Here is a 57,671-nt window from a genome sequence, read left to right on the forward strand (position 1 = left end):
AGTAAAGCAACAGGGTCATCCAGGTCTATCATTTGTTTATGGTTATTCAATTGTAACCTGTTGAGACAAGACAAATGAAAATCCGGGGCAAATAAATCATATTGTTTGAACTTGGCTGATTTCTCAGGATAGCGTTCTTGATATTCCTGAATATTGGCAGCAACAGTTTTCCAAAATTCATGTTCAGAAAAACCGGCATGTGCTTCCAGAATATGAGACATAAACCTAAAGAAGCCATCAAAAATATCGGTAAATACAGATAATAATTTGACATCTTCTGGCACCGGAGCATACATTCGTTTAAGGTGTTCTGGTAATTCTACTTCGGGACTAAGAATACAAGCTTCTTCGGTAATGTCTTTTAACAATGCTTTTACCGGAATATGATCTTCTAATACCATGATAAGGTTTTCACCATGGGGCATAAAAACCAAATCAAAATGATAAAAACAGTGTAATAAAGGGCTTAAATATGCTTTAAAATACCTTTGAAGCCAATCTTGTATGGAGAGTCCTGATTTTTGGATAATCTTGGGCAATAAGGCTTCGCCTTTGTGATCGATATGAAGAAAAGCCGCCATCGTCATAGGTGTTTGCTTTTGAGTAATCGCACTCATTGGACTTTCTCTCCATAAAGAAGCTAACATTTTATTATAATCATTATGGGGTCCAAACTCTTCAAAGTGAGGATTTACATAACTCACTGAAGCAATTTCACCAAGCATACGAAACCCAGTCTCCTGAATGTAAGGGTCATTGTATAAAAGCTCTTCTAACCAAACTGCCATTTTGGGTGCTGTACCTAAATAATATAATGGTAAGCCTCTCATGAAACCCATATTCAAAATAGACAGTGCTGTTTTGGTATAAAATTTATGAGGATTGGTACTATTAAAAAGTGTTCGAACTGATTGTTGTGCAAAGTACTGATCCGGACTATACCCTAAACAGATCAAATTTCCCTCGGCAATCTCGGGTGAAAATATGTGGGCCAACTTATTAAACCATTGCCAGGGATGCATCGGGATGAAGAAATAATCATCCGGATCAAAACCTTTGCTCTTTATTATCTCATTAAAAGCGGTTAATGTATCTTGATCAAGTTCGTTTTGTATCAGTGTTTGATAAGGTAAATCTTCTATAGCTGCATATACGGCTCTACTTTTATGACCCGCCAGCCATAGCAATGAAAAAGAATTTCCTGCCTCGGGGGCATATGATCTATAATCACTACTATCAAACCCAATTCTACCATTGTTTGCCACAAATCCAGGATGCCCCTCTGTCATAGATTGCTCTATCGTTTGAAAATCTGCATCTACCAGTGCTTCTGACAATGGGTTTCCTTTCAAAAACTTAAAAGCGCTTCCGTATAGTGTGCTGATAATTTCTTCTAAGTACAAGGGCAATTGATCATTACTAATACCTAGTTGTTTTCTAAATTCTTTGATAAAGATCACCCCATCAAGAATTGCAAGTTCGTTGTCTTTATATTTTTTAATAGAAGAAGTATTGATCCAAAGGTGATTGAGTGCCAATGGTTTTGCTTTAAATTGATATGCTGTAGTATCATGATCGGTTTGTAGTGTATACATGTTCCAGCCATCTTGCAGTTCTTCTGTTACCGTTGGTTTGACTAATAACTCATGACTAAATTCACAAATTGCCTTTGTAATAAACAACGCATTTACTTGTCTCCATACTTCTGGTTGTAGATGGGCAATTGACTGCTGCGGCGAAACAGCGTTATCTAGTGTATTCATAGCACTTCTTTTATGAATTGTGGGTAATAATTTAAGTTGTTGATATGTAGCTCTAGACAAAAATGCCAATTGAGCCGTTTTGTGTGGTAATTCTATAATTTTATCTAATTGAAATCCGATCCGTTGACAAAGTGCAAACATCTTTTTGTTGCGAATATCCGGTTCTACCAAAATCTGCTTGATGGTAGTATCTTCAAACACAAAATCCATGATTGTCCGAAACAGATACCAGGTAAAATTTGAAATTTTAACCTTTGGTGGTGCTACGATAATATGGATGCCTTTGTCTGTGTCTTTTGCAGGATAATAATCTCCAACAACATCCTGTGTGGGAGCATATCTCTCAAGTATAAAAACAGCTTCTCCTTTGTATTCTCCTACAAAAATATCATAATGAGCGGGTTGCATTAATGTTTTGTATTCTGCTTTTACCTCTTCGAGTGTATAATTTTGCATCCCCCAAAAAATGGCATAATCCAGATTTACCCATTCATGAAGAATAGGACTATCTTTTTTGACATCAAATTTCCGAATGCGAATAGCTCCCAAATCATCATAATGTGTTGTAAACACATATTCTTGATTTGTGTTTTCTAAGGAAATATTATAATCATGTTGTTTAGACATACAAGATTCTTTATGTTTTAGCGAGTTGTTTTACTTGCTTTTCTTTAAATGTTTTATAAAATATCAGGTAATACAAACCAAAGGTTAAGATGAAACCAGCGAGCCCATATACAAATGGAATCTGTAATCCTTGGAGATCAACTAAAATCCCTACTGAAAAAGAAGCTAGCAATACACCCAGATTTTGAAAAAAGTGAACTTTACTATAATCCAGCGAATAAGACTCTGGAGTACTGTATTCGAATAACAAGACATCAAAACGAACGACTCCTTGAAAAATAGCCCAACCATATATGATCCTACCTACAATTACAATTCCATCTACCGGGATTCCTTGTAGCAATATCCCTATCATACCAATAGCAATAGCAGAAATGATTCCTTGGTGTTTGCCTTGCGAACTACTTCGTTTGGTATTGATCCATAGGGCAAACAATGCCACAAAACCTGGAATTGCATATATAAACCCTGATATCAATTTACTTTTGTATATCGAAATACTTTCCCAATAGGCTGCAAAAAATGGTCTGATCAAAAAGTCACTAAAATATAAGATCATTGTAATCAGTCCTATTTTTAAAATAAAACCTTTGGGCATTACACTGCTTTTTGCTGATACCTCTTTAGACTGCTCTGGTTCTATATTCTTTTTAGTATTAAATCGTTTATTTTGTATCAGATATAGACTCATACCCATCTGTACGAAGTCTCCTGCTGCCATGATCAAAAAGATTGTACTGGCTTGAACCAAATCAACTGTTAGCCCTCCTATTACTGCTCCTAGAATTCCTCCCAGATGCACTACAACGGATAGTGTTCCAATAGTCTGTTGATGCTCTTCTTTGGTAATGATTTTTAAGATATAAGGATATACCAGCAAGTAACTTCCTTTGAAGAAAATCATGATCAGAGAAATCAACCAAAAATTAAAATATGAGCTTGTCCAATAGCAATACAAGGCTAATATACCGGCAATAAGTTGTGTATACACCAATATATTGAGCTCTGAAACTTTTTTGGAGATATATGCCCAAAACGGAAATCCTATCATCACCATAAAACAAATGGCAGCAAAATAATATCCTACAAATTCTGGATCTTTAATCCCGAAACGAGCCTCAAAAAACTGTGGATAGAATGGATGTAGCAAATAGTCGCTTACTACTGCTACAAGAGTCATCAAAATAAGAAAGTTTTTTAGGCTCATTACTGTTTTTTATAGGTACATCTCATAAACCCACATAAAGATTTATGAGATGTATACACTTGTTTATTTTATAAAAGAGGCTTCAGTAAGAATTTCTTCTTCTTCAGTGACTTCAAACTGCTGAAAAGCAATACGTTTTTCTATCGGATAATACTCTTTGCCCATAATTTCTTTGATAATAAAAGAATTACGATAGCAGGCCATACCCAAGTCAGGAGTCACAAAACCGTGCGTATGTAATTCTACATTCTGTACAAAAATATCTTCGCCCGATTTGTCTATACTATAATTGCGATGTACATCATATCTTCCTTTATCATCCCATCGTATTTGATCTGAAATTCCTTTGATAAACTCAGGCATATGATAGGTGTATCCCGTTGCCAAAACTAGAGTCTCTGTCTGATGCCCATATTGTTTGCCCTGCTCTACTTGATTTAATTCTAGACTAAACACTTCTTCAGCTTCATTAAATTGTACTGCTGTTAATTCTGAATTGGTACGTAACTGTATATTGACCTTATTAGTAAGTTGTTTTGTATATATCAGATCATAAATATCTGCTATAAGGTTTTGGTTGATTCCCTTATAAAGATGTTTTTGATTCTTGATCAGATGATCTCTTTTTTCTGAAGGAAGATTATAAAAGTAATCTACATACTCTGGAGAAGTCATTTCTAACGTCAGCTTAGAATATTCTAGTGGGAAAAATCTTGGCGATCTTGTAATCCAATTAAGTTGATATTCTTTGGTATCAATCTCTTGTAATAGATCGTAAAAAATCTCTGCGGCACTTTGCCCACTACCTAATATGGTTATTGCTTTTTTAGACTGTAAAGCGTCTTTATGATCTAAATAAGAAGATGAATGAATCGCTTTTCCTTTCAGGTTTTTACAGCACTCAGGAATGTGAGGTTGTGTTCCTGTTCCTAAAACTAATTTTCGAGCTTTGTAAACCTTGATCTCTTCGGTTTGTGTACATTTTGAAGTCACAACATAACACTCATCATTTGTATCATATTCTACATAAGTAACTTCTGTATTAAAAAACAGATTGGGTAATTGTTGTATCACCCATTGGCAGTATTGATTATACTCATTACGTAGTAAAAGAAAGTCTTCTTTGATATAGAAAGAATACATCCTACCCTGTTTTTTAATATAGTTTAAAAAACTAAAAGGACTTGTTGGATCGGCCAAAGTAACCAAATCTGCCATAAAAGGGATTTGAAGCGTAGTATCTTGAAGCAACATTCCGGGATGCCAATTAAATCCTGGTCTTTTATCCAAAAACACGCCTTCTACTTCTTCTATTGGGTTTGTTAAACACGCTAAGCCCAAATTAAAAGGACCTATGCCAACTGCGACAAAGTCAATTATTTTATTTGTTTCCATCATCATGTGGTTTTAATTATTGGAGGTGTAATATTGTATTCCTTGATCTTTGATCATAGTAATGATGTCAAGGAGGTTTTCTTTTCTATTACGTGGATTTAATAAGGTAAACTTTAGATAGATATTACCATTCAGTTTGGTACTTGCTACTGATGCTTGCCCAGAGTTGAAAAGTGTATTTTTTATATGAAGATTTATAGCATTGAGCGTTTTATCATCCTGAATTCCGGGGGTTTTAAAACGAAATACCAATGTACTTAACTCTGGTTTATGAGCTACTTCAAAATGGGTATCTTCTTTAATACTTTCATACACTTCAACTGCAAGATGATGTACTTTTTCCAGAAAGAAACCTAAGTTTTCTTTTCCGGTTACTTTCAAAGTAAACCATAATTTTAGTGCATCAAATCTTCTTGTGGTTTGTATCGATTTTTCGATAAGATTAGGTTGCTCTTCGTCCCTATGTTCTAAAGGGTTCAGATAATCAGCATAATACGATACATATTTAAAATGTCTTGTGTCTCTTACTAAAAATGCACTGGAGCACACAGGTTGAAATAATGTCTTATGGAAATCTATTGTAATTGAATCTGCATGTTCTATACCATTAAGGAGATGTCTATGCGTATCTGTTAGCACATAACATCCACCATATGCCCCATCAACATGAAACCATATATCATATTCTCTTGCAATTTTAGAAATGGTTTGTAAAGGGTCAAAACTTCCAAAATCAGTTGTTCCTGCTGTAGCTACTATCGCAATAGGAATATTGCCAAGTTGTTTTTCTTTTTCTATAGCTTGTACAAGAGCATTAGAATCCATCTTCATTTTATCATCTGTAGCCACAGGAATAACGGCATCGTAACCCATACCTAGTAAGGCGGCATTCTTTTTAGTACTAAAGTGTGCTTTATCAGAGCAGAAAATCCTGAATCTGCTTACCTGGTCAGACCACCCATTTTCTTTTAGATTAATCCCATAATGTGTAAAAGCATAATGGTCTCTTGCCATCAAAATAGCTTTAAAATTTGATTGTGTGCCTCCACTGGTAAAAACACCATCGGCCTGAGAGGGCAGATTCATCAAATCACAAATCCAACGAATCATTTCTTGCTCTATTAGTGTAGCAGTAGTGCTTTGATCCCATGTTTCTACAGCTGTATTTACAGTAGAAGCGATTAAATCGCCAACCAAAGCTGGTAAAGCTAATGGGCAATTAAGATGCGCTACGTAGTTGGAATGATGAAATGAAATAGCGTGATCCAAAAAAACGGTTTTGATCTTTTGTAATGTTTCATCAATAGTTAATGTATCTCCTGATTCTACCGAAATATCATTTTTAAACATTCGTAATTCCTCTGGAGAAGCACCACTATAAAACTGATCATTCTCTAAAAAACTCTTGAGATATTGAACTGTTTTTTCAATATATTCTGCATATTCTTCTTTTGTATTTGCATCAAAAAGATGGTCAAGAGTGTGGTTAGGTTTAAGACTAATTTGAGTTTCTAGCAACATATTTTATTTTTATTTAATCTAAATAAGATTTAATACAAAGCTAGTGATCAAAAGAAATAACTAAATGACGTGAATTGGATAAAAAATGACGTGTTTTTTTAATTAAGTAGAAATTAACACTCTAGTGATACCTTGGTAATCATAAAGAAATATAACGGTGATTACATTTTAAAATTGTAAGATTTATACTTTTATTTTGATATGCTTTTTTAAAAAAGTGGGCTATATTATCAAAACAATATAGCATATAAGAAATCACTCATTTTTTGTATATGTAACCATTGTTACTGATGGATATCTTTTGAAACTATACCTTTATAAAAAATTTAAGCAGGTATTCTTACTAACTTATTTTATTACTATTTTAACGTAGTAGAACACAAATACTATATCATACTATAAATTAAAAATCATGTTTGGTAAAGGTTCAAAATTATACAGCATCCTATTTTTAAAATGCCCTCGATGTCATGAGGGGAAATTTTTAAAAGCTCATCCATACAACTTAGCAAATTTTAACAAAGTAAGAGAAAAATGTCCTAAATGTGGATTGAAATATAGCATAGAGCCTAGTTTTTACTACGGCTCTATGTATGTTTCATATGGAGTAGGTATTGCTGTAGCTGTAGCTGTTTTTGTTTTGATCAAATTGTTTGGTCTTGATTTAGGACCTATTGAGATTTTCATAAGTATAGTCGTAGCCCTTGTATTGGCAATGCCATATATCGGAGCTGTCTCAAAATCCATTTGGGCTAATTTTTTCTTTTCTTATGATAAATCTATTGCCAAAAATATAACACAGAAAGTTAAATGATTCAAGAGTTAAGAGATAGTTACGGAAACCAATTTGAGGATGCTTTAATTTATGAAATCGTTCAGGTCGGCACTTTCAAAGAAATTCCTGCTGGTTTTAAAATGATAGAAGTTGGAGATTATATAAAAGGGATGCCTTTGTTGGTCTCTGGCGTGATCAAAGTACTACGAGATGACAAAGATGGCGATGAGTTGTTACTATATTATTTAGAAACAGGCGATACTTGCTCTATGACAATGACATGTTGTATTGGTGAGGTTAAAAGTGAAATCAGGGCTATTGCAGAAACAGATGCAAAATTGATTATGATCCCCATTAGAAAAATGGAAGAATGGACTGCAAAATACAAATCATGGAGGAATTTTGTTTTTGAAAGTTACCACAATAGACTCAACGAGCTCTTAGTGACTCTGGATAGTGTTGCCTTCAATAAAATGGATGAGCGCTTGGTCGATTATTTGAAAGAAAAAGCTCGTGTAAATAACGAAACGAGTATCCATAATACACATCAAGAAATTGCTTACGAATTACATAGTTCTAGAGTTGTTATTTCAAGATTATTAAAAAAACTTGAAAAATTAGGTAAAATAGAACTTCATAGAAATTATATCGAAATCATTAATCTGTAATACCATATCGCATATTAGTTTATTAATCATGGTATAACCCATATTTTAGATGTTAAAACGCTATTTTCCAATTCTACAATGGTTACCCAATTACAAGAAATCGTATTTGTCTGGTGATATTGCTGCAGGAATAACAGTAGGAATCATGTTAATCCCCCAAGGAATGGCCTATGCAATGATTGCCGGCTTACCTCCTGTATTTGGACTTTATGCCGCACTTATCCCTCAAGTAATGTATGCAATCCTCGGTACATCGAGACAATTAGCAGTTGGACCGGTAGCTATGGATTCTCTACTTGTTGCTTCTGGCCTAGGAGCTTTATCATTATCAGGTATCGAAGAATATATTGCAATGGCTATATTTCTTGCTTTATTTATGGGAAGCATTCAACTCTTACTAGGAGTATTAAGAATGGGGTTCTTAGTAAATTTCTTATCAAAACCAGTTATTAGTGGATTTACCTCCGCAGCTGCGATCATCATCGGATTAAGTCAACTCAAACACCTATTAGGAACAACCATAGAAAGAAGTAATCAAGTACATATTTTACTGAAAAATGCATTTGCTACCATTGATCAGACCAACCTATATACATTAGGAATCGGTATTTTTTCTATATTTTTAATCAAAGGAATCAAAAAAATACATAAAAGTATTCCTGCCGCCTTAATTGTTGTAGTATTAGGTATTGTTGGTGTCTATGTTACAGGACTTCATGATCTGGGTGTAAAAATTGTAGAAACTGTTCCCAAAGGTTTTCCTGATTTTAAAACTCCATCTGTACCATATACTAGGATTACAGAATTGCTCCCTATTGCATTAACACTAGCACTTATTGCCTTTATGGAGGCTATTTCTGTAGCCAAAGCTGTAGAAGAAAAACACACTGACTATGAAATAGATGCTAATCAAGAACTAATTGCTCTGGGAGCGTCAAACATGATTGGTTCTCTTTTTCAATCCTACCCAACAACGGGTGGGTTTTCTAGAACTGCTGTAAATGATCAGGCGGGCGCAAAAACAGGTATTGCAGCTTTGGTTAGTGTTCTAGTTGTTGGACTTACCCTACTATTTCTAACACCATTATTTTATTACCTTCCTAATGCTATTCTTGCTGCGATCATAATGACCGCAGTTTTTGGTTTGATAGATATCAAATATCCGATACAGCTATTCAAAAACCGAAAAGACGAATTCTTATTACTAATCATCACTTTTATAATTACCCTCACTATAGGAATTAAAGAAGGAATTCTTACAGGAGTATTAATATCCTTGCTACTTTTAGTCTACAGAACTTCAAAGCCGCATATTGCTATCTTAGGTAAAATAAAAGACACGAATTATTTTAAAAATATCGATCGTTTTAATACCGACACAGAAACTTCTCAACATATACTGATTATTAGATTTGATGCACAATTATATTTTGGTAATAAAGATTATTTTAAAAAAGAACTTTATTATCAAATAGATCAAAAAGGGAAAGAACTACGTACTATTATCCTCAATGCAGAATCCATTAATTATATCGATAGTAGTGCTGCGCATATGCTCTTACAAATAATTAAAGAATTAAAAAACAAAAATATCCAATTCATGGTAGCCGGTGCTATTGGTCCCACTAGAGATATTTTATTCAGTAGTGGGCTTATTCATGCTATTGGAAAAGAAAATTTATTTGTAAAAACGTATGAAGCATATGAACACTGTAATCATTCTATCCAAAAAACAGCATTACAAAAGAAAATAGCATTACAAACAATTAAAAGTTCTTAGGTGACTTAAGTCACTGTATCTCTAATATTTCGGATATATATTTATTCCATCAAAATTTTAAAAGATAGAATCATGAAAGTAGAACAAATTTATACGGGATGTCTTGCTCACGCAGCTTATTATATTGAAAGTAATGGTGTCGCAGCCGTATTTGACCCCTTAAGAGAAGTGCAACCTTATATTGAGCGAGCACAAGAGGATAATGCTGAAATAAAATATGTTTTTGAGACTCATTTTCATGCGGATTTTGTGAGCGGACATTTAGATTTACAAAAAAAAGCCGGTGCGCAAATCGTATTTGGTCCTGGAGCTAAACCTAATTACGAAGCTATCATTGCAGAAGATGGGCAACTATTTGAACTTGGAGCCTATAAAATAAAAGTCATTCATACTCCGGGACATACTATGGAGAGTACAACATATCTTTTGATTGACGAAAATGGAAAAGAACACGGTATCATCACAGGAGATACTTTATTTATCGGAGATGTAGGAAGACCTGATCTGGCACAACATGTAGTCTCAGAATTGACAGAAGAAAAATTAGCCGGGCATCTCTATGATTCGCTTCGCAATAAAATTATGCCATTAGACGATAGTCTTATTATATATCCTAATCATGGGGCTGGTTCTGCTTGCGGAAAAATGATGAGTAACGAAACTACAGATACATTAGGTAATCAGAAAAAATTGAACTATGCACTACGTGCAGACATGAACAAAGAAGAGTTTATAGAAGCACTGCTCAAAGGACTTACCACCCCTCCCGGATATTTCCCCCAGAATGTATTGATGAACATCAAAGGATATGAAAGCCTAGACACAGTAATGGATAGAGCTACAAAAGCTTTGGAGCCAGATGCTTTTGAAATAGTTGCAAATGAGACTTCGGCTTTAATACTCGACACCAGAGATGCTTTAGATTTTGCTAAAGGAGCCATCCCAAATAGTATTAACATAGGGCTTAATGGTAGTTTTGCACAATGGGTTGGCGAAATGATCCCAGATGTAAAACAACCTATATTGTTAATCACTTATCCCGATAAAGAAGAAGAGGCAATTACAAGATTATCCAGAGTTGGTTATGATTATGCTATTGGTTATCTCAAAGACGGATTTGACTCCTGGAAAATTGAAGGTAGAGATTATGATATTATACATCGGATATCGCCAAAAGAATTAGAACACCGTTATCATAAACAAGAAACACTCATTTTTGATGTACGTAAAAAGAGTGAGTATGACTCTGAGCATCTTATCAATGCAATAAATGTACCTCTAAATGAAATCAATAAACGTCTAGCTGAATTTCCAAAAGATCAACCTTTTGTTATCCACTGTGCAGGAGGATACAGAAGTATGATTGCTGCTTCAATCCTAAAACAAAGAGGTTGGAATGAATTTTCTGATGTTGAAGGAGGTTTTAAAGGGTTAAAAGAAACATCTCTACCCAAATCAGAATTTATTGAACCTACAACAATGCTATAGTTAAACGCTAGTGTACTCCCTTGGGTTAAACCCAAAAGGCATCGGTAGAAAATAATTTTGATTTCCAGCCAAGCCACGGAGTACTTACATCTCGATTATCGAGTAAAAAGTAGAAATTAAGGTTGAAGATGAACCTTCTTTGTTCGATGAGCAGAGAAGGTTTTTATTTTATCGAAAATAGTATCCTAATGATCTTGCTATGTAACCTATGTTACAAAAATTTCAATAATTATGTTATAGTTTTAGATATTTCATATTAAAAATCAACAAATTATGACTAAAAAGCACCAACTATTAATTATAGGGGGAGGAACAGCAGGAATTATGGTAGCGGCGCAAATGCTCAAAAAAAATAAAAAAATTGATATTGCCATCATAGAACCTTCAGATACGCACTATTATCAACCGGCATGGACACTAGTTGGCGCTGGCGCCTATAATTTTAAAAACACAGCAAAATCAATGCAAAGTGTGATCCCAAAAGGAGTCCATTGGATAAAAGATTATGCTATTGATATCGATCCTGAACATAAAGTAGTCGAAACTAAAGCTAGTGGTCACATTAAATATAGCTATCTCGTTGTAGCTACCGGTCTCATTATGGAACCATCAATGATAGAAGGGCTTACAGAATCTTTAAGCAAAGGGGTTGTTTGCAGTAATTATACAGATCCAGAACATACCTGGGAGGTTATCAAAAACTTCAAAGGTGGAAATGCCGTTTTTACACAACCAACTACTCCTATAAAATGTGGTGGTGCTCCACAAAAAATAGCATATCTCGCTGCAGATTATTTCAGAAAAAATAAATTGAGCTCAATAACCAACGTGATTTTTGCAACTCCGGGATCTGTAATTTTTGGAGTAAAGCCAATTAGAAATACCCTAATGCATGTTCTTGAACGATATGATATCTATTTCAAAACCTTCTATGCTCCTTTTAAAATCGATGCAGAAAAACAAATCATTTATTTTAGGCATACGGGAGAGAATGAAAATCAATGTGTAGTTACAGAAGATAAATCTATCGGTGAACGACTAAGTGGTGACGCTATTATAGAGATGCCTTTTGACATGTTGCATATTGCTCCGCCGCAAACTGCTCCAAAATTTATACGTGAATCTGTATTAGCAAATAAAAATGGTTGGTTAGATGTTGATCATCATTCTTTACAGCACAAAAAATACAGTTCTATTTTTGGGTTGGGTGATGTAGCAGGCTTACCTACAGCAAAAACAGGTGCTGCAATACGAAAACAAGTACCAGTTGTTGTAGATAACATTATTGATGTTATGAAGCATCGAGAAGTATCAAACAAAGAATATAATGGATATTCTTCTTGTCCGCTTGTGACCGGATATGGTAAAATGGCACTAGCAGAATTTGATTACGAGAGTAATTTTACTCCAGATCCTAAGCTGAAAAAAGTTTTTCTTTTTAATAGTGATAAAGAACATTGGCGATTATGGTTATTAAAAAAGTACGGTTTACCTTATCTATATTGGAATAAGATGCTAAAGGGTAAAAAGGTTTAATTAGAATCACTATTACTCAGCTAGATTTATCTCCTAATAGAATAGTTAAAAATGTAATCGTCGTTAATTCTAAGTTAAACTCTATATATGTAACAAAGGTTACTGCCCTCCATTATACTATAGCTTAAATTTATTGAGAAATAAATATTTAATCATTAAAATCTATAATCAAATGGAGACAACTTATGACACAACACCTGAAAAGGTATTTGTGATGCCAAGAATCGGAGATGATGCTCCTGATTTTGAAGCAGTAACTACAAAAGGAAACATCAAACTTTCGGATTTTGCAAAAGATAAATGGATTATCATGTTTTCGCACCCGGCAGACTTTACACCCGTTTGTACAACAGAGATGAGCGGTTTTGCAACCAGAAAATCAGAATTTGAAGCTCTAAATACTGAACTGTTAGGACTTAGTATTGACAGTATCCATGCGCATTTGGGTTGGGTGCAAAATGTAAGGCAAAATACAGGAGTATATTTTGATTTTCCTATTATCGCAGATCTTGATATGAAAGTATCCAAGTTATACGGTATGCTTCAACCAAATGAGAGTGAAACTGCTGCCGTAAGAGCGGTATTCTTTATAGATCCAAGCAAAAAAATACGCTTGATTATGTATTATCCTCTTAATGTTGGGAGAAATATGGATGAAATTCTAAGAGCATTAGAAGCTTTACAAACATCTGATCAACACAAAGTAGCTATGCCATTAGATTGGAAAAAAGGTGATAAAGTAATTGTTCCGCCACCAAAAACATTAGAAGAAATGGATCAAAGACTTAATGATTCTTCAATCGAGCGTGTAGATTTTTATCTTGCTACAAAAGATATTTGATAGCATACTTCTAGAAGGTTGAAATGTAAAATAGAGAGGGTATTTCATAAAGAATATTACCCCTAAGTTAATCCAAACCCTCTCTATTTACAAACTAATCAAAACGTACCCTCAATTATGTTTTGATATTCAAACATTATTAACACAAACCTTATCATAATATTCTTAAGTATAAACTTGTACTATTATGAATACAGTACAAAGATGCTAAACAAAAACTCTTTTAAATACCCTGAAAACAGTGAAAATTGTAGTGGGTATTTATTTTCTTTCTTAAATAATCCTTAATGTTATATTAAAGCTCTGCCATTCACTGTTTTCAGGGTATTCATGTGCGTCCGCATTCTTCAATTTTGAAATATAATCTTAAAAAACTTTACACATGAAAACAAAATTTGCAACTTTTCTACTATTTGTATGTATGGTGCAGGCCGTAGCCGCTCAACACATATACTTTTTTGCAGGAGGAAACAGAAACCTGAAAAGAGATGAAATAACAATCCTTCATAAGAATAAAAACAATGAGAATACAAAATATAAAATGGTATATGATTGGATTAGGATTGATGTTTCAAAAGGCAAACATGATTTACAAATTAAATCATCAGAATTTGATCAACCAAAACTACTATCTGTTGATCTTACTAAAGAAAATGCACTATTTTTTGAAATCAATCTAAGTGATACATCATGGAAGGTTTTGAAAAAATCAAAGGAAGAAGCTCCTACTACTGTAACATATGATTTTGAAGTTTTTGAGAAAGAAAATAACCTGACTTCTCGATTAAAAGACCATCCAAAAACAAAATGGGACACACAAAGCTTAAAAAAATATCTTACATCTAAAAATGAAGGCATGGAAGGTATTTATGAAGTATATTCTAAACATCATAGTAAAAGTTCTTACACTCTAGGAATTGTAAAAAATGGTAGTAATTATGATATTATCTATTTATCCGGAGGAAATGATAATTGGAAACAGGGAGATTTAAAAGGAAGATTAATTACAACAGGAGCAGAAAACACATTCAAAGTAGACTGGTACATGAGTGATAAATTTCTGGAAAAAGATCATTATGCAGAATTCTATGAAAAAAATAGATTGGGTATAGTTTTATCTAATCAGACGTTGTATTATATAAAAACATTTCCTGTAGTTGATTAATAAATAAATTATTCTATATACCTCAAAAGCTCAATATTACAGTATATTGGGCTTTTTTGATCAACTAATTGACTCAAATTGTCAAATTAAATTTTAACTACTACAGGTAAAAATTATTTTTTATTGTTTAACATCAATTCTAAAACTTGCTCATAATCCAATAGGTCTCTAGTGGTGTTGTCAAACTTTTTTTTCCAACAAAAATTGGTGATTTCTATTCTTCTATGTACTGTTTCTTCCCAATTGGTTTTAAATCCATATTCTTTTAGCTTTTGCACTATTCGTTTTCCAACTGCTACAGCTGTAGCTTCATCTTCATTATCAATTTTTTGAAATGCTAAAAATAGATTTCTACTTTCATTAACTGCCGCTTCCAGGTCTTGTTGGTGATAAAAACAGTAGCCGTCTGATTGTATCCCATGATTTCTTAATTCTACTTCTATTTCTACTACTTCGGTTTCTCCATCACTCATTGTATAACCGGCACAGTGCAATGCAATAATATTTTCTTTACATAACGCATCAAACACTTTTACCAACTTATCGACATCGGTTTCTTTTTCCCATTGTTCACTATCTGTATCTAATGCCTTGATTTCTTTTTCTATTGTAGAAAGTGCCCATTCATTAGATATTTCTTTTTCAAAACCATTATCCTCTATTTCTTCAAAAATATTTAGTTCTATTTCTTCTAGAGAAAACAAGCCTGATCGAACTTGATTGCGGATAGACGCATAAATAAACTCCTGATTTTCTGTCATTTTGAGATATGTACAAATAATAGATTTATGTTTTTATTAATTTTTTTAATATTGAGATTAATCTTCTGGACTAAGCACCTTCCATTGATTATCGATTTTATACGTATTAATCTTTTGAAAAGATTTTCCTCCATCAGGGTAGTAACATATTTCTGTGACCAAACAGTGATCATCTGCCTTAAATTGTCTTCTGAAAGCTCTTTTGATACCATTAAATTTTGGCATCCCATTTTCTTGTAAACTTTGAATAAATGAAAGTTTGAGTGTTTCTGAGGTTTTCTGTATTAATTCGTCATCAATCTCTATTTGCAACGTCTCTTTTAGCATTAATTCTGCCTCTTTATCAAAATCTTTGCAATAGATCGCCTTTTCTATATCATCATGATCATAGGCTTCTTCGAGCAATAAGATTGCACCTTCCGGAGTGTCTAGATTAGGAGTAAAATAGTCTTCTCCCTCGTCGATAATCATTCCTCCAAGGCTTTGGTCAAAGTTTTTTAATTGAGTTCCGGCAAGCCCTTCTCTCACAGCTCTTATCGTATATCCCCCAATTAGTCTTCCATGTTCTATAATCATCCAATCAGACACAAATTCCTTTGTTATTCCGATGTTTTGGTTCATTGAAACATTTTGTACATCAATAGGTTCATTTCCAACTACTCCAAAAATATTTCCTTCATTATCAAAACTAGGGTCTGTCAACCAAATATGCTCTATCATACCGTTATCTTCTATTCTTGCTTTGATAGAAAAATAATCTTGACCAATTTTAGGATTTTGTAAACATTCTTGAAAATAGTGAAGTGTTAATCTGGCTTTTTCCATTCCCCAATTCATTCTTTCATCTTCGTTTGGTATGTCATAGACATCAGGTAGGCCTTCTCTTTGTCTTACATTATCTTTTTTTCCGAATAGTTTTCTAAAAAATCCCATTTTGAACAATTATTTAGATTAAGTTATTAGTAACAAATATAGAAAAGCAAAAGATCCTTTTACAGTCTATATCTTAAAATCTTATCATTTTTAAAATTAAAAATTAGTATTGCTAATTATGATATTGAGTGTTCAATATATCATTCTAATATTGCACTCCCCAATGTTACACTAATGCATCGATAGCCATAATCTGTTTTTAAAAATTCTATATGGTCTTGAGGAAGATCAAAATCATTATTTATGATTATTTTCATAAGAGGATATTGTTTTTTAGCCTCATCACAGGTATTGAAATAAGATCTGTAGTTCTCTCTTTTAAATATAAAAGGATTGAGTTCACTCATACTGATAAAAAAATCCGCCCCCTTAATTTGTGTACTAAGTAATTTTTCTATGATTATATTATAATTATGCTGAGAAAAATCATCTTTGGACTTCGTGACTAAACCTTCTGGCTCTTTGCTATATGTTATACTATCCATAGAAAATTCTCTTAACTTTTCTACAGACAGTTTTGGCAGTAATTGATTCTCAAACCAATACGTAAATTCTTTTTTGACGTCAACAAACGTATAATACTTATTGTAAACACTTTTAAAACTTACTTTATAAGGAGAAGAAGTGGGTTCATTTTGAATTTCTAAAGAATATAAGTCTAACTCTCTATCGTATTTAAAATCATCGATCAATATTTCATTTTTTGTATTGATAAGTAAATGTTGTCCCCCAACCCATTGGTAATGATTACAACCAGATTCCTTATGATATTCTTGCCAATATTCTTTTTTTGCACCTTTAAGTGCCCAAATTACTCCATTATGTACTCTCGAAATCTCATTATACACAGGTGGTATTGCAATATTTCCATCACTATCAAACATTCCTGTTTTATATGTTTTTTGATCCCTAAATCGTATAAAACCTTCATTTTCGCAATCAAAACCATTACTGACAACGTTCATACTATCTACTCCCACTTTTCTACCTGATTTCGTAAGGTAATAAGAAGGGTATTTTCCTTCTTTTTCTTCCATTACTGCAATAATCCCATTAAATTCTTTGGCCATAGTAAGCCCCATAAATTTTGGTTCTATTTTTACTTCTCCTTGTTGATTTTTGTAGCCTATTAATTGGGATTCTTCATCAAAAAAAGAAAACCATGTATCTGTAGTATCTTGTGCATGTATAGAAAGTCCTGTTAGTAATACTATATATGATATGATTAGCTTTTTCATTCTTGTTAACTTTTTGTTTTGGTATCTTACTTTTATTATATCAAAAATGATAAATAAAGTAACTTGCATCTTACCTGAAAACAGTGAAAAGCTTTATTTTTTTTAGATTAAAATAAAACCTCAAATATTTTGTTTTTAATCCCAGATAGAATCTCCTTTACGTTCGTTCCAAATTGTATCGTTGTCTAGAAGTCTAATCGATGAAGAAGATATAATCTCAAAAACCAAACTATTTAGAAATCCATCATTCTCGATATCAGAATTGATCGTTATTACATTGCTATCAATTCTATACGTTACAGGATACACAATATCTTTAAAAATAATAGTTGCATTTGTTTTATCAATAAAACTGATTTCTTGATGACAGTTGATAAAAAAATTAGGATCTGGCTGTGCATCTATGCACTTTTGTTCTGTATCAAAAAGAAGATGATCAAATGTTTTACCAGATAATTGGATTTGCTGTATAAAATCATCGTCATTTGAACAACCAAATAACAACAACACTATGATAAAGGATACAAAATACCTCTTCTTCATTTCTTTTTTATCAAAACACTAATTTATAACGAATTCAAAAAAATCATCAAAAACTGTTTTTATACTTTGATTTATATAAAAATCTTAATCCAACAAACCTAGTTTAATCGCATATTTGGTTAATCCCGCAAGGTTACGCACATTAAGCTTTGAAATTAAGTTTTTACGATAACTTTCAATAGTGTGTTTACTTAAAAATAATGTATCTGCAATTTCTTGTGTAGTATGTTCTTTTGCAATAAGGCGAAGGATGTCTTTTTCTCTTTCTGTTAAGGAGTTAATAATATCTTTTTCTTTAGTAAAAATACTATCTCTATGTATTTGTTGAACGCCTTTGGCAAAATATGAGTTTCCACTCAAAATTTGATCAACTGCCGTTAATAATTCTTTTTTTTCTGCATTTTTGGGAATATAACCATCTGCATTTTGTTTCTTAAGCGTCTCATATACTTTTGCATCTTCATGCATACTTACCACTAATGTTTTGATAGAAGGAAAGTTTTGTTTGATCTCATTATTAAGTGCAATCCCATCCATATCAGGCATGCTTATATCTGTAATGATCAAATCTATATCGGCTGCAGTATTAATTTCTAAATACTTTAATGCATTTGTAGCACTATTGACTGTTAAAACAACATTGTAAGATTCTTCTGTATCAAAGATACTTTTTAATCCTTCTAAGAACATTTTATGATCATCAACAATTATAATATTTTTCTTCATATCTGTATAGTTTTATGATAAGTAGGAATATCTATATCTATTATAGTACCTCGCCCTAATCTGGTGTCTATATGCATGTTTCCAGATAATTTTTTCAAACGTGATTTAATATTCATGAGACCAATACCAGGGTTAATCGTATTAACATCAAAACCTTTTCCATCATCTTCAAATAATAGTTTTACTACGTTATCATTTAGGTTAAGCTGAATATCCAATTGATTTGCCTTTGAATATTTTACAGTATTAATAAATAATTCTTGTATAATTTTAAACAACTCCATCCGTATATTTTCTGCTAAAGTATTGATTTGTATTTCTGGAAACACCTGAAAATTTAACTTAAACCCTGCACTTTTAGTATTACGATGTAAATAATCCTTTAAAAATATTGTAAAATCTTCATTTTTGAAGCGCTTTGGCATTAAATTATGGGATAAATTTCTAACAAGCTCATACGTATCGTCTAATTGTTCTTTTAATTTATCAGCATTTTCGTTTTGTAAAAAGGTATGATTAACTTGTAACTTAATCGCAGCCAGATTTCCTCCGATGCTATCATGTAGTTCCTGAGCAATACGTTCTCTTTCTTTCTCCTCGGACTCAATAGTCGTTTTGATGAGTCTTAATTCTTGATCTTTTTTTAATGTCTCAACTTCTTGTTGATTCATTTGTTCTTGAACTTTATTCAGCGTTACCTGTGCTTTTAATTTTTGATAATATATAAAAAGAAGAATGATCACTCCTATAATTATAATCGAAGCACCTACGATCAAAGCTGTTTTTATAAGTTTTTGTCTTGCAAGTTCATTCTCTTTTTTTGTCTGAGATTCTTTCAACTTGAGATTTTCGACAACTTCTTTTTGATTTTTATTTTCTAAAACGAGAATCTTATTTTTATACTGTTCGTTTTCCAGCTTTTTTTGTAGGGTTATTGCTTGTATAAGTTGTTCTTGATTTTTAAGTCTTAATGCTTGATTAGAAGATAAAGTGCCTAAAAATTCAAGTCTTCTTCGTTGCCTCATCATTTGGTCTTTGACTTTGAGTTCTCTGGTCTTTTTTACCAATGTTAATTTATCAATGGCATTACGAGTCTGCATATATTGCACCCAATATTCACTAAATGATTTTCTACTTTTGATAACCTTATAATAGTCTAAAGTATATTGATAGGTTTCTTTTTGTAAACCGAGATCATATTCTTTTTTTGCTTTCTTCATGATATATGCCAATGAGTCTGTTACTGTTGTAAAATCATTTTTGAAAGCATTTAATTTTTTCAATTTAAAAATCGTACCATTACAATGGTATATCATTTTCTGAGTGCTACAAAGATCATGACCTTTTTTATATATATCTTTTGCTTTATCGTATTCTCCTAATATTGTGTAAAGAGCAGATAAACATTGATAAATAGCAGTAACTGTTGATAAAGCTTCTCCTTTAGGTATTTGTTTTAAACTCATTTCGAAGGATCGTATGGCACTTTTAAAATTACCTATTTGAGCGTATGATCTTGCAGATCCAATATGTCCTCTTACAAAATTATTGTTGTAGTTTCTGTCTCTTGCTATACCTTGCGAAAGGTATCGTAAGGATTTGACAAGATCCTCTTTACCAGTATTGATTTTACTAAGATCTACTTTGATCATGTTTGCAATCAGATGCAATTGATGTTTCTCAGCAACCTTGAGTCCTTTTTCATACCAACTTATAGCTTCCTGTATTTTATATCCTTTTTTTCTGGTAGAATGGCCTAATATCCGATAGGTATTAGCAAGTCTTTTGGGTTTTTCAATTATTGGCAAAGCTTTGTTGGCATAGAATATTGCAGAATCCCATTCTCTTATGGCATTATAATATTCACTTTTATCTACAATCGAAGCAACACTATTATCATTATTAAGGTCAACTTGTAAAATCTCATTAATAATACTTATTGTATAACTTGGATTGATCGCGATTGAATCTCGTGCGTTTTTGAGTAATTGATCTGTTGATGCTACGGATTGAGCCAAAGAACTAAAACAGCTCATCACCACTATTGCTATACACGCTATTTTTACTCTTTTAATTACAATTATCATTAAAGGTTTTATATTAAATTTTACTTTGGGACATACTTCAAAATTAAAATATCATATACTCCTCTACTACCCCATAAACAGTGAAAAAAATAATTTCAAATTACAAGTACAAACAAACAGGTAAATCGTGTATTTTATGTTTAAAAAAGATCAAACATATTCTAAATACCAATCACCTATACAAAACTACCATTCATCTACACTAAAAGCTGTTTTATCTATGTTCAAAAGAAATCTAGTATTTAAAACAGCATCTTTACACTGATTACAAATTATAGATAACAAAACTAAGATAGAAAAATCATGGCATTCAATTTTTTACTTATAGAAGATGATGAAATAGAACGATTAAAATTTGCAAGAGTATTGCAAAAAAATAATTACTCTCATAAACTAATTGAAGCCGAAAATGGTGAAGACGCGCTACAAATTTTAGAAAATAATGAACTGATACCTGACATAATTTTTTTAGATTTGAATATGCCAAAAATGAATGGCTTAGAATTTCTTAAAATTCTTAAATCAAATCCATCGTTAAAATATACCCCTGTTGTAATACTTAGCACCTCTGATAATCATAGTGATCTAAAAGAAAGCTATGAAACAGGAATTGCCGGGTATATCGTTAAACCTCTTAAGTACGAAGATTATGCACATAAAATAAAATGCCTGATCGAATACTGGAGTGTTAATGAATTTGTAAACAGATAATGTAACAACAAATAAATTGACTCATACATATATGGTCAATAATCGTTTACATCTATAATTAAATCAAAAATACATTAGATGAAAGGTATTATTTTTACTGAATTTCTAGAATTAGTAGAACAAAAATTTGGATACGATGTAGTTGACAAAATCATAGAACAATCAGATTTACCCTCTCAAGGTGCATATACTACTGTAGGTACTTATGATTTTACCGAAATGATAGCGCTACTCTCTAATCTTAGCAAACATAGCGGTCTCAGTATAGACGAACTCTTATACACTTATGCCGAACACTTTTTTGGTGTATTGATAAGTAATTATCCTGACATGATTAGTAAGTACAACGATCCAATGGAACTACTGGCATCTATAGAAAATCATATCCATGTAGAGGTTAGAAAACTATATCCGGATGCAGAATTACCAACTTTTGAGATTTTAGAAAAAACAGATACCAAACTAATCATGATATACCGATCATCGCGGGCAATGCACAGTTTTGGTTTAGGATTAATGCACAAAACTTTTGAGCATTTTAATAGTGAAGCCGAAATACATCTTGAAAAATTAAAACCAGATGCAACTGAAGTGAAATTTAGTATCATGAAAACCAATGAGCAGTAATGATATAGAAATACTTAAAAGAGCTTTATCCAGAGAAAAAGCTGCAAGAAAACAAGCAGAAAAAATTCTCGAAGATAAATCTAAAGAGTTGTACTTACTAACTACTAAGTTAAAGAGTACAAACCAAAAATTAGAGGATCGTATTGAGACGAAAAGCTCTGAACTGCAAGGTTTGTTTGAAAACCTGGTAGATGCTTATGTACTTATGGATCTTTCGGGCAACGTTATTGAAATGAATAATGCTGCTGTAGAACTATTTGGATATGATATCCACAAAGAGAGACTTAATGTCGTGTCCTTAATTTATAAAGAGGATTTTACCTATGCAATGAACTCTTTTGCAAAACTTGTTAAAGAAGGTTCTTTTTCTGATTATGAAGCAAGAGTATATACCAAAAATCGCGGTATTAAGACTGTACATATCAACGCTAGCATCATCAAGGATAAAAATAAAAAACCTGTTGCTGCACAAGGTATTGTAAGAGATATAACCGATGAGCTTTTTAGACAACGAAGTTTTGAAGAACAACAGAAACAATTATCTGTTATCGTAGAAAACTCTTCATTAGGTATTGTACTTTCTCAATTTGGTAAAATAGTACAAACCAACAAAGCTTTTCAAAATCTTTTAGGATATGATCAGGAAGAACTCTTACAAAAAGAAGTAAAAGATATATCCATCAAAGATGAATATACAAAAGCGGCAATCAGCATGGACAAAATGAACAAAGGCGAGATTGACCACTTTACTGTCAATAAAAGGTATCTAAGGCATGATGGCTCTACATTTTGGGCAAAAACAAGCGTAGCAGCAGTACGCAAACAAGACCAAAGTGTAAAATATCAGGTCGCTCTTATAGAAGATATTACAGAACAACTAGAACATGAAAAACAACGAGACTTATTACTCAAAAAATTAGAAAAAAGTAATAAAGAACTCAATGATTATGCCCATATCGTTTCTCATGACTTAAAATCTCCTTTGAGAAGCATGAATGCTTTAATCACATGGCTAAAAGAGGATTACCAAGATGTCTTGGATGAAAATGCACAACAATCTTTTGATATGTTGTTGAAAAAAATAGACAAAATGGATCATCTGATCAATGGAATTTTAAAATACGCAAGCATTGATAAATCAGACCAACCCAAACAAAAAATCAATCTTCAGCAAATTGTAGCTGACACTATCGATATTATATATATTCCTGATCATATTACTATAAAAATAGATACCCATTTGCCAGTAATAAAAGGAGACAAATTCAGGTTGCAGCAGTTATTTCAAAATTTACTTAACAATGCTGTAAAATACAATGATAAAGAGCAAGGGCTTATTAACATCTCTTACACAGAAAATAATGATTTTTGGCAATTTGCTATCAAAGACAACGGCCCGGGAATTCCAGAAAAATACCATCATAAAATATTTCAAGTATTTCAGACCATAAGTGATGGCAAAGAGTCCACGGGAATTGGGTTGTCTATCGTAAAAAAGATTATAGAACTTTATGAGGGAAAAATTTGGATAGAATCAGAACAAAATAAAGGAACAACGTTTTTTTTCACACTCAAAAAATAAGTGCCATGAGGTTACAACAACTTACAAAATTAAAAAATCAAGATTGGATGGTTGTCCGAGAGCATACAGAGGAACTCAAAAAACCATTGGTACTTGTTTTTGGTAATCGATTTGAATTAGAAAACCCTGAATTATATCAAGAAATAAGGCAAATGTTTCCTGATGGAGAAATTGTTTTTGGATCGACTGCAGGAGAAATTGTTGGAGAACGTGTGCATGATAATGCTATTACAATTACCGCCATAGAGTTTGAAAAAAGTAGTTTTATTATAAAAAGAGAAAACATACTAGATCATGATAAAGATGCTCGTACTCTTGGTGCTACACTAATCAAAAAATTACCTCAAGAAGGATTAAAACATGTATTTGTCGTTTCTGAAGGGAGTTTTGTAAACGGTTCTGCTTTGATAGAAGGATTAGAATCGCAATACAAAGATGTAACTTTTACAGGTGGTCTGTGTGGTGATAATGATAGGTTCGAAAAAACATTAGTTGGATATAATCAAAACTCAAAAGAAGGAGAAATTGTTGTCATCGGTTTTTACGGTGACACCTTAGATATCTCTTATGCACAATTTGGCGGCTGGACCCCATTTGGACCAGAAAGAATCATTACAAAATCTGATCATAATATCTTATACGAACTGGACCATCAACCGGCATTAGACCTATACAAAAGATATCTGGGTGACAAAGCTTCTCTATTACCGCAATCAGCATTATTATATCCTCTTAGTGTGAAATCCAAAGAAAGATCAGAACCCATTGTTAGAACAGTTTTGTCTATAGACGAGGCCTCTAATACAATGATACTAGCAGGAGACGTCCCAGAAGGTTCAGTGGTACAATTAATGATGGCTAATATCGACAATATAGCGGATGGAGCTTCTAAGGCTGCTCAAATTGCAATGGACAACCGTTCTAATAGACCAGAATTAGCAATTTTGATAAGTTGTATTGGCCGAAAACTAGTCATGGATCAAAGAGTTGAAGAAGAAGTAGAAGAAGTTATAGAATTAATAGGTGATCAAGCAGTAGTAAGCGGTTTTTATTCTTACGGAGAGCTAGCTCCTTTTACATCAGGCAAAACATGCGAACTACATAACCAAACCATGACACTTACTCTTTTTAGCGAATAAAAAAAATGAATTCATTACTAACAAGACAAATACGGAAACACCTTGGAGAGGATGCAAAAAACGATCCTAATCTAAAATCATTTCTAGAGGCTATTCAAGCGTCTTACTTAAATTATGAAGATCAGTTAAAAATGTTACAGAGAGCAATGTCCATTAGTTCTCAGGAATTATATGACGCAAATCAAAAATTAAAACAAGAAGCAGACCAGCAAAAACAAGTTATTCTAAGTCTTAAAGATGCGACTAATATTTTAAATGCAGTAACGTATCATAAAGAAAATCAAAAAAGTGGTGAAATCAAAGAACTTAGTGGTATTGAACTTGCAAATCATATAGAAGAGCAAGCACATACCATTTCTGAGATAGAAAAACAAAGAGAAATCATTTTACAAGATTTAGAAAAAAGTAATAAAGAATTAAGAGATTATGCTCATGTCGTATCACACGATCTCAAATCACCTCTTAGAAATATTAATGCATTAATTAACTGGATTAAAGAAGATGGAGATATATCTGATGAAATCACATACAAGAATTTAAATTTAATTGATGAAAATATTGAGAAAATGGATAATCTTATCAACGGGATTCTGCAATATTCTGTGATTGATAAAAAAGAAAGCTCAGCTTCTATGATAGATCTCAATCAGTTCATCAAAGAGATTTTATCACTAATTCAAATCCCTGAACATATCGATATTGAAATTATAGGTAAATTACCTGTATTAAAATCACATAAACTTAGATTACAACAACTTTTTGAAAATTTAATTACCAATGCCATTGCCAGTATTGATAAAAAAGAAGGAATGATCACTATAGCTGCAGAAGAACAAGAAAAATTCTGGCAATTTTTTATCAAAGACAATGGTAAAGGCATTGCAGAAAAGTATCATCAAAAAATATTCAAAATATTTCAGAGTATTAATGATGATAAAAAATCTACTGGTATTGGTTTATCTATAGTACAAAAAATTGTAGATTTTTATGGTGGTAAAATCTGGCTAACCTCAGAATTAAATAAAGGAACAACATTTTATTTCACCTTAAAAAAATAAGAATGAAAGAATCTCCTAATTTAGTTTATATAAAAGAATTAGCAGCAGGTTCAGAAGAGTTTGAACAAAAATTGATTCATATTATAAAGCGGGAATTCCCTATGGAGAAAGACCAGTTTTTAACCAACTATAATAACAATGCACATCTAAAAGCAGCAGAAAATGTACATAAGCTAAAACATAAAATAGGAATGCTTGGTTTTGAAAAAGGTTATCAGACCACAATTGATTTTGAAAATGAGCTGAAAGAAAACAATACATCGTTATATTCAGAATTTATGTTAATTTTAGAATCTATTGAGCAATTTCTTGAAACCCTTTAAATATTAAATACTTTATGAATTGTATAATTATAGATGATGAAGAAACGGCAAGAGCAATCGTACAACAACTTTGCTCCCAAGTAGAAGATATTACTGTTATTGAAGAATTTCCGAATGCAATTCAGGCAATCAAATTTTTAAATAAAGAAGCAATAGATCTTATTTTTCTTGATATCCATATGCCTGATTTTACAGGTTTTGATTTTATACAAACCTTAAAAAACCCACCCAAAATTATCCTCACTACCTCTGATAAGAATTTTGCTTTAGAGGCTTTTGAATATGATTGCATCGTAGACTACTTAGTAAAACCCATTACATTACCACGTTTTCTTAAAGCAATTCAAAAAGCAAAAGATGCAGCTTCTCCTCCAAAAGAAATTCCTGTAACCAATACAGACAACAATACTCAATCATCAGAAGAAAATGATTTGTACATCAACATTGATCGTAGATTAATTAAAATTGATCTCCCGTCTATCAATATTATTGAAGCCAAAGGAGATTATATCCTTATAAAAACCGAAAAGCAAAATTATACTGTTCATTCTACACTAAAAAAGATAGAAGAAAAATTACCTGATGATTTATTCTTAAAAGTACATCGTTCTTATGTGATCAATATTAAGAAAATAATTGATATAGAAGACAATAGTGTTCTCATCGAGAGAGATGTCATTCCTGTGAGTCGTTCTAATCGACCAGAATTAATGAAACGCCTTAATTTATTATAGTGAACTATCTAGGAGCAAGCCCGCAAGGTTCAGTTAGAAAATAATGTGATGTCGAGGCAAGCAAGCCTTGTAGCATTTAAATCTAGATTATCGATAAATATACCTATCTTTTATAATAAACCACTCACCTACGGGAAATTACCATCCAACGAGTAATAGGTTTTCTTGTGATGTCTATAAATTAATTTTGAGTATCTCAAATTCAAATATTTATAACATCATGAAAAAAATATTACTATTAACCAGCATATGCATAACTACACTATTAAGCGCTCAAAACTATCAATATTTAGGTGACTTTGACAGTAATGGGGTGCCTTTATATCTAGATGAAAGTGATATTGTTTCTCAAGAAACATTAGATATGATCGCAGGAGCATTACCCGAAAGCTATCCTGTACCCGAATACAACCCACATTATATTTCTTCGGGATACGATACTGATATTGTTCTAACTGAAACAGCAGACATTTGGGTAACATTTGTTGGTGAAGGCGCAGGTTACAAAAATGTATTAGGTTTCTATACTTATGATGTTGATAACCCATCTGCTTCTGCACCAACAGCAGAAGATATTACGATCATTTTTCCAAACGTCTCTGCCAAAGGCAGTGGTGGTGGATTAGAAGTAGGAAATAAGGTAAAAATTGGTACTTTTTCTCCGGGAACAGGAATCGGTTGGGTACTATTGGCCAATGCATGGTCTAATGGCAGCGTTGGATCAGGTCTTTGGCAACTACACTCTAATCCTGATTATAACCCAGAGAGTGATCCAGAATTAAGATACCATAATGTACTACTAAGTGATCCAGAAAACGAAAGAATCATCTTAGGGTTTGAAGATATTAGAAGAGACTATGCATCATGTGATCAGGATTTTAATGATGCTTTGTTCTATATTACTGCAAATCCATATACAGCGATCAAAACAGATAATTATGCTGATGTAGATAGCGCAACAGATGTTACCTCTGCAAATGATGGAGGATTAGAGAGTAATGGTGATCTGGCAAACCTAATCGCAAAGAGAAACTTTGCCAGAACAAAAACAAATAGCATTTTTAATACCAAAAAATCACAGAAAAAATTTAAGCCCAATGCAAAATCAAACACATCTGGTGAACATCTAGGTTCTTATTTTCCCGAAACCGGAATGTTTGGAACAGAATCAGCCTATATCTCGAGTCCAGAAGACCTTGTAGGAATAACAAATGCAAAAAAAGTATTTTCTGTAGACTATTATCAAGGCGCAAAAAGAATTGCAGCCGGATTTGCTACAGCTACACAAGGAAGTGTATATGATCATTCAAAAACAATTTGTGACCGACTTAATGGATCAAAATTACTAGATGTAAGAACTGTAAAAATAAGAAAGCACACGATTGTGAGTAGTAAAATCGAAAGAGCAACCGGAGAAGTAGAATATGCACTAACATTTTCGATCAAAAAAGGTAGCAAAACAAATGAATTATATAGCCTTTGGAATATCGGTAATTACCCGACAGGAGATTACACTAATTTTCAAATTTGGGGAGGATCGGTTTCTCAGGTAGCTACTATTGCTAATAATATTATAGATGTAATTAGTCAAAACAAAGCTTTAAAAAGTTACGAGATTGACGATAGAACACCAACTGTATTTGTACAAAAAGGAGCATACAGTCAAGGTAAAATAACACTTGATATTGTAAATAAATTTGGAGCAAAACAAATGATGTTTGATGGTAATGTTAGAAGAACTGAGCAATCTATAGAGCAAAATATAAACAAAGTAGTAACATTATCAGGAACATATAAAGAGCAAGTAACTATAGAAACAGATTATTTGTTTGACATAGGATTTTCTATAATCGGCGAAAACTCTGCTCAGGTAGATGGATTATACCTGGCAGACGGACCATGGGGTATTGATTATCTCGATCAGGGTGTTACTGTTGAAAATTTTGAAGTTGGAAAACACAATATACAACACTCAGAAGACACATACTTAATAGAAAGAGATGCAACAGTGCAAGGGCAGGTAAAAGAAACATTAAACTTATTTAGAAACATCTTAGCCGGAGAACTTACCCTAGAAGTTACTGACTATGAAGCAGTACAGTTTAAAATGCAAAATAATATGGATGTAGAAGTAATCCTAGTAACTGAAGGATTAACAAACTGGAACAATCGATTAAGATACAACATAAAAGCTAGCGACAAAGAGCAACTGTATAACATCCCATTCTCTCATTTTGTAAATGGCAGTGAAGAAAATGAAGACTTCAAAAAAATCAGAAGTATCGTCTTTTCAGTTCAAGGTGATTATCAAAATTTTGTTCCTTTTCATCTACAAGTATCTGAGTTGAGTTTTGAAGGCGCAAAAAGCGAAGAAAATACAGATTTTGCTTCAGAAGCAACACAGGAAAACGAAGAATTAGCGCAAGTGTTGATTGAAGAAGACTCAAAAGATACGATCTTAAAAAACTATCCTAACCCATTTATAAATCAAACTACGATACAAATCCCGGGAGATTATGACCAAATAGATCTAAAAGTAATCGATATGCTTGGTAGAACGGTAAGACAAGAAAACGTTACACCAAATAACAATACAATAATTTTTAAAACCAAAAATCTTGTTCCTGGAATATACTATTACATTATCAGAGGAAACAACAAGAAGAAATACAAAGGAAGCTTTATGGTTATATAATGTTTAGTGTTTCAGGATTTGGGAAGATAGCGGAAGTATAGTCTATGATATACTTTCGCTATTGTTTTTGTAGTTTTTGGATCTTTTTATTAAAAATTGACTACACTTTTATAGCAAATTTAAAATTAGAAATTCAATTTATGCCTATATCTTAATATTCTGATTTAGCATAATATGGTATGAAGTAAGCATTAGAATCGCTTCCTTTACGAAAATATAGTAATGAAATAATTTTCGACTCTTTCATTAAAATATAGGATTCTATGTTATCAGCAACGCTCACAACGTAAATATTTTTTCTTTCATTTTTTTCAAAAGGCAATAGGTTATTTCTAGAACTATTTTCATAAGTTTCTACCTTAAAACCATTTCTTCTTTCGAGAAGATGTTCTTTTTCAGACTTTAAAAATTCGATATGCTTTTTAAACATTTCGTTTGCCTCATCTTTAGATTTAATTTTTGAGCCTTTATATCTATATTTTTCTGATATTTCATCTAAAGATTTATCATTGATAAAAACATCTTCAAAAAACATCCTTACAAATTCACCTTTTTCCATTTTCTTACTCTGACAATAGGTAAATACTGTACAAATCAAAAAAAATGATAAAGTAAATTTTATTCTATTTTGTTTAAGCATAACATTTAGTTTTTGAGTTAACATCCTCAGCTAAATCAATAGGACTTCTTCCTTAATCTTAATACTGCTACCGTTCTAATGCTTTTATCTTTTTATTAAAAATAGGAGCGTTTAGAACATACCATTTTAGTTTAAAACCAAACTCTGTATACTCAAAACCTGCAGCTGTTGCAGAAGAAATATTACTGTATTTACCAAATATATTTACTATAAAACGATCAGAGAAACGATATCCAAATTTAGCTTCTGCCCTATAGGTAGACGAACCGGGATCATCTTCTACAAATTGTTGACCATAGGCGGCACTGGCTTGATAAAACCATTTTTTCTGAGGGTCACTCACTACTTCTAGAAACACTTCTCCAAGATTAAATGTCTCAGGACTAAAATAAATTGTAGGTACCTGATCTTTAAAAGAAATATATTGATAGTTAAGTCCTCCTTTTATAATAGGTTTACGAAAAAAAGTGTAGTATAAAGAAGTAAACAAAAGATTTCTTACATTATCATCTGTTTGCGAAGTATACATATATTGTGTATACCATCCTAAATTAAAATTAGTACCCAGATTATAATTCAAAAAATAGTTATTCATCACAATTTCACGATTCAATAAATCGGCATTAAAGTTTTGTAGCTCTCTTTTGTACCCTATATCCAAATTCTGTAGTTTAAGGGGTTTAGTTTTAAGCACCACTTCTGCGATCAATTCTGTAAAGTCAGTTGTAAATCCATCTGCATTTGTAATTCCGGCTTGAGATTGTAGTGATAATCGACCAGTATGTTTATATATAAAACCGGCAGAGATATCATGAGAGCTAGCTTTATCATTCGTTACTGTATTTTCAGTAGTACGATAATCATATTGCACTATCGATGCAAATTTTGTTGACCATGGGATTTCTGATCGTAAAGATGCGTTTATCGCTTCGTTATCACCATTATCAAATGTAAATGCGGTCTTTTGTTCTATAAATGGTGTGTGTGATTTCTTTAATGTTTTTATTAATTTTTGTGCATCAGGCTGTTTAGGATAATATTGTAATGTTTTATAAGCATATGTATATGATTTGATATCATCACCAGCAGCTCTATATGCATTGGCAATACCAAGATTACCATCAAATGACTTTGGATCCTTTTTTAGTATTGTATTATATTGGTCTAAACTCATCCCAAAATCACTGGTATACATACCATAGGTTGCTCTCAACCCAAGTGTTTTGAGTTCATTTGGATATTCTTTTTGCAGTGTATATAGCTCTTGTCGAGCAGACTTAAATTTTCGATTCCAAAGCAGTGCTTGTATATACCGCTCATAGGTAGACAGATAGATATCTTTATCATCTTTGAGTGCCTTTACTTTATTTTTAGCCTTGATAGCAATGGCAAGTGCTTTTTTATCGTTTTCGGCTTTATGCGCAACCAGTGCCAGCCCATTGAGCGCTATAATACTATCCTTTGCATTTGAAGCTAAAGCATTATACGTCTTTTTTGCATTTCTAAGATCATTGGTAATCAAGTAAATATTAGCACGGTTAAGCTGTGTATCTTTATCATTCGGAAAGTCTTTTAAATTAGAATTAAGGTATTGCAAAGCTTTCTTATATGATTTATTTTGTGCTAATGTATTGGCGTAGCCCAGCCTAATATATTTTCTAGATAGTAATGCATTTTGATTTCCTTTTTGTAGTGCGAGAGCGTTATTTACATATTGTAGTGCTTTTTCATATTTTTTGAGATTAGACAATGTATTAGCATAGCCAAGCACAGCAGGAAAACTATTTTTATCTTCTTTAACCAAATCTTCATAAAATGTCTCCGCTTTTTCAAATTGTTGATCCCACAATAAAGACTCTGCATAGTTCAATTTGATTTCAAAATCATCAGGATATTCATTACGCATTTGTGTAAATATTGCAACCGCTTCTTTTGACCCTCCGGATAATCCCACTGCTCTTCCATAACATAAGTTAGCTGTTTTATTGTCTGGATATTGCTTTAAAATTTCTTCAAAAAAAGATTTAGCTTCTTTATATTTTCCTGTTTCCAAAAAAGTAAATCCCGTCTGCATATCTTGTGAATATGTAAAAGAGAAAGTAAGACATAAAAAGAGAATAAAAAAGGAAAGTGGTAAACGCATTTGTGTAGTTGTTGATTAATACTGTTAAAATAATAATAACTATAAAAACAACGGTAAAAAAAATCAATTGGTTCTCAACAAATTACTAGCTTTCACAAATTAACAATATCAAAAAATATCATTTATTAACATATTTTTATGATATTTAAGCACTTATTGTATTCTAAACCTACTGTTTTTAACATAAAAATTTACATAAAATATCTTAATTTTATTAACTTATGTAATCCATTACTTACATTATAACAAAATAAAAATGTTAAAATTTACGTTAAAATACATAATTATCGATGAAATACACAATTTTTAGAGTTATCGTAAAAGTTTTGTGGTTTTACCGTAACCAAATATTCTAGAAACACTCCTATCTTTACAAAAGAATTAAGAAACCATTAGTAATTAAATAATAAACACTCAGTTATAATACAGTAATTATCGTCAAAGTGTAAAATGATCTTCTCGCCCCAGAAGAATGTTTAACATAATTTAAAAGATTTTAAAGGTCTACAAATGAAGTAAAGACCATTTTAAAAACCTAATACTTCAAAGCCCCGGAAGTATTCCCAAATCTTAGATAACATGACGAAAATTACCGGAATTATAATTCCATGCTATAATGAATATTATAGGTTGGAGACTGAAAAATTTTGCCACTTCCTAATTAACAATCCAGAATATCATTTATGTTTTGTAAATGATGGCAGCTCTGATAACACTTTAGATCTGCTACAGCAACTCAGAAAATTTAATCCAGAAAAAATCTCTGTTCTTCATTTAGAAGAGAATCAAGGTAAAGCTACTGCTGTACAAACAGGAGCTAATTATCTGGCAGAATTAAATCATATTGATAACATCGCATTTCTAGATGCAGACCTTTCTACTTCATTAGAAGAAATGCACACACTAGTACAAAAATTAAATAGCAATTCTAGGCTGAGTATGGTTTTTGGTTCTAGAAAAGCAGCCGAATCTAAAAACATAGAAAGAAACGTTGTAAGAAAGTTCTTGTCTAGTGTTGTTGGATTCTTTATCAAATTTATTCTTCAATTACCGATCAAAGATACACAGTGTGGTGCTAAGGTATTCAAAAAGAGTATTATTGAAAATGTATATAGCCAAAGATTTATCAGCAGATGGTTATTCGACATAGAAATCTTTCTTAGACTTAAAAAACATATTGGGATTAAAGACTTATTAAACTGCATTAGCGAAGAACCTTTAGATAGCTGGATAGATGTAGAAGGATCAAAAATAACATTAAAAGATTCTTTTCTTATCCCTATCAACCTTTTAATCATCTGGTTAAGTTATTTTAAAATCAGAGTCCCAAGAAAAAATGTATCCGATATTTTCAACTTAAAAACAGATTATTATATGACAAGATAACTACTTTCTACACATTATATACAATAAAACAGATAAGTGTTTAACCAACTAAATACTTTATTAAACTATCAAAAAATACAACTCAACGAATATTCTGACTATCAAAAAATGTTTGTATTAGTTTAGAGGTATAACCCAAAATATTAATGATCGATATATCATGAAAAAAATTCTCCCTATACTAGTAATCTTTTTGACAAGTATTACTTATGCTCAACAACCTTTTGATTGTAATGATGGTAAATTTTACCAGGTCATCTCTGGCGCATTACGATCTTATGACCCTATTACAGGAACATATTCTGATCCTTTACATACATATCCTTCGTATAATGCAGGAGGATATAACCCTGTAGATAACTTTTTATACGCAATTAGAAGTAGCGATAAGCATTTATTAAGAATTGGTACAGATGTAATTGTAGATCTTGGAGCGGTAGCTCCTAATGGTGGTATTAACTTTGGTGGTGGTTATGCTGCCGATGTTGATAGTGAAGGAAACCTTTGGGTTTTTCAGAATTCATTAGACAAAAGATCTTTTCATAAAATTATTAATCTACAAGATTATGATGGTTCTTCTGCACCTGTGTTTGAAATCGTTGTGTCTGATCAGGCATCACCAGCTTCATGTGCAGATATCGTTTTTATAAATGGCAATCTTTATGGTGGTAGCAGAGGCAATATGTACAAATGGGATTTGGCTACGGCTACTCCTGCTTTTAGTAGTAAAAGTGTAACTGATTTACCTAGCCATACCTTTGGAGCATGTTATACTGATACTAGTAATCGATTATACGTATCGAGTAATAATGGCGGTTTATATTTAGTAAACGATTATGAAGGTACATCCCCATATGCTTCACTTCTTAACAATACAGAAGTAACTAATTCTAATGATGGATTCAAGTGTGCCAGTGGTGTATCTCCTATCGATGCTGACAAAGACGAAGTATTAGACCCGTATGATCAGGATACAGATGGAGACGGTATTCCTGATGTTGTAGAAGGTGGCGGAGTTGACCCTTATGGTGATGATGATGGAGATGGAATCTTTAACTATCTGGATGCTGACTTTGGTAATACATGTAACAGTGGGGTATCTCTTGCTTTTGATACTGATAGAGATGGTGTACCAAATGTACTTGACCTTGATAGTGACAATGATGGGATTTTTGATATTGTAGAAGCAGGATTAGGTAGTTATGACACCAATGGTGACGGAATGTTTAATTCTGAAGATTCTGGATATGTTGATTCTGATCTTGATGGTGTAGCAGATGTTATTGATGTTGATCAAACAGGAGTAGCATTTTTTCCACCAGATACCGATGGCGATTTAATATATGATCCTTATGATATTGATGCCGATCAAGATGGTATTGTAGATCTTATTGAAGGTCAAAACAGTGCAAGCTTTGTAACCTTATCAGGTACTGATCAGGATAGAGATGGTATGGATGATGCTTTTGATCCCGATCAGGGAGGAACTCCACAAGGATATGTAAATACAGATACCACAGATAATCCTGATTTTCTTGATACCGATTCTAATAACGATGGTAAACTTGATACTGTAGACGCATACGACACTAATAGTGATAATATTGCAGATACAGTAGCTTCCGGTAATGATTTTGATCAAGATGGTCTTGATGATAACTTTGATACCAAAGAGACTGTATTTGATTCTGATAACGGAGATCAGACTCCTGCTAGTTTTCCTTTAGCAAGTATTGGCGAACGATATAATTATTTAGGAACATTTACCAGTAATGGAACCCCTGATTATCTAGGTGCAAACGAAACTTTATCACCATCTTACCTTAACCGTATTGATGGAGCTTTACCAGAAGGCAATAACTTACCAAACGTAAACCCTAATTATATATACTCAGGATACGATACTAATATTACTGTAGAATCTACAACAAATATCACTGTAACCTTCATTGGAGAAAATACAAATTACAAAAGTGTTTTAGGGTACTATACATACGACATCAATTCACCTATTACAAATACTCCGGCTCCAGAAGATATTACTATTGTGTTTCCTAATGCTTCAAAAGCAGGAAGTGATGGTAACCTAAGTGCCGGTAATACAGTAAGTATAGGAAGTATTCCTGCTAATACCGGTATCGGTTGGGTATTACTTGCAGATGGTTGGGATAGTGGAACAATAGACTCTGGATTATGGCAGTTGCACTCTGACGATGACTATAACCCTGAATGTGACGAAGCGCTGCGCCCTCACAATATCCTATTGGCTGATACCGAAAATGAAAGTATCGTATTAGGTTTTGAAGATGCAAGAAGGGATTATCCGGAAGCAGACCATGATTTTAATGATGTATTATTTCATATCAAAGCAGATCAATACCAATCTTTAAAAACAACTAATATCCTTGAACTTACAGAAGAAGGTATTGTAACCTCTGGTAATGATGGTGGATTAGAAAGCAATGGAGATTTAGCTACTTTGATCGCAAAAAGAAACTTTGTACGATCCAAAACCAATACAATATTCAACAAACAGAGCTTACAGCAAAAATTTGCTCCGGGCAAAAGATATGCTAAATCAAACCAGATTGATTTGAGTGTTTATTTCCCTGCTACGGGAGCATCAGGAACAGAGACTTCTTTTGTATCCAGTCCTGATGATTTAATAGGAGTAACCAATGCAACCTCTGTATTCTCAATAGATTATTACAAACAAAGTGATAGAGTTGCAGCAGCTTTGGCAATGGCAACCAAAGGAGGAGTATACGATCACTCAAAAACAATATGCGATAGACTTAATGGTTCTGTGATAGAAGATATAAGAACATTACGATTCGGAAACCATACTTTGGTCAATACCAAAATTAAAAGAAGAAGTGGAGAAATAGAGCATGCTGTACACTTTTCTGTAAGAACAGATGAGTTTCAAAATGAATTATATAGTTTATGGAACATTAACCAATACCCAGAAGGTGATTACCTTAATTTCCAAATATGGGGAGGATCTGTTGCACAAATAGCCAAAATAACGAATACTATTCTAGACAAATTAGCTTTGAATAAACCTCTAGGTAAAACTTTTATCCCTAATAACATCCCATCAGTATTTGTACAAAAAGGATTTTATAGAGATGGTAAGCTTACTTTGGATATTATAAATAAGACGCAAGAAAACCAATTCTATTTTAGAGGAAACAAAAGAGCTACAGAATTATCAATAGAGCAATTAATGACGGAGACCATTCCATTATCAGGAGCATATTCTGAAACTGTAACTATAGAAACAGGATACTTATTTGATATAGGGTTCTCTATCAAAACTGATGATCCTAACAAAGCAGATAACCTTTATCTTGCTGATGGACCTTGGGGTATTGATTACCTTGAGCAAGGTGCAAACATCAATAGATTCAATATTTCTGAAAATAAAAGAACAGACCAAAACGAAGGAGAATATTTTGTAGAAAGAGATGCGAATGTAAATGGAAATATCAAAGAAACTTTAAACTTATTTAGAAACATACTTGGTGGTGATCTTACATTAAATATTTCTGATTACAAAGCGGTACAATTTGAACTGTTTGCAGACAAAGATGTAGAAGTGATCCTGGTAACCAAAGACCTGGTAGACTGGAGTCAAAGGCTGAGGTATGTAATCAAAGCAGATCCTAAGAAAAAAACATATACGATTCCTTTCTCTAAGTTCTATACACAAAGTAACCAAAGCTTTGTTCCGGATGAGTTAAGAAGTATTGTATTCTCTATACAAGGTGACTATAAGAGTTTCTCTCCTTTCCAACTAGAAGTAGCTAAATTAGCATTCACTCAATCAAAAGGAATTGACGAGAACAATACAGAAACTTCTATACAATCAGGAGTTACAATTTTCAACTCTCCAAATCCTTTTAGAGGTCAAACCACAATACACCTGCCAACAGAACATCAGAAAATATCAATATCTGTAGTAGACATGTTAGGTAGAGTTGTACAAAAACAAGACATAAATAGCTCTACAGGAGCATCCTCTAATACATTTACATTTACCGCAAATAATTTACAACAAGGTGTATATAAATATATTGTAAGAGGTGATAGTTATAAAAATCGCTATGAAGGAAGCTTCTTAATTAAATAAGAGGTAGTAATTTAATTTTTTTAGAAACCAACTGCTATATCCTATTTTTTATAGGGTATAGCAGTTTTGTTAAAAAAGAGTATCTTTAGTTAACACAAAAAATTCAATCAAAACAATATTTATTAATGACCATCAACAATACGATTCTACAAAAACTAAGTGCTGAACAAAAATTTATGATCAGCGTTATTTTTGTAAATGGAGGCAACTATCTCTATAACTTAATACTAGGAAGAGTACTTGGCCCCAAAGAATTTGCAGACGCAGCTTTGTTAATTACCTTTTTACTCGTTTTATCCTTTGTTGCCATGACATTTCAACTGTCTACTGCAAAATTCACAGTTCTGTTTGATCATATTATTTTTAAAAACTTCATCAATATTATATATAAATATGCTACTATAATCGGTAGTGTTTTTGGGATACTGTTGATTGTATTATCTACGTTGTTTCAAGACTTTTTTAATACACAATCTTATCAAATGTTTATCGTATTCGGTATCGGGATTCCGATTTATTTTATCATGAGTGTCAATAGAGGGATATTTCAAGGGAATAAAAAGTTTGTCTCTTTATCTATTACATATCAAGGTGAAATGTTGAGTAGACTGATCATTACAATCCTTTTGATCTACCTTATAGATATCCCTTCCTCAATTTTGATTGCATTAGGGATTTCTATCTCCTTTTTATTTGGTCTATTACCTTTTGAAAGCAGTGATATAGAGATCACAAAAAAACATACATTGCCTTCTGCAAAATCCAGATATGTAATGCGCTTCTTTTTGCTTACTGCTTTTTATGAACTAACACAAATCATCATAAACAATAGTGATATTTTGATGGTTAAGCATTATTTTGACGCCTATCAAGCAGGTCTTTACGCTTCGCTAGCCTTAATCGGGAGAGTTGTTTATTTTGTTGCATGGATGTTTGTGATGTTGTTATTGCCAAAAGTAGTCGAAAAACAAAAAGAAGGACAACCCCATACTTCTATACTTTTTAAATATGTAGCATACATAATGGTATTATCGGTAAGTATTGTGACTACATGTTATTTTTTTCCAGAATTTGTGATTAACATTATGTTTGGTGACCAATATATTAGTATTGCTCCATTATTATGGAAATATGCAATTGCCACCTCAACATTTGCTATATCTAATATTTTTGCCTATTATTTTTTATCGCTAGATCAATATATTCCTGTACTCATTTCGGCAGTATTGGGGATATCTCAAATTATATTAATTATCTTTTTTCACGATACCTTAGCTCAAGTTGTAATTATGCAGATCATTGCAATGGTTGTATTATTAGTTTTTCAGCTCTTGTTTTTTATAAAACATCAGAGGATAACCTAATTCTATTAATCTGTGGCTTATGTCAACTCGTCGCAAGATAAGAACCACTCAACCGGTTTGCTCTTTTGGTATCCAAAAAATATTTCATCTTTGAAGTGTTATTAAAGGATAAATAAAAATAAACATTAATAACTATAACGTTCTCAAAAAATGAAACTAGCTATTGTAACTGCTTATCCCCCTAGTAAAGTGACTCTTAATGAATATGCATATCATTTGGTCAAATCGTTTAGGCAGCACAGTAACGTTTCAGAAGTTATATTACTCACAGATGTAACAGAAGATCAAGCTAATCTTAATTTTTCTGAGCAAGGAGTACATGTAACTGTAAAAAAATGTTGGACTTTTAATAGCTATGCTAATATATTTTCGGTGATAAAAGCCATTAAGCAAACCCAACCTGATGCTATCTTATTCAACCTTCAATTCATGAAGTTTGGAGACAAAAAAATAGCTGCAGCGCTCGGATTATTATTACCAAAACGTTGTGTACGGCTCAAGATACCAACAATCGTTCTTTTACATAATATTATGGAGCAGGTAGATCTTAATAGTGCAGGATTTACAAAAAGTAAACTTTTGCAACGTATCTATACGTCAATTGGTACTACCTTAACAAAGTTTATTCTTAATGCAGATATCGTTGCAGTAACCATTAGCAAATATGTAGATATTTTACAAGAAAAATATCACGCCAATAATATTGCTTTGATTCCTCATGGAACTTTTGAGTTACCAAAAGAACCCACATATCAAATCCCAAAAGGAGCATTAAAAATTATGACCTTTGGTAAGTTTGGGACCTATAAGAAAGTAGAAATCTTGATTGAAGCTGTAGAAAAAATAAGAGCCCGAAGAACAGTAGATCTTGAGATTGTAATTGCAGGGACTGATAATCCAAATGTAATAGGCTATCTCGATACGGTACAACAACAATATAGCCACGTACCGGGACTGGTATTTACCGGTTATGTAGAAGAAGCAGATGTTCCTATAATTTTTGAAGAAAGCGCGATGGTTGTCTTTCCTTATACTTCTACTACAGGAAGCTCGGGTGTATTACACCAGGCAGGTAGTTATGGCAAAGCAGTTGTAATGCCGGATATAGGCGACTTAAGTCTTTTGGTACAAGAAGAAGGATACAAAGGAGAGTTTTTTGATCCTACCAGTATCGATAGTCTGGCAGATGCAATAGAAAAGATTGTTATTGATCCAGAATACAGGCAAGAACTAGGAAAAACAAACTATAAAGCCGCTACAGCATATCCTATTAGTAGAATTGCAGATATCTATGTCTCTAATTTTAACTCGATAAAAGAACGAAAAAACAAATGATAATTACAACGGTAATTGTCTACATAAAAATATACGAAATTACCCCAAAAACTATGGATTTTTAAGTGAGCACATTGTCAATTTTTAAAACACCTATATAACCTTATATAGGTGTTTTAAGCGTTGATATACTTCTATACCTATTTCTTTTTCAAAAAGTGGTCGACATATATCATGTACTTACAAACAGTCTTTACCTTTGCACTTCTCTCTTCAAATAGGATTTATTACTTTTAGACTTCATAAATTAGATCAAGAGAATGTATGAGGTTGCTAAATACAAAGATTTTATCACATCAATATTTCACCAATACTATCCGGTTCATCAAAATGTGATCGCCTCTATATGCGATATAGCAAAGGTTCAGGTATTAGATAAAGGAGAACTCTTGCTTCCTATCGGAAAAGTATCTAATCATATACACATTCTCTATCAAGGTGCCATTGTTTCTTATTACCTTAACAGTGAAGGAAACATATACCATAAAAATATTTTTTTGGAAGGCAATCTTGTAGTATCAACGGTATCTGCACTCACAAATACTCCGTCTCATTTTGCACTCGAAGTTATAGAAAAAGCAACTGTTATCTCTTTTAGCTATAAAAAATATCGACAATTGATGGATGAAAACATAGACTTAAAAAACTTTTACATTGCATACCTCGAAAAAAACTGGGTCATCAATAAAGAAAAGAGAGAAATAGAAATTGTACTGAATCATGCAAAAGAGCGATATCTGGATTTTATAACAGCACATCCTAATATCGAAAATCGTGTCCCTTTGCATTATATCGCTTCACATTTGGGTATCACCCCTACTCAATTAAGTAGAATTCGCAAAAAAATAGAATCCTGATTCATATCCATCAACATATGTAAAGAGAACATAAAATATATAGATTCATCTTTGCAGTATGAAATTAATACTATATATACTGGCATTCATGGGAGGGGTATTTCTAGCTATTCAAGCAGGTTTCAACACGCAATTAAGCACATTGGCCAAGCATCCTGTTTTTGCTGTAATAGCTACATCAATTACTAGCGCAGTAGTAGGAGTTGTATTCTTATTTTGTTTCCAAAAAGAAACCTTTCAACTTCTTAAAACGCAAAACGCACCTTGGTATTTGTGGTGCATTGGTGGTATTTTTAGTATGGCTGGTATCTCATTATATTTTTATACCATCCCAAAATTAGGAATATCCAAAATGATAACTCTAGGTCTTTGCGGACAGCTTATTTTTTCGATCATAGCAGGAAAATACGGTTGGTTACACTTACCGGTAGAACCGATAACTACAAAACGGTTACTAGGTGCTTTTATAATGATTATCGGAATCATCTTAATTAATACAAAATGAACACTATACAATTAAATATCAAAAATCTGACCCATTTGTGGGCAACAGCAGGACAATCATTTCAAAATTATATTGAAGCTCAACCCATTTATATTTCAAAAATAGATGGCTCTCAATGGCCCAACCGAATCTGGACAAATGCGCTTCTGTCTGAAGAAAGTATTGAGAAGATCATCTCTAAAATGCAGACTCATGATGGGCTTACCTTTTCTTATTTTAATACTACATCAACTCAACATCCATTACTTACTGGCAATAGTTTTATGCTTAAATCTTTGCAGTATGGTATGAGTATGGAACTTACTGATAAGTTTGAAACTCAAAAGTCGATTACACTCAAAAAGGTAACCAACAAAACTGATTCAGTATTATGGAGCAAGGCATTTTATAATGCTTTCAATTACCATATAAGTCCTGAAGTTGTATTAAAAACAATACATGTAGTACCTTATTTTATAGCTTTTTATAAAAATGAGTGTATAGGTACAGTTATTTTGCATGTTACCAACAATGTGCTAGGCATACATAGTCTTGGTATTATCCCAGAACAACGAAAACAAGGGTTCGCTTTAGAAATCATGCATCACGCTATCAACAACGCAATTAATCATAATCTCTCTATAGTAATCTTACAAGCATCACAGATGGCAAAAGACATGTATCAAAAAATAGGGTTTTCAATTGATTTTTTAATGGAAAATTATCAATTAAAACAATAAATTTGTTGATATAACAACAACATAGTGAGACACTTTACCATATTTTTTCTGATTTTTATCTTGTACTCTTGTCATCACGAGCAAAAAACGAATCCCAGCATCGTATCCGCTCATCAAATCAATGACGTAAATAAGAAACCGGTGCAAATCTCTTTATTAGATTCTGTCACTACATTATTTAAACAAAATCCAGAATTTATCGCCAAAGGATTTGATTTTCCTGTGGGTAAACCTAATGCAAAGGGATATTATAATGCTCAAAAGTTTGGAAAAAACTATCATTTGGGAGATGATTGGAATGCTGTAACGGGGGGCAACTCTGATCTAGGAGATCCTATATATAGCATTGCAAGCGGTTATGTACATTTTGCAGAAAACATTGGTGGTGGCTGGGGTAATGTGATTCGCGTTTGGCATAAAACTCATGATAATAAAGTTATAGAATCACTGTATGCACATTGCGACACTATTATGGTCTCTTCGGGGCAGTTTATAGACAAAGGTCAGCAGATTGCTACAATAGGTAATGCTGATGGTATATATTTGGCACATTTACACTTTGAAATACGGGATGATATTACCCTTCCTGTAGGACAAGGATACTCAGAAAATATTGACGGATATACAGATCCTACAGCTTTTATAAAAGCAAATAGAAAGCCATAGAATTATATCTACAAATTTGATTGAAGCATTATTTGAAAATCAAATAACTTAAAAAATTATACACATTACGTTTGACGACAAAATACATCAAAAAAAAAGAGGCAATACATATGTAATTGCCTCTTTTCACCACGAACTCTACAGATTACCAAACACGACTGTTTCCACTCTCGTCATTAAAATTTTGAAGCTCATTCCAAATAAAATCTAATGTTTCTTGATAGTTATCTCTAACTATACTATGCACAGTTTCCGGAATCTCAAAATCTGATGGCGGCTGTGTACCATACATCGCCGAGTAGGTAATCAAACCTGCTAGAAAATAAATCGTTGGTCTGCCATGCGGGGCATCATCTTCATATAAGTCCAAAATCGGAATTTGTTCTAATGCCGTATCTGTTAGCAATTTACTTATGATTGGTCCTACCGGAATCATTTTAACATTAGGTTGATCAATACGTATTGCATCATGATAATCCAACCACCAATTATGAAAATCTCCTAATATGTTGGTATTATAAGCGGCAAACGCTTCTTCCGTAGGAGGGAATGAATTCATAAAACCAGCCATATCAGGCCAGTTTTCATAAATATAAACTGTTATGCCTTCTTCCTGTTCTGTAACCCAATCAATAATCGTATTGGTAGCTTGTATAGGTGTTACGTTTTCAGGATTTTCTCCATCATAAGGTATATTAGCAGGTTGATATTGGATAAAATTAGCTGCAGTTAATAATATAGTATTAAAATCGGCTTCAGAAAAAGGCTCTACTTCAGAGTTCCAAACCCCCGACGCAATATCAAATCCCCATTGAGCAGTTGGCGGAAGATTATCATGTTGTGGTAAAAAACCATATTGACCATCTACAGCATAGCTATGCCCGGCAGATTGGGACAAAGCATGCATCCAATGTGGAACCGTTGTCTCATCACTTGGAGTAGGAATAAGCGGTGGAGTATGTACAATAAGACTATGTCCAAATATGAATGTTTTTACGTCTGTACGTTGTGTTATTTCTCGTGTAGGAGCATCTGGGTTCTCTCCGGATTCCTCTTCTGTAGTACCTCCAGAATTTTGATCCATTTCAGCATCGGTAGTATCCAAATTATCTTCGTTACTACTACAACTTACAAGTAGTAAACAAAAAAACGTGTAAATAAACAGAGAATATTTTTTCATCAAAAGTATTTTTTATTAGCTAACTATACAGCTTGATAAAATGAATACTCTAATTCTTTGAAAAATCTATTTGTATTATTCTTTAGGGGCCGACAGGTAACTACATTCAGATACCAAATCTACTTTTATATTCTTATTCTACATTTACTATTTGTAGTAGAATCGTAATACTACCCTTAATTTTTATTGGCATGTATTAATCTACCATATCACAAAATACCATACGATTTCAAATAATATAAAAATTAGGATTGTCTATATATTTTATCTAATAATTATCAAAAACAGAACACCATTCTTCATGATAATCTCCTGCCCATTTTTTTATATTTTCAAAATACCATTCAGAGGCTCGAGGGGCAAGACAAAAACCGTTTTCATCATCAACTATTGCTTCTTCTTCAAATCCGGTCAAAGCATGATGCAATGCCGAACTGCATAATAAAAACTGGGCTATATTATCCGCAATTATTTCGCCATATTCCCAGCTACCAGCACCATGCATTAATTTCTGGATTTTCATTTTGCCTGAATTCAAATCGATTATAACAGGATCTGCGCCTTCGTCTGCAAGCATAAAATAATGTTCTGGCCATCCATCAATTGCTTTTTGTTCAATAGGGTTATAATTGTACCCTTCTTGTAATTTTTTTAAGTTATTAATACCATACAATCTCATCGGATTTCCGACAGTATCAAAATAGAAATCGCTTTGAAGAGCATGATATTGGATATATTCATTTAACTCCTCAGGTAATTTTTGATTAAATTCTTTCTCTAATCTTTCAACATCCTGAAGGTTATTTTTTGGCTTAGATAAAGGGTCAATAGCTAAAAATTCAGAAATTAATGCTAATGCTTGTTGGATTTTCATGTACAATAGTTTAATGATTCATAAACAATACTCAATATGTTCAAAATAATAAAGGTAATCGTTTTTTATGATCTGGTCGGTCTTAAAGGTTTTGTTGTAGATCTTACAGGTAATTAGTAATTCAATAAACGTTTCAGATTCAAAAAGGATTATTTTTAGCTTATCGTTAAGTGTTTTTGGTGAATCAAATTTGTTTTGAGTTTCAGTTTTGAATAGTAAAGGTTCAATCGCGAACCTTTTACATTCGCCGTTGAATCTCAAAGGTTCAATTTTGAATGTTTTTTGTTAAAGTTTTAAGCTTTGACATTCATCGGAGAGTATTTTTTGTTAAAATTTTAACCTATTACATTCAAATTTGAATATCAAAGGTTAAAAATTTAACGTATTAGGTTCTCCCAAGAATGTTTTTGGTTCTTGGTTGAATGTTTGAGGTATCCCTTCCTAAAATTACTTGTTATATAAGGCTTAGTATATCTTTATTTTCGACAACTACCATTCATCATATTCATCAATTTTGTAGTAAAAGTTATTTTTAATATGACTGATGTAGATAGAAGTTTTTATAGGTACAGTACTAAAAATAATACTGTGTTTATATATTGAATAAGGAGGTATTTCATAAAGTTCGTTTGCATCGTTAGAAACCATATTATAATCTGATTGATCCGCCTTAAATTCTATTATGGTGTCTTTTTCGGTTATTTTACAATTCCCGGGATAAGCTATAAACCTTAGATTAAAAGAGTCTTTTTGAATTGTGATCATGCTGTCGATTAATTCGCTTGGCGTACTTTCGCGTTCATTATGTAAGACTTCTTCTAAAATTTGTTGATCATCCTTTACAATTTGAGTGTTTATTCTTTTCCAATTATTCACCATCATCAGGGCAGCTTTCTTATAATTGGTTATATTTTTTATTTCTGAAGAAATAGGTTCTAAATCATCTCCGTAACCATCGTCTTTAAAATTTCTATTGTAGATATCCATTAGTAAAAATCCGAGAGGTTGTAATAGAAATAAAGATGGTATTATAAGGATCCATATAAACTTATATTTTTTCTCAAAAACTAAGATGATCAGAATAATGATAATTAAGATTATTAAAAAAGTACTCATTATCTTTTAGGTATATGACTTGAATATAAATTTATTGTACAACAACTGTTCTTTTTGAAATTTATAAAATAACATTAGTAGCAAGATATATATCACTGCTGGTTATGAGTAAATTAGTGATTTGTTCTATTGAACTTGTTTAAACGAGTTCATTGCAAATTGTTTTTACTTCCAAAATTCCCACCAACGTTTTTTATTTTTTTCATTAGACATCTCTGAATTGTCGGTCTTTTCAACTTCTGTACTATTAGAAGTTTTTGGAGCAATTAGTTCTCCATTATGAAGAAATTTGAAATTTACCTTACTATTGGCTAATGTTTGAGAAAGTACCTGTAGCATTTCATTCTTTTCAATTTGACTAATGTATGAATGACATTTATCTACTAATTTAGTATCCAGATTGATATTATCATTCAACTTAAATGTAATTTGACCTCCAAAAGATTTTTTTTGCATGATCATTAATAACACTTGTTGAAAGGATATATTTACATCTTCTGTTAGCCTATCTATACTATTGCTATTAAGTTCTATGCTATAATTTTGGTTTTTATCTTCTGAAAAAGAAAAACTATCAGAATCATTTGTTTTTGGTATTTTTTCTCCACCAATAGCTACGATTTCTCCATTTTGCACCATAAATACCTTATCTGAAATTTTATCTTGCTGTGGATTGTCGAAGTATTGCTTAACAATTACAGGCAGTTTTAAACGCATTGGCGAGTTAGCATCTATCGCAATAAGTAATCCTTTAAAGGGAATTCCAACCATTAAGCTTTGGCTGTTTAATTCTGAAGCGATTTTCATCATAAAATCTTTATCTAGGATTTTTTCACTTGCATATTCATTTCCTTCTGCAAATAAAATTTTTGTCCCTTCTGCATCAGTAATTTGATAATGAACATCAATGGATTTAAGATTTGAGAGTGCCTCTTCTTTGAGCTTTGGAAATTTTAAATTAAAATCATTTTCGTCTGTAGCAGATTCATACATTACCATTCTTCCTCTATCTTTTCCATAGGCTACGATTGGAGAAATCTCACTTTCAAATAAATATTCTTTGAATAGCAGTTTTTCGTCTTTTTTATAATCCGAAGTTTTTAATATTGGTAATAGTTTGTCCATTCATTTTTATGTTTAGAAAGAAGTTAAGTTTTTAATTCTATTTTTTGCTATTTGTTATTGCATAGCGTTTCATTATTTTTCTTTTCGAATATTCAACTCTGTCTTTATTTTTTTCATGTTATTAAATTGCATCGGAAGAATGGCACTACAAGAAATGGCAACAGCAATTAAGGCTATAAAAGTTGATTTATTTTCTTTGGTCAATAGCCCATAAATAGTAACCGCAAATAACAGAATCAAAACCCCAATCAATGCTCCTATGATCGTTTTAAGGCGCTTTAATTCAGACTCCAACTTTTCGGTTGTTTTGTTTTTCAAATCTATACTCTTCATTTTAGCTTATTTTTTTGTCTGTTGTTAATTTACCGATATAATATATTTACATCCTAACAAGCGCTGCGATTTCATAGACTAGCATGATGTATTTTTGTATCATAACTTCCCTTCGACTTTGATAATTTGTTTTCCTGTAAGTTTCTCTAATTCTATAATAAACGAATTCTTAAAAATTGGCCAATTCCAAAAAACAAAACCTAAGTTGCTCAAAGCCCAAATCGGCTCAAATTTGTATTCACTTATTGAACTTGATTCTTTACAAGTAATGCATTCTAAATTAGCTGAGGTAGGGTTTTCTATCCATTGACCAAATAATTCACCCCATTCACAATGAAGGTTATTTTCACCACATTTTGGACATTCTATTTTTTCAAACGCTCCTCCATCTGCCCAAAACACTGTTCTCCCCTTCCGAATCTCTAAACCATTTGTCCATAACTCTAAAAAGTGTTCTTCTTCAGGATACTTGACAGCTAAATTCCAATGCTCTCCGGGAGCATATCCTAAATCTTTGCCTAAAACATTATCAGACTTTTTACTACTAATGATTTTTTCTTCGATTAGATAGTTTACTACCTTTTCAGCGATATTATCTAATTCATTATTTTCAACATTTTTGATAACTATATCCTGATGCCTATCTCCCATTTTATTTAAATGTTAGTTAAGATACATGTTTTGCACAAGTTAAAGATCAGATATTAAGAATAAACTAGTTTCTAATCTTGTTGATTGTTATTTATTTTTCTGAAATACTATTTAACACAAATTTTGCCATTTCAATATTTCCAAATGTGGTGTTAGTATTAAAAATAACATTAGTTAATATTTCAGATGCTTCTTTCAAATTTCCACTTTCATTTACTGCAAGAGCTTTATTGATAAGAAGCATTCCTTCAGTCTCAACATCAGGGTTTTGTTCAAGACCTTTTTCAATTGCGTTTAGTCTTTCTTTACCTTCTAATAAACTTGAATACTCTTTCCATGCTGGCGCAAAAGAAGGAATTTTTTGAACCAACAGTTTTATCATTTCTTCTTTTTCAGAAGCGTTATTTATCCATTCCAGAGACAAATAAGACCTATAGAGTCCCTTTGGCAATTCTCCTGTTTTTTCTCTTTCTAGAGTATGTAAAGCTGTTTTAGAAGTATAAAATCCTTTGGGAGCTACCTCATCAGTTAAACGATAATACTTTAGTGCATTTTCATAATCCTCTTGAAGCAAATAGGTATAGGCTAAATCATATAAAGGGTATGCCCATTTTGGAGCTTCTTTATTTGCCAGCTCTAATTTTTGTATCGCATTCTTATAATCCCCTTTTTGACCAAATTGCCTTGCTTCTTCATGTAATACTATTGCTGATCTTGAGACTCCTTCAATCCCATAAATCGCATAATTGAAAGTTCCTGTAGAAGAAGCCAGTTCTTCTTTTGATATTTTATTTCCTTGTTTATCTGTAAATTCTATTTTCACAATTTTGTCTGATTTAATTGTTTCTTCACTTTTCTTTGTTTTATTACAAGAGGAGAAAAAACCGAATAGTATTAGAATTATGGCTACTCTATTTTTCATTTGATTGTTTTCTTAACCATCCTAAAACTCTATCGTCATTAATTTTCCATGTATCGTCTTTCGTTTTGATAAGCTCAAACGTTTCTCGTGATGGAGAAAAAGGTCCGGGATTCTGTTGTATGATTTCAATTTTGCGATCAGTAACCTTTGCTATTATAGCTACATGCCCGTATGTATTTAAAATAGTACCACTCATTACAATCAAATCACTTTCTCTTGGTTTAGATCCACTTGGATTAGAATATTGAGTCAAATCCCGTTTTGTATTTATTTCTCCATCACCAAAATTTTTGTCATAAAAACTTTTCGCATGACCATAACTGTCTGGCATTTTATGATTGTAATACTCAAAATAATATCGTTTTACAAATTCAACACATTGGTATTCGAGTCCAAGATTATAGCCATCTTTTGTGTTTCGTTGTACTACATTATCAACCCCGCCATTATAATATACGGCAACTCCATTAAGGCTATCAATTTTTTGTCCTACTTCATAATCAGAATTAAAATTCACTCTTTTCAATCCTTTATATACAAGGAAAGCGATTGTAATAACACCTATTATAATTAAGGTTTTTTTTATCATATTTTATAAATGTAAGTGGGTTGTGTACAAAAGAGCTATATACCAATCATCAATAAAGCCTTTTCTATTAATATTTAAGATATTCATTCTGCTACTTGTTTTAGCTATTAAAATTTCATGATATCTCTTATAGTACTTGAAGATAAAAGTAATTATTTTTTACCTTTTGCTAGATTTGACTTCTTTAATAAAGATAAAATAGCGTGGTATGTATGGGTGTCGAGTTAGAAAAACTATATGTTTTTTCATTATATATTGTTATTTTTTTTGTGTTTGCTCTTTAAAAATGAAATAATTCGTCATTTCTGTATTGTATACGAGTAGTATATTTGTAATATGAGAGCAACAAAAAATGTTATTGAGCATCTTAAAGCAAACATGTATCAACCGGTAAAAGTTGATGAACTGGCTGATATTGCTTGTCTCTCAAAAGTTCAATTATATAGGGTGTTTACATCCGAAATAGGAGTAACTCCTATTCAATATCATGAGCTATTACGTATAAAAAAGGGTATAGAATTACTTCAGTCTGATATTCAAATCCGGCAAGTTGCTTATCAATTGGGGTATGAAAATTATGAAACATTCAGCCGAGCATTTAAAAAAATAGTTACACTAGCCCCCAGCGATTTACAGAGCGTATATTTTCAATTTATTGAGCAGGCTAACCCTAACTGTGCTCTTATTATAAAGGAACAAGCATCATTGATACAAATCGACAATTTGATCAACGAATCTTTTGGAGATAAACGATATGATTTAGATGTAGAAATTTACAGATTGAATTTTCAGACTAAAAAAAAGTGGGATCTTCTTCGCGACCTACAATCAGAAAATGCTCTAAAAAGAATTAAAAGGTAAATAATAAAATCATTTATTTATGAAAACAATAACTTCAGCTCATACTGAAGACAGGACTAGTATGTCTATTCGTCTGAGCGATAATCGAATATTAAGCTACTCGACTTATGGCCCCGAAGATGGGATACCATTTATCGTTTTTCATGGATCACCGGGTTCTCGCATCTCTGCAGAAAATGATTTGTGCTATCAACTGGGAATAAAAATGATTTATCCGGAGAGACCAGGATATGGGAACTCTTCACCAAATCCAAAAGCTTCTTTTCTAAGTTGGGCTACTGATATCAATGAGTTTTTGAATCACTTACAACTTGAAAAAACAGCTTTGGGAGGAGTATCAGGGGGAGGTCCATATGCAATGGCTTGTGCTGCGCAATACCCTCACCGATTTACATCTTTATCACTAATAAGCAGTGCAGCTCCACAAGATCTACCCGGGTATAAGAATCAGATGGCAATATCTAATAAACTGGGATACTTACTTAATAAGTACACTCCTTTTTTAATTAGATCGATTAGTAAAAGTTTTGCAAGAGGGCTTAAGAATAATCCTGAAAGAACGTTTAATCAAGTTTTTAAACAACTATGCGAGGCAGATAAAAATATTATTTGTCTAATGAAAAAGTCTGAAGCTTTTCAAATAGCAGTGGATCACTTGCAAGAAGCATTTTCTAATGGTGTAGAAGGACATGTCACTGATATGAAGATTTTTTCTAGAAAATGGAATATCCCTTACCAAGAAATTACTTGCCTTATACATATTTGGCATGGTGAAGACGATACGCTCGCTCCAATTCTGGGTGCAAAAGAACTTGCAAATCTCTTACCAAACGCAAAACCTAATTATATTAAGAATGCCGGACATCTATTAACCGAAGACTCAAAAATATTGAGTCAAATTCTATCCAAAGTAAAGGAATCTTATTTCTTATAACAATATCAAATAAAGACTTTGCATTCAATCTCAATAATTCATTACAAAATCATCGGCTCTATAATTCTTCTACTCTGTTTTTTCCTAAAAGTATAAATCCAATGGAAACACCAAAATAACTATTATCGACCGTTCCAATTATTTGATCATCTGGTATTTTGATATCTGCTTTTGGAATAAAATCATACTCTAATCCAAATCTTGTATTTCCTAATTCGAACCCAGCTCTTAACAAGAAACCTAGTTGATTATTAACACTCCCATTTACAATATCTGAAGAATTATTACGGTTGGAAATATCTATGTCATTGAATATATAATATCCGATACCCGATCCTACATAAGGACGAAAATGATTGTCATTTAAATAATAATCAAAGGTGGGTACAAATGAAATAACGGCATTATCATCTAAATCATCAATAAAAAATCCAGAGCTATCATCAATTTCAAATTTTTGAGGATTTATTGCAATTCCAAATCTTAATCCAATAGTTGTATTTGCTGAACTTTTAATTTTAGGTTCAATATTGAGTAGTAATCCTAAATTATCAGAATCTGTTTCTAAAAGAATACCCGGCTCTATTCTTAACTTTATACTACTCTTCTCTTGAGCTTCTAAGCCAAAAAAACAGGATATAAAAACTATAATGAGTAATTTTTTCTTTGGCATAATTTGATCTTTTATGAAAGCATAACATAAAAACCTTTGTTGAATCAAATTATTATATAAACTCTAATCAAAAGTGATTAGCTAAGTTTTAATTATGCTATTAGATACTATTTTAATTTATTTGAATAGCTTTCACCAAATTATCATAGTTTTTTAAGTCTTGATTGCCAAAATTTGGAAGCACAAGAATTGCAGGTCTATGTTTTTTACCGGTATTCTCATATATCTCTATTGTAAAGTTTCCTTTTTGATTTGGGTTCCATCCTTGAAGTATAGCATCTTCTATAATTTGTGATATTAATTTTGGTTTAATTTGTGCGAACTGTTCTGGTCCTAAAAAACCATCTACGCACAATCCAAAGTATTTTACTATAATTTTTGATTTAGGAACATCATATAATTCTATAGGGATATTAAAAACAATATCTGCAACACTACCTAATCCATATTTTTCAGCAACTTTTATATACTCCTCAGACAAAACCTCATTTTCAACTCTATAATCAGAAATTCGCCTAAATCGAGAAACTCTCCAACGATAATCAGAGTTATTGACTGTTATTTTTCTAGATCCTTTTTTTTGAATACTCATTTTATGACTTCTAATGGTTTTGTATATGAAAGATAGTATTTAGTTGAATAAAAGGATACTATTTTTTCAGGAGCTACAAAATGTAAAGTTTTTATATCTCGCTTTTAACTTTTATAATAAATTGATTAATTATTCTTCTACAATTATTCTTACTTTATCTTCTGTTTCATTTGAAAATTGATCTACACCTTTGAATATCAAATCAAATTCACCACTCTTATTTGGATGCATTGTCAACATCATTTTTTGGCTATCAAATTTTGCCCATTCAAACTTTTTATGATCAAAACTAATCTTTAATTTTTGATCATCTATATCTTTAAAATAATTCGTCGGTATAGAAATTTTAGTTTCTTCTTTAACCTTAATTCTTATTTCAGAAATCGGATGAAAAACAAAAGGCTTAAAGACTTTTGTTGTGTTCACCCAGTAAATATCGGATTCAGCCAAACCCTTATCATCAAATGAAAGTTTAGTAAAAAACAAAAACTTGTGATCCTTAGATACAAATGGTCGCCTTTCCCAATCGGTAGAATTAATTGTAGAATCTAATACAATCGGCTCTCCCCATTTTTTATTGTGATCTCGATAACTGATATATAAATCCGGGCCATTTTTATCCGTCGCATACCTGCTAAAAATTATGTAATCCTCGTCAGGAGAGACAAAAATACTTTCTTCATCTCTTACCGAACTCACCATATCTATACGTTCAACGTTTGTATATTTTCCGTTTTTTGGTGATGAAAAATATAAATCTGCCAATCCACTCTCACCTCTATTAGATGAAAAATAAATGGTATTATCCAAAGTCATACAGGCCGTAGATTCTCTTGTTGATGTACTTATCGGACTATTCAACTTTACAGGTTGTCCCCAAAAATCATTAGTCTTTTTTAGCATCCAGATATCTGTTACGCTATTATTTGCAACAGACTTGCTTTGTGTATATAAAATAGATCTCCCGCCAGGTGAAAAATAAGGAAGATATACACTTTTACTTTTTAATGGCTCAAAAATATCCGGTTCAGTCCATTGATTAGTATTCTTTTTAGAATAATAAATTTTTCCACTAAAATCATCTTTATCTAAAACTCCAAATACTAATTCTTGTATATCCGGTGTAAATGAAATCCCATGTTCAAACCGACCTTTTATTGAAATACTATTTTCTCCAAATACCACAGGAGTAGTTTGAGGAATTGCTTGACCAAAATAATCAATAGTTTCAGTTTTTGTATTACAACTTATCAGTCCGAGAGCAACTATAAAATGAAAAAATATTTTCATGATGTTTTTTTATTGTCTACATAGTATGTTTATGATACTCAATGTTTATTATAGGTGTCAAAGTATAGAAAAATGTTACTTTACTTTTCTTTTTTTAAGATTCCAATCAAACAATTTATACACAAAAATAGTTGACCAAACACTACAATAATTACTGACATAGCTATTACAAAATTAGCCGTTATCACACTATCAAAATAAGAGTGATCATGAGTAGAAATATATGTACCATTCTCAAATATTGAATTTGAAAATGTGATAAGTAATATCCCTCCAATCGTTAGAATGGTGTGAATCATTGTCATCCATTTGTTTGTTTTACGATTAAAACTAAGTAAAACCCAATATATAAAACCAATAAAAGCAAATATTGAGGAAACAAATATTCCTAAATGGAAATAAGCTATTACAAAGTACATATCATGTATATTTATACTAATAGTGGAATCACTATCTCGAAAACAGAAAAATAGTATCACTGGAATTAAAAACCAAAATATTTGATAAGTTTTCTCTGACAGTATCTTCATCAATTTTTAGTAAAGGGTTATTTATATTTTATGATTTAATTTATCTGCTTGTTTAAAAAATCAAATACAACTTTTCAATTGTATTGCTATACAATAAAAGTATATACTTTAGAGATTAATTAGTAGTATGCTAAAAGTAATTATCATCTAAGTACCATTCTATAATTACAATTTAACAATCAAACTGAATCGCAACTTCGGCTGCTTTTTTAATGATTTCTTCTTTATTTGCTATAGAAGATAAGTATACTATGACTCTTTCTTCTTCATAATGTCTGTTTGCCTCAAAGATAAAGTCTAATCTACCATCTGAGTCAAGGTCTCCTACAAAAAGTAGTTCTACAAAAGTGTCATTAAACGTTGTTTCTTCTAAAAACAAAGACTCTATATTATTATTTATAGAGATGTAGAGTCTGTAGTTTTCTACCTCGCAATATCGTTCTAAACCATTGTCTGTATGAACGTTTTCTGATGAAATGATATCACCTTCGGCTCTGATCTTATATTGTATATTATGATACTGAAAAGATGTTTGTTCCAGAGGACATATTTTATTTTTATCAAAGTTAATAGATGTTATTTCTCCGGATTTTAAGTTCGTATCATTAATAAAAAGTAAAGTTTTGTTTTTTGCTTCAATGATCTTGGTAGAATCTCCAGAACAAGGAGAATACCCTCTTTTGATTGTATAATTGGCTTTATCCAGATAATATTTCCCTTCTTTTTGATAAAGTGCTAACCAGTTTTTGTCTATTTTATCTGCTGGGTTTTTATCTTCCCAATCACGATATTCAAAAGGTAAAAGTATTTCAGCAGTATTGTTATGTTTTAGGTCTTCATTAGCATTGTCGTCATCTTTATCGTTTGATAAATACCCATCAAAAATGTATACGGTCTTATTATCCACTATAATTCCTACCCATTCTCCTTTTTTGAGATCATTATTATCATTAATCGTTTCAACAATATTAGTATGTTCTGTTACTACTACCTTTTTCCCATATTCTAATTTGCCAATGATTTCGCCTTTTGGTTGTTTTCTATAATTTAATCCAGATTTAGCTGTCACAAATTTTTCTTCTAATTTTTGAATTGTTTTTTCAGAATTACCAGTATTAAAAGCGTCTTTTGTTGTTTCATTTTTACAACTAAAAAATTGAATCATCAGAATAACACAAATTATTTTTTTCATAATTATGGTTGGTAATTAATAAACGATATGAGATCTTGTATAAAACTTGTTTTTAAAAAAATTCTTTTTTCTGCTTTTCTGTAATAACAAAATTTTCATTTTGAGATATCTCGCATTTTTTAAATTTGATTTTGCTTTTATCATCAATATCTATAAAGGGGGCTTCATCTATACTAGAATTTGAAAAAATTTTTGTCTCTATTACCTCAACATCGCTCTCAATAATATAAAATATACTTGGACCATCCCAATACTCTGCATCAGCATCTAAATGGTTTGAGTGAATATTACTTTTTATAACTTTTACATTCTTACTATTTTCAAAACTAACCCCTCTTTTATTACAATTAAACACTTCTGTTTTTACAATCGCTATGTTATTTACATTTTTGGTATAGATCCCTTCTGTACCACTTCCATTCAATCCACATGTATCGATTATAATATTTCTACTATCATAAAATGTTATTACAGGAGCAAATTCACCACATCCTCCATCTGTTTCAGGTCTGTGAAATATATTTAAATTTTGCAGCTTAAAATTCACCAAAGAGTCGAACCTAATTACTTCGTCGTCGGGCTGATTCAAAATAATATTTGCAGAAGTATTAGTCGTAATGGTAAGATTATGTGCTTTTTTTATAACCAGTACAATATCATTTTCGATAAAGCCTTTGAAACCATCTTTACTCAATGACTCTTTAGTATCTACCGAAGATGTATAAGTGCCCATTATATCATAAAATTCATTTTCATATTTTGGAGAAAACCATCCTTTTTCTGAAGAATTATTAAAGAACTTACTCGTATCTGTTACTACATTTTTTAATTCTTCTTTAATATGTATATCGTTTTCTATAATAATCTTTCTATCATTTCCCAAAGCTTCTAAAAATTCTTTCAAATTTGAAACATTGTATTCTTTTTGTGTTTTCTTTATAGACTCTTCTTCTATTTTGATAGGGTTAGTATCTATATCAGCCTTGCCTATTGATGCCCAACTAATAATTAGGAGCACTAGTATACAAAAGCTTTTCTTCAAATTACTTTTCATTTTTAATTATAAGAGTTTGTTTAAAAAATTGTCTATAGTTTTTCACCCATTTAAGTATTCATTTCTTTTAAATTGGATTCCT

The 57,671-nt window shown here is 31.9% G+C and carries 52 protein-coding genes (2 of these 52 running past the window's edge); 25 read left to right on the forward strand and 27 right to left on the reverse strand.

Annotated elements, in window-relative coordinates; genetic code table 11:
• The 4 genes from FHK87_RS04485 to FHK87_RS04500 all read right to left on the reverse strand — a co-directional run.
• Positions 1 to 2,390, reverse strand: partial view of a GNAT family N-acetyltransferase gene (locus FHK87_RS04485; RefSeq protein ID WP_140590434.1) — the 5' portion only. It extends 70 nt beyond the left edge of the window; the window shows 2,390 of its 2,460 coding nt (coding positions 1-2,390); it begins with the start codon at positions 2,388 to 2,390; its stop codon lies beyond the left edge, outside the window.
• Positions 2,391 to 2,400: 10 nt separating this feature from the next.
• Positions 2,401 to 3,570, reverse strand: a complete 1,170-nt coding sequence (locus FHK87_RS04490) for an MFS transporter (protein WP_140592697.1) — start codon at positions 3,568 to 3,570, stop codon at positions 2,401 to 2,403.
• A gap of 90 nt (positions 3,571 to 3,660) precedes the next feature.
• Positions 3,661 to 4,992 carry a lysine N(6)-hydroxylase/L-ornithine N(5)-oxygenase family protein gene (locus FHK87_RS04495; protein ID WP_226294085.1) on the reverse strand — a complete coding sequence of 444 codons (1,332 nt, stop codon included), beginning with the start codon at positions 4,990 to 4,992 and terminating at the stop codon, positions 3,661 to 3,663.
• A 12-nt stretch (positions 4,993 to 5,004) separates the two neighbouring features.
• Entirely contained in the window at positions 5,005 to 6,513 is a 1,509-nt protein-coding gene (locus FHK87_RS04500) for a pyridoxal phosphate-dependent decarboxylase family protein (RefSeq protein WP_140590441.1), read from the reverse strand.
• Positions 6,514 to 6,925: 412 nt separating this feature from the next.
• Here FHK87_RS04500 and FHK87_RS04505 point away from each other — a divergent pair, with 412 nt between their 5' ends.
• The 7 genes from FHK87_RS04505 (at position 6,926) to FHK87_RS04535 (ending at position 14,766) form a co-directional block, all read left to right on the forward strand.
• Positions 6,926 to 7,327: a DUF983 domain-containing protein gene (locus FHK87_RS04505; protein WP_140590446.1), complete on the forward strand. Its 402-nt coding sequence runs from the start codon at positions 6,926 to 6,928 to the stop codon at positions 7,325 to 7,327.
• Positions 7,324 to 7,956, forward strand: coding sequence for a Crp/Fnr family transcriptional regulator (locus FHK87_RS04510; RefSeq protein WP_140590449.1), 633 nt, complete (start codon positions 7,324 to 7,326; stop codon positions 7,954 to 7,956). Before FHK87_RS04505 ends, FHK87_RS04510 begins: the two co-directional genes overlap by 4 nt.
• 49 nt (positions 7,957 to 8,005) lie before the next feature.
• On the forward strand, positions 8,006 to 9,736 hold the full coding sequence (locus FHK87_RS04515) for a SulP family inorganic anion transporter (RefSeq protein WP_140590452.1): 1,731 nt from the start codon (positions 8,006 to 8,008) through the stop codon (positions 9,734 to 9,736).
• Between the two features lie 72 nt (positions 9,737 to 9,808).
• Entirely contained in the window at positions 9,809 to 11,224 is a 1,416-nt protein-coding gene (locus tag FHK87_RS04520) for an MBL fold metallo-hydrolase (RefSeq protein WP_140590456.1), read from the forward strand.
• 273 nt (positions 11,225 to 11,497) lie between these two features.
• Positions 11,498 to 12,760: an NAD(P)/FAD-dependent oxidoreductase gene (locus tag FHK87_RS04525; RefSeq protein WP_140590461.1), complete on the forward strand. Its 1,263-nt coding sequence runs from the start codon at positions 11,498 to 11,500 to the stop codon at positions 12,758 to 12,760.
• 172 nt (positions 12,761 to 12,932) lie between these two features.
• Complete coding sequence (locus FHK87_RS04530; protein WP_140590464.1) at positions 12,933 to 13,601, forward strand: peroxiredoxin; 669 nt, start codon at positions 12,933 to 12,935, stop codon at positions 13,599 to 13,601.
• Positions 13,602 to 13,983: 382 nt separating this feature from the next.
• Positions 13,984 to 14,766, forward strand: a complete 783-nt coding sequence (locus tag FHK87_RS04535) for a hypothetical protein (protein WP_140590469.1) — start codon at positions 13,984 to 13,986, stop codon at positions 14,764 to 14,766.
• Between the two features lie 113 nt (positions 14,767 to 14,879).
• On the opposite strand, the gene FHK87_RS04540 is transcribed toward FHK87_RS04535, so the two are convergent.
• The 6 genes from FHK87_RS04540 to FHK87_RS04565 form a co-directional block, all read right to left on the reverse strand.
• Positions 14,880 to 15,527: a DUF6891 domain-containing protein gene (locus tag FHK87_RS04540; protein ID WP_140590472.1), complete on the reverse strand. Its 648-nt coding sequence runs from the start codon at positions 15,525 to 15,527 to the stop codon at positions 14,880 to 14,882.
• Between the two features lie 57 nt (positions 15,528 to 15,584).
• Positions 15,585 to 16,460: a YegJ family protein gene (locus tag FHK87_RS04545; RefSeq protein WP_140590476.1), complete on the reverse strand. Its 876-nt coding sequence runs from the start codon at positions 16,458 to 16,460 to the stop codon at positions 15,585 to 15,587.
• A gap of 140 nt (positions 16,461 to 16,600) precedes the next feature.
• Positions 16,601 to 17,698 (reverse strand): WG repeat-containing protein, encoded by a 1,098-nt coding sequence (locus FHK87_RS04550; RefSeq protein WP_226294086.1) that lies wholly within the window; start codon positions 17,696 to 17,698, stop codon positions 16,601 to 16,603.
• A gap of 135 nt (positions 17,699 to 17,833) precedes the next feature.
• Positions 17,834 to 18,241 carry a hypothetical protein gene (locus FHK87_RS04555; RefSeq protein ID WP_140590485.1) on the reverse strand — a complete coding sequence of 136 codons (408 nt, stop codon included), beginning with the start codon at positions 18,239 to 18,241 and terminating at the stop codon, positions 17,834 to 17,836.
• Positions 18,242 to 18,325: 84 nt separating this feature from the next.
• The gene (locus FHK87_RS04560; protein ID WP_140590489.1) at positions 18,326 to 18,967 is read right to left on the reverse strand and encodes a response regulator transcription factor; all 642 of its coding nucleotides are present in this window, start codon (positions 18,965 to 18,967) and stop codon (positions 18,326 to 18,328) included.
• Positions 18,964 to 21,054 carry a tetratricopeptide repeat-containing sensor histidine kinase gene (locus FHK87_RS04565; RefSeq protein ID WP_140590494.1) on the reverse strand — a complete coding sequence of 697 codons (2,091 nt, stop codon included), beginning with the start codon at positions 21,052 to 21,054 and terminating at the stop codon, positions 18,964 to 18,966. Before FHK87_RS04565 ends, FHK87_RS04560 begins: the two co-directional genes overlap by 4 nt.
• A gap of 303 nt (positions 21,055 to 21,357) precedes the next feature.
• On the opposite strand from FHK87_RS04565, the gene FHK87_RS04570 reads away from it, so the two are divergent.
• The 8 genes from FHK87_RS04570 to FHK87_RS04605 all read left to right on the forward strand — a co-directional run bounded on the left by FHK87_RS04570 (position 21,358) and on the right by FHK87_RS04605 (position 29,923).
• Positions 21,358 to 21,765, forward strand: a complete 408-nt coding sequence (locus FHK87_RS04570) for a response regulator (protein WP_140590498.1) — start codon at positions 21,358 to 21,360, stop codon at positions 21,763 to 21,765.
• 78 nt (positions 21,766 to 21,843) lie between these two features.
• Positions 21,844 to 22,392, forward strand: coding sequence for a heme NO-binding domain-containing protein (locus FHK87_RS04575; protein ID WP_140590502.1), 549 nt, complete (start codon positions 21,844 to 21,846; stop codon positions 22,390 to 22,392).
• Positions 22,382 to 23,974, forward strand: coding sequence for a sensor histidine kinase (locus tag FHK87_RS04580; RefSeq protein ID WP_140590506.1), 1,593 nt, complete (start codon positions 22,382 to 22,384; stop codon positions 23,972 to 23,974). The genes FHK87_RS04575 and FHK87_RS04580 overlap by 11 nt, the downstream gene beginning before the upstream one ends.
• 5 nt (positions 23,975 to 23,979) lie before the next feature.
• A complete protein-coding gene (locus tag FHK87_RS04585; RefSeq protein WP_140590511.1) occupies positions 23,980 to 25,113 on the forward strand; it encodes an FIST signal transduction protein in 1,134 nt (377 codons plus the stop codon).
• Between the two features lie 5 nt (positions 25,114 to 25,118).
• On the forward strand, positions 25,119 to 26,171 hold the full coding sequence (locus FHK87_RS04590; protein ID WP_140590515.1) for a sensor histidine kinase: 1,053 nt from the start codon (positions 25,119 to 25,121) through the stop codon (positions 26,169 to 26,171).
• A 2-nt stretch (positions 26,172 to 26,173) separates the two neighbouring features.
• A complete protein-coding gene (locus FHK87_RS04595; protein ID WP_140590519.1) occupies positions 26,174 to 26,494 on the forward strand; it encodes an Hpt domain-containing protein in 321 nt (106 codons plus the stop codon).
• A gap of 14 nt (positions 26,495 to 26,508) precedes the next feature.
• A complete protein-coding gene (locus FHK87_RS04600; protein WP_140590523.1) occupies positions 26,509 to 27,228 on the forward strand; it encodes a LytR/AlgR family response regulator transcription factor in 720 nt (239 codons plus the stop codon).
• Between the two features lie 220 nt (positions 27,229 to 27,448).
• Positions 27,449 to 29,923: a DUF4114 domain-containing protein gene (locus FHK87_RS04605; protein ID WP_140590526.1), complete on the forward strand. Its 2,475-nt coding sequence runs from the start codon at positions 27,449 to 27,451 to the stop codon at positions 29,921 to 29,923.
• Between the two features lie 151 nt (positions 29,924 to 30,074).
• On the opposite strand, the gene FHK87_RS04610 is transcribed toward FHK87_RS04605, so the two are convergent.
• Together FHK87_RS04610 and FHK87_RS04615 are read right to left on the reverse strand one after the other, a co-directional pair.
• Positions 30,075 to 30,482, reverse strand: coding sequence for a hypothetical protein (locus FHK87_RS04610; protein ID WP_140590529.1), 408 nt, complete (start codon positions 30,480 to 30,482; stop codon positions 30,075 to 30,077).
• A 148-nt stretch (positions 30,483 to 30,630) separates the two neighbouring features.
• Positions 30,631 to 32,706 (reverse strand): tetratricopeptide repeat protein, encoded by a 2,076-nt coding sequence (locus tag FHK87_RS04615; protein WP_226294087.1) that lies wholly within the window; start codon positions 32,704 to 32,706, stop codon positions 30,631 to 30,633.
• A gap of 579 nt (positions 32,707 to 33,285) precedes the next feature.
• Between FHK87_RS04615 and FHK87_RS04620 the strand changes: the two genes are divergently transcribed.
• The 8 genes from FHK87_RS04620 (at position 33,286) to FHK87_RS04655 (ending at position 43,673) form a co-directional block, all read left to right on the forward strand.
• The gene (locus tag FHK87_RS04620) at positions 33,286 to 34,092 is read left to right on the forward strand and encodes a glycosyltransferase (protein ID WP_140590532.1); all 807 of its coding nucleotides are present in this window, start codon (positions 33,286 to 33,288) and stop codon (positions 34,090 to 34,092) included.
• A 160-nt stretch (positions 34,093 to 34,252) separates the two neighbouring features.
• Positions 34,253 to 38,227 carry a DUF6923 family protein gene (locus tag FHK87_RS04625; protein WP_140590536.1) on the forward strand — a complete coding sequence of 1,325 codons (3,975 nt, stop codon included), beginning with the start codon at positions 34,253 to 34,255 and terminating at the stop codon, positions 38,225 to 38,227.
• A 125-nt stretch (positions 38,228 to 38,352) separates the two neighbouring features.
• On the forward strand, positions 38,353 to 39,591 hold the full coding sequence (locus FHK87_RS04630; RefSeq protein ID WP_226294088.1) for an oligosaccharide flippase family protein: 1,239 nt from the start codon (positions 38,353 to 38,355) through the stop codon (positions 39,589 to 39,591).
• Between the two features lie 150 nt (positions 39,592 to 39,741).
• A complete protein-coding gene (locus FHK87_RS04635; RefSeq protein ID WP_140590541.1) occupies positions 39,742 to 40,926 on the forward strand; it encodes a glycosyltransferase in 1,185 nt (394 codons plus the stop codon).
• Between the two features lie 260 nt (positions 40,927 to 41,186).
• Positions 41,187 to 41,783 (forward strand): Crp/Fnr family transcriptional regulator, encoded by a 597-nt coding sequence (locus FHK87_RS04640; protein ID WP_140590545.1) that lies wholly within the window; start codon positions 41,187 to 41,189, stop codon positions 41,781 to 41,783.
• Between the two features lie 58 nt (positions 41,784 to 41,841).
• Complete coding sequence (locus FHK87_RS04645) at positions 41,842 to 42,288, forward strand: DMT family transporter (protein ID WP_140590549.1); 447 nt, start codon at positions 41,842 to 41,844, stop codon at positions 42,286 to 42,288.
• Entirely contained in the window at positions 42,285 to 43,007 is a 723-nt protein-coding gene (locus FHK87_RS04650) for a GNAT family N-acetyltransferase (protein ID WP_140590553.1), read from the forward strand. Before FHK87_RS04645 ends, FHK87_RS04650 begins: the two co-directional genes overlap by 4 nt.
• Before the next feature lie 24 nt (positions 43,008 to 43,031).
• A complete protein-coding gene (locus FHK87_RS04655; protein WP_226294089.1) occupies positions 43,032 to 43,673 on the forward strand; it encodes a M23 family metallopeptidase in 642 nt (213 codons plus the stop codon).
• Between the two features lie 145 nt (positions 43,674 to 43,818).
• Here FHK87_RS04655 and FHK87_RS04660 read toward each other — a convergent pair whose 3' ends face one another.
• The 8 genes from FHK87_RS04660 to FHK87_RS04695 all read right to left on the reverse strand — a co-directional run bounded on the left by FHK87_RS04660 (position 43,819) and on the right by FHK87_RS04695 (position 50,463).
• Entirely contained in the window at positions 43,819 to 44,853 is a 1,035-nt protein-coding gene (locus tag FHK87_RS04660; protein WP_140590558.1) for a T9SS C-terminal target domain-containing protein, read from the reverse strand.
• Between the two features lie 268 nt (positions 44,854 to 45,121).
• Positions 45,122 to 45,727, reverse strand: a complete 606-nt coding sequence (locus tag FHK87_RS04665) for an SMI1/KNR4 family protein (protein WP_140590563.1) — start codon at positions 45,725 to 45,727, stop codon at positions 45,122 to 45,124.
• A gap of 489 nt (positions 45,728 to 46,216) precedes the next feature.
• Positions 46,217 to 46,843: a hypothetical protein gene (locus tag FHK87_RS04670; RefSeq protein WP_140590567.1), complete on the reverse strand. Its 627-nt coding sequence runs from the start codon at positions 46,841 to 46,843 to the stop codon at positions 46,217 to 46,219.
• A 165-nt stretch (positions 46,844 to 47,008) separates the two neighbouring features.
• A complete protein-coding gene (locus FHK87_RS04675; RefSeq protein ID WP_140590570.1) occupies positions 47,009 to 47,968 on the reverse strand; it encodes a DUF1444 family protein in 960 nt (319 codons plus the stop codon).
• Positions 47,969 to 48,040: 72 nt separating this feature from the next.
• Positions 48,041 to 48,301 (reverse strand): hypothetical protein, encoded by a 261-nt coding sequence (locus FHK87_RS04680; RefSeq protein WP_140590574.1) that lies wholly within the window; start codon positions 48,299 to 48,301, stop codon positions 48,041 to 48,043.
• Positions 48,302 to 48,400: 99 nt separating this feature from the next.
• Positions 48,401 to 48,952 carry a hypothetical protein gene (locus FHK87_RS04685; RefSeq protein WP_140590577.1) on the reverse strand — a complete coding sequence of 184 codons (552 nt, stop codon included), beginning with the start codon at positions 48,950 to 48,952 and terminating at the stop codon, positions 48,401 to 48,403.
• A gap of 91 nt (positions 48,953 to 49,043) precedes the next feature.
• A complete protein-coding gene (locus FHK87_RS04690) occupies positions 49,044 to 49,874 on the reverse strand; it encodes a tetratricopeptide repeat protein (protein WP_140590580.1) in 831 nt (276 codons plus the stop codon).
• Positions 49,864 to 50,463 carry a CHAP domain-containing protein gene (locus FHK87_RS04695; protein ID WP_140590583.1) on the reverse strand — a complete coding sequence of 200 codons (600 nt, stop codon included), beginning with the start codon at positions 50,461 to 50,463 and terminating at the stop codon, positions 49,864 to 49,866. The genes FHK87_RS04690 and FHK87_RS04695 overlap by 11 nt, the downstream gene beginning before the upstream one ends.
• Before the next feature lie 336 nt (positions 50,464 to 50,799).
• Here FHK87_RS04695 and FHK87_RS04700 point away from each other — a divergent pair, with 336 nt between their 5' ends.
• Complete coding sequence (locus FHK87_RS04700) at positions 50,800 to 51,324, forward strand: helix-turn-helix domain-containing protein (protein ID WP_140590586.1); 525 nt, start codon at positions 50,800 to 50,802, stop codon at positions 51,322 to 51,324.
• 19 nt (positions 51,325 to 51,343) lie between these two features.
• A complete protein-coding gene (locus FHK87_RS04705; protein ID WP_140590590.1) occupies positions 51,344 to 52,258 on the forward strand; it encodes an alpha/beta fold hydrolase in 915 nt (304 codons plus the stop codon).
• A 58-nt stretch (positions 52,259 to 52,316) separates the two neighbouring features.
• Here the strand turns inward: FHK87_RS04705 and FHK87_RS04710 are convergent, their stop codons facing one another.
• The 7 genes from FHK87_RS04710 to FHK87_RS04740 form a co-directional block, all read right to left on the reverse strand.
• A complete protein-coding gene (locus FHK87_RS04710) occupies positions 52,317 to 52,931 on the reverse strand; it encodes an OmpW family outer membrane protein (RefSeq protein ID WP_140590593.1) in 615 nt (204 codons plus the stop codon).
• 112 nt (positions 52,932 to 53,043) lie between these two features.
• Entirely contained in the window at positions 53,044 to 53,523 is a 480-nt protein-coding gene (locus FHK87_RS04715; protein ID WP_140590597.1) for a hypothetical protein, read from the reverse strand.
• A 129-nt stretch (positions 53,524 to 53,652) separates the two neighbouring features.
• Positions 53,653 to 54,813 carry a TolB-like translocation protein gene (locus FHK87_RS04720; protein WP_140590600.1) on the reverse strand — a complete coding sequence of 387 codons (1,161 nt, stop codon included), beginning with the start codon at positions 54,811 to 54,813 and terminating at the stop codon, positions 53,653 to 53,655.
• An 80-nt stretch (positions 54,814 to 54,893) separates the two neighbouring features.
• Positions 54,894 to 55,112, reverse strand: a complete 219-nt coding sequence (locus FHK87_RS04725) for a hypothetical protein (protein ID WP_140590603.1) — start codon at positions 55,110 to 55,112, stop codon at positions 54,894 to 54,896.
• 403 nt (positions 55,113 to 55,515) lie between these two features.
• Complete coding sequence (locus FHK87_RS04730) at positions 55,516 to 56,535, reverse strand: SH3 domain-containing protein (protein WP_140590607.1); 1,020 nt, start codon at positions 56,533 to 56,535, stop codon at positions 55,516 to 55,518.
• A 52-nt stretch (positions 56,536 to 56,587) separates the two neighbouring features.
• Entirely contained in the window at positions 56,588 to 57,589 is a 1,002-nt protein-coding gene (locus FHK87_RS04735) for a right-handed parallel beta-helix repeat-containing protein (RefSeq protein ID WP_140590609.1), read from the reverse strand.
• A gap of 42 nt (positions 57,590 to 57,631) precedes the next feature.
• Positions 57,632 to 57,671, reverse strand: the 3' end of a protein-coding gene (locus tag FHK87_RS04740; protein ID WP_140590612.1) for a CDP-alcohol phosphatidyltransferase family protein. 560 nt of this gene lie beyond the right edge of the window; 40 of the gene's 600 nt are visible here — the last part of the coding sequence; its start codon lies beyond the right edge, outside the window; the stop codon is at positions 57,632 to 57,634.

The sequence above is a fragment of the Aquimarina algicola genome (genome assembly GCF_006443095.1).
GTDB lineage: Bacteria > Bacteroidota > Bacteroidia > Flavobacteriales > Flavobacteriaceae > Aquimarina > Aquimarina algicola.

Excerpts from the sequence above, each read along its gene's own strand:
- FHK87_RS04490 (WP_140592697.1), bottom strand. The coding sequence starts at position 3,570 with ATGACTCTTGTAGCAGTAGTAAGCGACTATTTGCTACATCCATTCTAT.
- FHK87_RS04495 (WP_226294085.1), bottom strand. The coding sequence starts at position 4,992 with ATGGAAACAAATAAAATAATTGACTTTGTCGCAGTTGGCATAGGTCCT.
- FHK87_RS04500 (WP_140590441.1), bottom strand. The coding sequence starts at position 6,513 with ATGTTGCTAGAAACTCAAATTAGTCTTAAACCTAACCACACTCTTGAC.
- FHK87_RS04505 (WP_140590446.1), top strand. The coding sequence starts at position 6,926 with ATGTTTGGTAAAGGTTCAAAATTATACAGCATCCTATTTTTAAAATGC.
- FHK87_RS04510 (WP_140590449.1), top strand. The coding sequence starts at position 7,324 with ATGATTCAAGAGTTAAGAGATAGTTACGGAAACCAATTTGAGGATGCT.
- FHK87_RS04515 (WP_140590452.1), top strand. The coding sequence starts at position 8,006 with ATGTTAAAACGCTATTTTCCAATTCTACAATGGTTACCCAATTACAAG.
- FHK87_RS04520 (WP_140590456.1), top strand. The coding sequence starts at position 9,809 with ATGAAAGTAGAACAAATTTATACGGGATGTCTTGCTCACGCAGCTTAT.
- FHK87_RS04525 (WP_140590461.1), top strand. The coding sequence starts at position 11,498 with ATGACTAAAAAGCACCAACTATTAATTATAGGGGGAGGAACAGCAGGA.
- FHK87_RS04530 (WP_140590464.1), top strand. The coding sequence starts at position 12,933 with ATGGAGACAACTTATGACACAACACCTGAAAAGGTATTTGTGATGCCA.
- FHK87_RS04535 (WP_140590469.1), top strand. The coding sequence starts at position 13,984 with ATGAAAACAAAATTTGCAACTTTTCTACTATTTGTATGTATGGTGCAG.
- FHK87_RS04540 (WP_140590472.1), bottom strand. The coding sequence starts at position 15,527 with ATGACAGAAAATCAGGAGTTTATTTATGCGTCTATCCGCAATCAAGTT.
- FHK87_RS04545 (WP_140590476.1), bottom strand. The coding sequence starts at position 16,460 with ATGGGATTTTTTAGAAAACTATTCGGAAAAAAAGATAATGTAAGACAA.
- FHK87_RS04550 (WP_226294086.1), bottom strand. The coding sequence starts at position 17,698 with ATGAAAAAGCTAATCATATCATATATAGTATTACTAACAGGACTTTCT.
- FHK87_RS04555 (WP_140590485.1), bottom strand. The coding sequence starts at position 18,241 with ATGAAGAAGAGGTATTTTGTATCCTTTATCATAGTGTTGTTGTTATTT.
- FHK87_RS04560 (WP_140590489.1), bottom strand. The coding sequence starts at position 18,967 with ATGAAGAAAAATATTATAATTGTTGATGATCATAAAATGTTCTTAGAA.
- FHK87_RS04565 (WP_140590494.1), bottom strand. The coding sequence starts at position 21,054 with ATGATAATTGTAATTAAAAGAGTAAAAATAGCGTGTATAGCAATAGTG.
- FHK87_RS04570 (WP_140590498.1), top strand. The coding sequence starts at position 21,358 with ATGGCATTCAATTTTTTACTTATAGAAGATGATGAAATAGAACGATTA.
- FHK87_RS04575 (WP_140590502.1), top strand. The coding sequence starts at position 21,844 with ATGAAAGGTATTATTTTTACTGAATTTCTAGAATTAGTAGAACAAAAA.
- FHK87_RS04580 (WP_140590506.1), top strand. The coding sequence starts at position 22,382 with ATGAGCAGTAATGATATAGAAATACTTAAAAGAGCTTTATCCAGAGAA.
- FHK87_RS04585 (WP_140590511.1), top strand. The coding sequence starts at position 23,980 with ATGAGGTTACAACAACTTACAAAATTAAAAAATCAAGATTGGATGGTT.
- FHK87_RS04590 (WP_140590515.1), top strand. The coding sequence starts at position 25,119 with ATGAATTCATTACTAACAAGACAAATACGGAAACACCTTGGAGAGGAT.
- FHK87_RS04595 (WP_140590519.1), top strand. The coding sequence starts at position 26,174 with ATGAAAGAATCTCCTAATTTAGTTTATATAAAAGAATTAGCAGCAGGT.
- FHK87_RS04600 (WP_140590523.1), top strand. The coding sequence starts at position 26,509 with ATGAATTGTATAATTATAGATGATGAAGAAACGGCAAGAGCAATCGTA.
- FHK87_RS04605 (WP_140590526.1), top strand. The coding sequence starts at position 27,449 with ATGAAAAAAATATTACTATTAACCAGCATATGCATAACTACACTATTA.
- FHK87_RS04610 (WP_140590529.1), bottom strand. The coding sequence starts at position 30,482 with ATGGAAAAAGGTGAATTTGTAAGGATGTTTTTTGAAGATGTTTTTATC.
- FHK87_RS04615 (WP_226294087.1), bottom strand. The coding sequence starts at position 32,706 with ATGCGTTTACCACTTTCCTTTTTTATTCTCTTTTTATGTCTTACTTTC.
- FHK87_RS04620 (WP_140590532.1), top strand. The coding sequence starts at position 33,286 with ATGACGAAAATTACCGGAATTATAATTCCATGCTATAATGAATATTAT.
- FHK87_RS04625 (WP_140590536.1), top strand. The coding sequence starts at position 34,253 with ATGAAAAAAATTCTCCCTATACTAGTAATCTTTTTGACAAGTATTACT.
- FHK87_RS04630 (WP_226294088.1), top strand. The coding sequence starts at position 38,353 with ATGACCATCAACAATACGATTCTACAAAAACTAAGTGCTGAACAAAAA.
- FHK87_RS04635 (WP_140590541.1), top strand. The coding sequence starts at position 39,742 with ATGAAACTAGCTATTGTAACTGCTTATCCCCCTAGTAAAGTGACTCTT.
- FHK87_RS04640 (WP_140590545.1), top strand. The coding sequence starts at position 41,187 with ATGTATGAGGTTGCTAAATACAAAGATTTTATCACATCAATATTTCAC.
- FHK87_RS04645 (WP_140590549.1), top strand. The coding sequence starts at position 41,842 with ATGAAATTAATACTATATATACTGGCATTCATGGGAGGGGTATTTCTA.
- FHK87_RS04650 (WP_140590553.1), top strand. The coding sequence starts at position 42,285 with ATGAACACTATACAATTAAATATCAAAAATCTGACCCATTTGTGGGCA.
- FHK87_RS04660 (WP_140590558.1), bottom strand. The coding sequence starts at position 44,853 with ATGAAAAAATATTCTCTGTTTATTTACACGTTTTTTTGTTTACTACTT.
- FHK87_RS04665 (WP_140590563.1), bottom strand. The coding sequence starts at position 45,727 with ATGAAAATCCAACAAGCATTAGCATTAATTTCTGAATTTTTAGCTATT.
- FHK87_RS04670 (WP_140590567.1), bottom strand. The coding sequence starts at position 46,843 with ATGAGTACTTTTTTAATAATCTTAATTATCATTATTCTGATCATCTTA.
- FHK87_RS04675 (WP_140590570.1), bottom strand. The coding sequence starts at position 47,968 with ATGGACAAACTATTACCAATATTAAAAACTTCGGATTATAAAAAAGAC.
- FHK87_RS04680 (WP_140590574.1), bottom strand. The coding sequence starts at position 48,301 with ATGAAGAGTATAGATTTGAAAAACAAAACAACCGAAAAGTTGGAGTCT.
- FHK87_RS04685 (WP_140590577.1), bottom strand. The coding sequence starts at position 48,952 with ATGGGAGATAGGCATCAGGATATAGTTATCAAAAATGTTGAAAATAAT.
- FHK87_RS04690 (WP_140590580.1), bottom strand. The coding sequence starts at position 49,874 with ATGAAAAATAGAGTAGCCATAATTCTAATACTATTCGGTTTTTTCTCC.
- FHK87_RS04695 (WP_140590583.1), bottom strand. The coding sequence starts at position 50,463 with ATGATAAAAAAAACCTTAATTATAATAGGTGTTATTACAATCGCTTTC.
- FHK87_RS04700 (WP_140590586.1), top strand. The coding sequence starts at position 50,800 with ATGAGAGCAACAAAAAATGTTATTGAGCATCTTAAAGCAAACATGTAT.
- FHK87_RS04705 (WP_140590590.1), top strand. The coding sequence starts at position 51,344 with ATGAAAACAATAACTTCAGCTCATACTGAAGACAGGACTAGTATGTCT.
- FHK87_RS04710 (WP_140590593.1), bottom strand. The coding sequence starts at position 52,931 with ATGCCAAAGAAAAAATTACTCATTATAGTTTTTATATCCTGTTTTTTT.
- FHK87_RS04715 (WP_140590597.1), bottom strand. The coding sequence starts at position 53,523 with ATGAGTATTCAAAAAAAAGGATCTAGAAAAATAACAGTCAATAACTCT.
- FHK87_RS04720 (WP_140590600.1), bottom strand. The coding sequence starts at position 54,813 with ATGAAAATATTTTTTCATTTTATAGTTGCTCTCGGACTGATAAGTTGT.
- FHK87_RS04725 (WP_140590603.1), bottom strand. The coding sequence starts at position 55,112 with ATGATTCACACCATTCTAACGATTGGAGGGATATTACTTATCACATTT.
- FHK87_RS04730 (WP_140590607.1), bottom strand. The coding sequence starts at position 56,535 with ATGAAAAAAATAATTTGTGTTATTCTGATGATTCAATTTTTTAGTTGT.
- FHK87_RS04735 (WP_140590609.1), bottom strand. The coding sequence starts at position 57,589 with ATGAAAAGTAATTTGAAGAAAAGCTTTTGTATACTAGTGCTCCTAATT.